The organism is Pseudomonas sp. PDM03, assembly GCF_014852385.1.
GTDB classification, from domain to species: Bacteria; Pseudomonadota; Gammaproteobacteria; order Pseudomonadales; family Pseudomonadaceae; genus Aquipseudomonas; species Aquipseudomonas migulae.
The window spans coordinates 279,746-337,416 of sequence record NZ_JACVBM010000002.1; the positions used below are offsets into that span (position 1 = coordinate 279,746).

The following is a 57,671-nucleotide window of genomic DNA, read 5'->3' on the forward strand; positions in this document are numbered from 1 at the left end:
CGCTCTAACGCCTCACTCCTGCCCAATCGACTCCAAAAACTCCGACCGCTCATCACTCATCCGCGCCACGCAATCGTTCTGCGCAATGGTGAATGCCTTGCTGCCGCTGGTCGCCGGAAACGCTTCAACTGTGCAATCCGCATCCCGGGTCTTCAGCCATTGCTGCTGGGCGGCCTTGAGTTTGGCGGTGATGTCGGCCAGTTGTGTCGGGTTCTTGCCGTAGAGCGTTTGCATGCGCTCGGTCAGGCTCTGGTAGTTGTCTTTGAGCAGGTCTTCGGCGGTGGTTCGGCTGTAGACCGAGCATTCCAGGGTCTGGACGTCGTTTTCGACTGCATCGCAGGGGTTGATGTCGGACTCTTCAGCCGCCTGTACGCCGGTCGCTATCAGTGCCATTGCCAGTAAGATCGATTTCATTGCGCCTCAGCCCCTTTTTTGGCCCAAATTCCGTAATGCGCCGAATTCTGGCCCATGCGCAAGCCCTTGAACAGGTGGCCCGCGACGTTCAACGACGACCCTTTGTCGCAGATTGACGCTTTCGGCAAACCCCCTGTCGTTTTTGCACCCGGCTGCACCGGTGCTCAGGCATATGCTGGCCCCAAAGCGCCGGCACACGATTCGGCGCATGAATCGCTAATAGGGGACAGCCTGATGAGCCCAGCCGAATTGCACGCCGACAGCATCGTTATCGACGGGCTGATTATTGCCAAGTGGAACCGCGAGCTGTTTGAAGACATGCGCAAGGGCGGTTTGACCGCGGCCAACTGCACCGTGTCGGTGTGGGAGGGCTTTCAGGCCACCGTCAACAACATCGCCGCCAGCCAGAAGCTGATCCGCGAGAACAGCGACCTGGTGATTCCGGTTCGCACCACCGCCGACATCCGCAAAGCCAAGGAGCAGGGCAAGACCGGCATCCTGTTCGGCTTCCAGAATGCTCACGCCTTCGAAGACCAGATCGGCTATGTCGAGGTGTTCAAGCAGCTCGGCGTCGGTATCGTGCAGATGTGCTACAACACCCAGAACCTGGTCGGTACCGGTTGCTACGAGCGTGATGGCGGCCTGTCGGGCTTCGGTCGCGAAATCGTTGCCGAGATGAACCGCGTCGGGGTCATGTGCGACCTGTCCCACGTCGGTTCCAAGACTTCCGAAGAAGTCATCCTCGAATCGAAGAAACCGGTCTGCTACTCCCATTGCCTGCCGTCGGGTCTGAAAATTCACCCGCGCAACAAATCCGATGAAGAACTGAAGTTCATCGCCGACCACGGCGGTTTCGTCGGCGTGACCATGTTCGCGCCGTTCCTCGCCAAGGGCATCGATTCGACCATCGACGACTACGCCGAAGCCATCGAATACACCATGAACATCGTCGGCGAAGACGCCATCGGCATCGGCACCGACTTCACCCAGGGCCATGGCCAGGATTTCTTCGAATACCTGACCCATGACAAGGGCTACGCCCGCCGTCTGACCAGCTTCGGCAAGATCATCAACCCGCTGGGCATCCGCACCGTCGGCGAGTTCCCGAACCTGACCGAAACCCTGCTCCAGCGCGGCCATTCCGAGCGCGTGGTCCGCAAGATCATGGGCGAGAACTGGGTCAACGTCTTGAAAGATGTCTGGGGCGAATAAGCCGCCGCACCTCTGAATTCTTTCCCCCGGCCATCCGTGCCGGGGGCAACACCAAAATTTTTCTGGAGTTAAGTTTCCATGGCCAAGATCGCCCCGCAATTGCCTATCGAAGTCGACAGCGAAACCGGTGTCTGGACCTCCGACGCCCTGCCGATGCTGTACGTGCCGCGTCATTTCTTCGTCAACAACCACATGGGCATCGAGGAAGTGCTGGGCGCCGACGCCTACGCCGAAATTCTCTATAAGGCCGGCTACAAATCCGCCTGGCACTGGTGTGAAAAAGAAGCTGAATGCCACGGCCTGGAAGGCGTCGCGGTGTTCGAGCACTACATGAAGCGCCTGTCGCAACGCGGCTGGGGCCTGTTCAAGATCCAGGACATCGACCTCGACAAAGGCACCGCCAGCGTCAAGCTTGAACACTCGGCGTTCGTCTATGTGTACGGCAAGGTCGGGCGCAAGGTCGACTACATGTTCACTGGCTGGTTTGCCGGTGCCATGGACCAGATTCTGCAAGCCCGCGGCAGCAAGATTCGCACCGTTGCCGAACAAGTCTACGGTGGCTCCGAAGAAGGCCACGACGACGGTTTGTTCACCGTCAAGCCGTTGTAAGTCGAGGAACCCGCCATGGCTTTCGAAGCAATGTTCCAGCCGATCCAGATCGGCAAACTGACCATCCGTAACCGCGTGCTCAGCACCGCGCATGCCGAGGTCTACGCGACCGACGGCGGCATGACCACCGATCGGTACGTCAAGTATTACGAAGAGAAAGCCAAGGGCGGGATCGGCCTGGCGATTTGCGGCGGTTCGTCCGTGGTGGCTATCGACAGCCCGCAGGAGTGGTGGAGTTCGGTGAACCTGTCCACCGACCGCATTATTCCGCACTTCCAGAATCTGGCCGACGCCATGCACAAGCACGGCGCCAAGATCATGATTCAGATTACCCACATGGGCCGGCGCTCGCGCTGGGACGGTTTCAACTGGCCGACGCTGATGTCGCCGTCCGGTATCCGTGAACCGGTGCACCGCGCCACCTGCAAAACCATCGAGCCGGAAGAAATCTGGCGGGTGATCGGCAACTACGCCCAAGCGGCCCGTCGTGCCAAGGCCGGTGGCCTGGACGGTGTCGAGCTGTCGGCCGTGCACCAACACATGATCGACCAGTTCTGGAGCCCGCGGGTCAACAAGCGTACCGACGAATGGGGCGGCAGCTTCGAAGGCCGCATGAAATTCGGTCTGGAAGTGTTGAAAGCCGTGCGCGCCGAGGTCGGTGACGATTTCTGCGTGGGCATACGTCTGTGCGGTGACGAGTTCCACCCGGATGGCCTGTCCCACGAGGACATGAAGCAGATCGCCAAGTATTACGACGACACCGGCATGCTCGATTTCATCGGCGTCGTGGGTTCGGGTTGCGACACCCACAACACCCTGGCCAACGTGATTCCGAACATGAGCTACCCGCCGGAGCCGTTCCTGCACCTGGCGGCCGGCATCAAGGAAGTGGTCAAGGTTCCGGTGCTGCACGCACAGAACATCAAGGACCCGAACCAGGCGACCCGTATTCTGGAAGGCGGTTACGTCGACATGGTCGGCATGACCCGCGCACACATCGCTGACCCGCACCTGATCGCCAAGATCAAGATGGGCCAGATCGACCAGATCAAACAATGCGTCGGCGCGAACTACTGCATCGACCGTCAGTATCAAGGCCTGGATGTGTTGTGCATCCAGAACGCGGCGACCTCCCGTGAATACATGGGCCTGCCGCACATCATCGAAAAAACCACCGGCGTGAAACGCAAGGTGGTGGTGGTCGGTGCCGGTCCTGCCGGGATGGAAGCCGCCCGCGTGGCCGCCGAACGTGGCCACGACGTGACCCTGTTCGAGAAAAAGGAATTCATTGGCGGGCAGATCACCACGGCGTCGAAAGCGCCGCAGCGTGACCAGATCGCCGGTATCACCCGCTGGTATCAGCTGGAACTGGCACGGTTGAAAGTCGACCTGCGCCTGGGCACTGCGGCTGATGCACCGACCATCATGGACCTGCGTCCGGATGTGGTGGTGCTGGCTGTCGGCGGTCATCCGTTCCTTGAGCAGAACGAACACTGGGGCGCGGCTGAAGGCCTGGTGGTCAGCAGCTGGGACGTGCTCGACGGCAAGGTCGCGCCGGGCAAGAACGTGCTGGTCTACGACACGATTTGCGAGTTCACCGGGATGTCGACTGCCGACTTCCTCGCCGACAAGGGCAGCCAGGTCGAGATCGTCACTGACGACATCAAGCCCGGGGTCGCGATTGGCGGTACGTCGTTCCCGACTTACTACCGCAGCATGTACCCGAAAGAAGTGATCATGACCGGCGACATGATGCTGGAGAAGGTCTACCGCGAAGGCGACAAGCTGGTGGCGGTGCTGGAAAACGAATACACCGGCGCCAAAGAGGAGCGGGTGGTCGACCAGGTGGTCGTGGAAAACGGCGTGCGCCCGGACGAAGAAATCTACTACGCGCTGAAGGACGGCTCGCGTAACAAAGGCCAGATCGACGTCGAAGCCTTGTTCGCGATCAAGCCGCAGCCATGCCTTGAGCAGAGTGGTGACGGCTACCTGCTGTTCCGCATCGGCGACTGCGTGGCCCAGCGTAACGTGCACGCGGCGATCTACGACGCGCTGCGGCTGTGCAAGGATTTCTAAGCCAACCTCCTGTAGGAGCCGGCTTGCTGGCGATGAACGATAACGCGGACTGCCTGATTCACCGAGGCGTCTGAATCGCCAGCAAGCCGGCTCCTACAAGGCCCATGCAAGACCCCGAGGTCTTTGGGAGCAACACCTATGTTGAACACCCTTCTTCCAATCCTGTTGTTCGCTGCCCTGGGCCTTGCTGTCCTCGGCGCGTTGCGGCGGGTGGCTATGTGGCGCCGGGGCCGAGCCTCCAAGGTCGACCTGATCGGTGGCCTGTTCGCCATGCCCAAGCGCTACATGGTCGATTTGCACCATGTTGTCGCGCGGGACAAATACATCGCCAACACCCACGTGGCCACGGCCGGTGGTGCGGTGGCGTCCATCGTGCTGGCGATTCTGGTGCACGGTTTCGGCCTGCATAACCGCATCCTCGGTTACGCGCTGTTGTTGATGACAGTGGTGATGTTCGTCGGTGCGATCTTTGTGTACCTGCGTCGTCGCAACCCGCCGGCTCGCCTGTCCAAAGGGCCGTGGATGCGCCTGCCGAAAAGCTTGCTGGCGTTCTCGGCGAGCTTCTTCCTGTTGACTCTGCCGGTCGCTGGCATCCTTCCGGAGAATTTCGGCGGTTGGGTGGTGGCAGCGATCCTCGGGATCGGCGTGCTGTGGGGCGTCAGCGAGTTGTTCTTCGGCATGACCTGGGGCGGGCCGATGAAGCACGCCTTCGCCGGTGCGCTGCACCTGGCCTGGCACCGTCGCGCCGAACGTTTTGGCGGTGGTCGTTCCACCGGTTTGAAACCGCTCGACCTGAACGATCCAAGCGCACCGCTGGGCGTGGAAAAACCCAAGGATTTTACCTGGAACCAACTGCTCGGTTTCGACGCCTGTGTGCAATGCGGTAAATGTGAAGCCGCGTGCCCGGCGTTCGCCGCCGGCCAGCCGCTGAACCCGAAAAAGCTGATTCAGGACATGGTTGTCGGCCTCGCTGGTGGCACTGACGCCAAGTTCGCTGGCAGCCCCTATCCGGGCAAAGCCATCGGCGAACACGCGGGCAACCCGCATCAACCGATCGTCAACGGTCTGGTGGACGCCGAAACGCTGTGGTCCTGCACCACCTGCCGTGCCTGTGTCGAGGAATGCCCGATGATGATCGAGCACGTCGATGCCATCGTCGACATGCGTCGCCATCTGACCCTGGAAAAAGGCGCGACCCCGAACAAGGGCGCCGAAGTCCTGGAAAACCTGATTGCCACCGACAACCCTGGCGGTTTCGCACCGGGCGGGCGGATGAACTGGGCGGCGGATTTGAACCTCAATCTGCTCAGCGAGAAGAAATCCACCGACGTGTTGTTCTGGGTCGGCGACGGCGCCTTCGACATGCGCAACCAGCGCACCTTGCGTGCCTTCGTCAAAGTGCTGAAAGCGGCCAAGGTCGACTTCGCGGTACTGGGTCTCGAAGAACGCGATAGCGGTGACGTGGCCCGACGTCTGGGCGATGAAGCGACCTTCCAGTTGCTGGCCAAACGCAACATCCAGACCCTGGCCAAGTACAGCTTCAACCGCATCGTCACCTGCGACCCGCACAGTTTCCACGTGCTGAAAAATGAGTACGGCGCCTTCGACGGCAACTACCTGGTGCAGCACCACAGCACCTACATGGCGGAAATCATCGACGCCGGCGCGCTCAATCTCGGTCAGCACAAAGGCAGCAGCGTGACCTATCACGACCCGTGCTACCTCGGTCGCTACAACGGCGAATACGAGGCACCGCGTGAAGTGCTGCGCGCCCTCGGGATTGAAGTGAAAGAGATGCAACGCTCCGGTTTCCGTTCACGCTGCTGCGGCGGCGGTGGCGGCGCGCCGATCACCGATATTCCGGGCAAGCAGCGGATCCCCGATATGCGAATGGAAGACATCCGCGAAACCGGCGCCGAACTGGTGGCCGTGGGTTGTCCACAATGCACCGCGATGCTCGAAGGCGTGGTCGAACCGCGGCCGTTGATCAAGGACATCGCCGAGCTGGTGGCGGACGCACTGCTTGAAGACGCAGCGCCAAGCAAACCGTCCACACCGGCCCAACGTGAACCTGCGGAGGCCCACTGATGAGCGACATTATCCGCCGCGACCCCCGCGCCGAATGGATTGCCCGTAACCGCCTGCACCCGCTGCACGCGGCCATGCAGCCGGCGCAACACAGCTGGATGGGGCCGAACGGCATCATTCGCAAGAACCCGCATGGCATCGGCTTTATCGGTCCCAACGGCATCAAGCGCATCGACCGCAGCGGCGCGCAGCAGGGCGGGGCAACCAAACGCTCGGCGGCTGTTGAAGTGCAATTGCCGCTGCATCAAGTGCCAGCACCTGCGTTTTACATCAGTGTGGTGCCGGACATGGTCGGCGGCCGCTTGAGCAGCCACGACAAGGATTTGCTTGGCCTGGCCCACCAGTTGGCCGGCAAGGACGGCGCGGTGTTGGCCGTGGTCTTCGGCGAACACAAGGAAAACGCCTTTGCCACCGCCGGCGTCGATCGCTTGCTGGTGCTCGAAGGCGACGAATTCAGTGGTTATGCACCGGAGCAACGTGTCCAGGGCCTGCGGGCTGTGGATAACCAGTTCAGCCCGCGTCACTGGCTGCTGCCGGACAGCCGCAGCGGTGGCGGCGAACTCGGTCGGCGCTTTGCCGCTGCACTGGGCGAACGCCCGGCCACGCGGGTCTGGCAGGTCAAGGATCAGGAATGCATCGGCCGCGCCGGTGCCGGGTTGCAAGACCTTGCGCGTCCGGTCGCACGCTTGATTCTGGCTGCCGCCGAATGCGCCGAGCCGGTAAGCGAAACCCGTCATGAAGCCTTGCCGGTGGAGTTATCCACAACCGTGGCACGCAGCCTGTCGCGGATCGAGGATCTGGGCGCTGTGGCCGTGGATCCGGCGGCAATTCCGATGGCCGAAGCCGAGTTCATCTTCTCCGGCGGCAACGGCGTCAAGGACTGGGGACTTTTCCACAGGACTGCCGAAGCGTTGGGTGCCACCGAAGGCGCATCCCGTGTGGCGGTCGACGATGGCTTCATGGCCCGTGACCGTCAGGTCGGCGCGTCCGGCACGTGGGTCACTGCGCGGGTCTATGTGGCGGTGGGGATTTCCGGGGCGATCCAGCACCTGCAAGGCATCGGTGCCTGCGACAAGGTGGTGGCGATCAACCTCGACCCAGGTTGCGACATGATCAAACGGGCCGACCTGTCGGTGATCGGCGAGAGTGCCGAGATTCTTCAAGCCTTGATCGATGCGATAGCGGCTTATCGCAACGACGCCAAGCGCGATGCGGCTTAAGGGAAGGAAAGGGTTATGAGCACGAAAATCATCAGCCTGGTGTCCATCGGCGCCCACCCGACCTCCGGCCGGCCACGTCGCGCGGAGCAGGATGCGCGGGCGGTGGAACTGGGTCTGCAACTGGCTGGGGATAACCTGCAAGTGCTGCATGCCGGCGACGTCGCGGAGCCTGCGCTGCGCGCCTATCTGGGCATGGGCCTGGAACAACTGCATGTGCTGGAGCAACCATCCGGTGCCGATGCCTTGCCGGCGTTGACCGCCTATTTGCGCGATGCCGGAGCACAAGTCGTGCTGACTGGCAGCCAGGCAGAAACCGGCGAAGGCTCGGGCATGCTGCCGTTCCTGCTGGCGGAAAACCTCGGCTGGCCGCTGGTGGTCGGGCTGGCTCAGGTTGAATCCATCGATGGCAGTTCGGCGCTTGTCCTTCAAGCGTTGCCCCGTGGTCAGCGCCGTCGTTTGAAGGTGCGGCTGCCGTTCCTGGCGACTGTGGATAACGCGGCGCCGAAGCCTCGTCAGAGCGCGTACGGCCCGGCCCGGCGTGGTGTGTTGCAGGCGGATGAAGTTGAAGTGATCGATGATGCGTTGCTGGCCGTATCGACGCTGCAACCGGCCAAACCTCGGCCTAAACGCTTGAAGGTGATCAAGGCCAAAAGCGGCGCGGACCGGATGAAAGCGGCGACAGCCAAGGCCAGTGGCGGCGGCGGGCAGGTGCTCAAAGGCGTCACGGCGCAAGCGGGTGCCGAAGCGATTCTCAAATTGCTGATCGAAGAAGGCGTGGTCCGCTAACCAACACTCAGCACAGATCAAATGTGGGAGCGAGACCGGCTTGCCGGCGATAGCGGTGGGTCAGTCAATATCATCGGCGACTGATCCACCGCTATCGCGAGCAGGCTCGCTCCCACAGGGGGAAAGTTTAATGACCGTCAAATTTCGTTCGGCCCTGCGCGCGGACGCGCGGGAAATTGCCCGTTTGTTCCAGATTTCCTCTGAGGGCGCTTCGGATTACATCTGGAGCCAAATCGCCGAACCCGGCCAGGATCTGTTGGACGTCGGCGCCCTGCGTTACGCCCGTGACGACGTGGATTTCTCCTACCAGAACTGCCTCATCGCCGAGGCTGACGGCCACGTCATCGGCATGATGCACAGCTATGTGATGCGCCACGATCCGCTGGCCGAGCCCACGACCGACCCGGTGCTGGCGCCGTATGCCGACATGGAAATCCCCGACACGCTCTACATCTCCAGCCTCGCGCTGCATGAAGGCTGGCGCAACCAGGGCCTTGGCAAGCAGTTCCTCGCCCACGCTCACGAACGCGCGAGCCAGTTGGGGCTCAAGGGCTTGAGCCTGATCGACTACGCCGTCAACACCGGCGCCCGTCGTTTCTATGAGCGGCATGGTTTCCGCATCGTCGATACCTGCCAGATCACGCCACACCCGATGATTCGGGTGACCGGCGACGCTTACCTCATGCAGTGGCCCTAGTGAGCTACATTTCTTAATGAGCGGCCCGAGGCGGCAGCAGCGCTGATTCATAAAACTCGTTTTCAGGAATGGGTTGCCGATGAACACGGTCAGTCGGCGTGAGACATGTCTGATCTGTGGCGTGATGCTGGTTGTGATGGCTGCGGCCGCTGAAACCCGCCAGGGCGATCCGGATTTCTATCAATGGATCGACTCTGCGCAGGGCCGGCACGCCTCCCTGACACAGATGAAGCAACACTGCGATCAGGTGTTGGCGCCTGATAAAAACCTCAATTGTTCAGTCACCGTTCTCGCCAGAATGTTCGAGACCAAGGCCGCCAACCAGCTGCCCGATTACTACCTGGCAATCAAGCAACGCCACGCTCAGGCCATCGCCAATGACCCTGAGCTCAGCGCGTTATTCTCCATGTTCGGCAATGAATCGATCGCGACCTTGCGCCAGGTCGCCGATTTCTCGCTGACAAGATCACCGCGACGCGAAGTTCTGCCGATTCATCCTTCCCCAAATGATGGCCGCGAGACGAATGAGGTGCTGCCGTACCTCGATGTAAGAGCCGCCAACGGCGTGTCGGAGCGGTTCATCCTCGACACGGGCGCCCCGCAAACCCGGGTCAACAGCGAAACCGCGAAGCAGATGGGCATCAAGCTCCTGACCGACTCTGATTACGGCTACAGCACCTTCTACGGCGAGCGGGACCTGGCGGCCAAGCTCGGAATCCTTGAGTCCCTGAAGATCGGTGCTAGCGAGTTCAGGAACGTCCTGGTGTTTGTCAGTGATCGGGATAACTTATTGGGGCTCGACCTGATCGGTAAGCTGGGACGATTGAACATTACGAAAAAGACGCTGGAGATCAACGCTGCGGCGCCCACACGATGTGATTCGCCGGTCACCTTCGTCCGTATCGATATCAATCAACGATTGACCATTGCTGCGCGGCTGGATCGGCGTGCGACCGTGGCGATTATCGACACCGGCAATGTGGATTACCTGACATCCGCCTCGCCCGGCGCTTCACCTGTTCATGTCATCGATAAGCCGCACCACCAGATCTTCAGGGGCGAGTTGAGCTTGTCCGGGCGTACCCGTCTGATCGCCTACAAGTACTACCCGGACTTTACGATCCCGCCGTCGATGCTGCTTGGGCAGTACGTGCCGTCGATTTTGCTCGGATGGCGTGCATTCAATGATTACGAGTTGAATCTGGATATTGCTTCGGGCTTGTCCTGTTTCAACAGGGTTTGATCACGGTTACCCACAATCCCTGTTAGCGCTTCTGTGGATAACGTGTTCGCCCATCGCTGCACGCCATACGAATCAAGCCCTGCAAGCCTTCGTACAAAAAACAACCAGCCTAAGTTGCGGTTTTTTCGGGCTTTTTCCAGAGGATAAGTCTGTTCGTTCGCCAATACTTGCCCCCAATCTCTGTTGGCGCTTCTGTGGATAAGATGTTCGCTGTCCGCTACAGGCCATATAAACCGGGCCTGTTAGCTGCATGATTAAAAAATGATCAATTTGCCAGATTGGAGGGGCGAACCTCGCGTAAACCCTGATTTATCGCGGGTTTCGGCGGTTTTCCACAGAGTCGGCGAAGTTGCCCCCAAAGTCTGTTGGCGCTTCTGTGGATAAGGTGTTCGCCATCCGCTGCAGCCCACGTATTGCGTGGCTTTCAAGTGTTAGGTTAAAAAACAACCAGTTGCTGTTCAAAACCCTGCTTCTGGATAAGTCACGGATTTTCTTCGGTTTCTGTGGAGAAAGTTTGGGAGCCTCGCACACTTGTCCCCATTAGCTGTGGGTGGAGGTGTGGATAACTTGTTTGCGGAAGGCTGGAAGCCACGGAGGGTATAGCGCTGAACGGAATAGATCATATTTCGTACAGTTCTAAGGTCGTGGAGAGTCAGAAGGGGATGTGTTGTGAGGGATGGCGCCATCGCGAGCAAGCTTGCTCCTACAGAGGATCGAGGTGTACACCCATTTTGTGAACGACCCGGACCTGTAGGAGCAAGCTTGCTCGCGATGCTTTTGATCTTTACCCCTGAACCGGAACCCCTTTGAGGTAAGGCGCAGGCTCGGCGCCGAGGTTGTTCAGCAGACGCTCGCTGTACCAATCCACAAAGTTCACCACACCAAACTCATAGGTCTTGGAGTAAGGCCCAGGCTGGTACGCGGTTGAGTTGATCCCGCGCTGGTTTTCTTCAGCCAGGCGACGGTCCTGGTCGTTGGTGGCATCCCAGACCTGGCGCATGCGCTCCACGTCGTAGTCGACGCCTTCGACCGCGTCCTTGTGCACGATCCACTTGGTGGTGACCATGGTTTCCTGCGCGCTGATCGGCCACACAGTGAAGACGATGATGTGGTCGCCCATGCAGTGGTTCCACGAGTGCGGCAGGTGCAGGATGCGCATCGAGCCCAGGTCCGGGTTCTTGATGCGGCCCATGAGTTTGGCGCAACCCTGTTTGCCGTCCATGGTCATCGACACGGTGCCCTTGAGCAACGGCATGCGCACGATACGGTTACGCAGGCCGAAGCTGGCGTGGGCGTAAGGAATCTTCTCGGCTTCCCAGGCTGCGGCGGAAGCGGCGACGTGGTCCTTGAACGCCTGGTCGGCGCGTGGGTCGGTGACGTCGTCCCATTCCAGCAGGGTTTTCAGCAGTTCCGGGTGCGACGCGTTGCAGTGGTAGCACTCGCGGTTGTTTTCCAGCACCAGCTTCCAGTTGGCCTTTTCCATCAAGGTGGTGGTGATAGCCACCTTGGTGTTCTCCATGTCGTACGGTTCCATGTAATGGTTCAGCGTCGACAGGAAGTCATCGATGGCCGGCGGATTCTCCGACAGGCTGATGAAGATGTAGCCGCCGGCGGTCTTCACGTTCACCGGTTTCAGGCCGTATTGCTTCATGTCGAAGTCGGCGCCCATCTCGGTGCCGGCGAACAGCAGGCGGCCGTCCAGCTCGTAGGTCCACTGGTGGTAGTGGCAGACCAGCTTGGCGACCTTGCCTTTTTCACTGGTGCACAGCCGCGAACCACGGTGACGGCAGACGTTGTGGAAGGCGTGAACCACGCCTTCGGCGCCGCGAATCACGATGATCGGGTTCTTGCCGACTTGCAGGGTCAGGTAGTTGCCCTTGGTCGGGATCTCGCAGGTCATGCCGGCGATCAACCACTCTTTCTGGAAGATCTCCTGCATGTCGATATCAAACAGCCGCTCGTCAGAGTAAAACGGCTGCGGCAGCGAGAAGGTGCGTTCGCGCTCTTGCAGCATCTGCGCGGTGGCCTTGCGTGCGGGTTCCAGTGGATCGCCCAGGCTCAGGGTAGTAGTGACGTCCATCATTTAATCCTCAAGGCCATTCTGTGTGGCCGGCGAAAGTGGCTAATCAGGTTTGCTACGCAAGGTGTAAAGGTTATGTCTTGGTATGGGGCGAGTGTGGGGCCGGCGTTGCCCGGAACCTTATCCATGGGCGACATGGCCCAATCTGTTCCCGACGCGTAACCCCCGGCAGTTGGGGGCTGGTCGCGATAAGTATGTGAATGTCGCAGATAGGTAAATGGGTGATCTGCGCTATACGCAGAATCGTCAACATAAGGCCGACCATCGGCGGTGGAGAACAGCATGTCCAACAGCTTCCTGAATCCGGTAACCACCCAGACCTGGGCCAATGGCCGACACATCGTCCGTTGCGTCAAAGTCATCCAGGAAACCTGGGATGTGCGCACCTTCTGCTTTATGGCCGACCAGCCGATCCTGTTCTTCTTCAAACCGGGGCAATTCGTCACCCTGGAGCTGGAAATCGAAGGCGTGCCTATCATGCGCTCCTACACCATTTCCAGCTCGCCGTCGGTGCCGTACAGCTTTTCGGTCACGATCAAGCGCGTGCCAGGTGGCAAGGTTTCCAACTGGCTGCACGACACCCTGCATGAAGGCCAGGAACTGGCGGTTCACGGCCCGGTCGGGCTGTTCAACGCCATGGATTTTCCCGCGCCCAAGGTCCTGTACCTCAGTGGCGGCGTCGGCATCACGCCTTGCATGTCCATGGCGCGCTGGTTCTACGACACCAACGGCAACGTCGACATGGTGTTTATCCACAGCGCCCGCTCCCCGAAAGACATCATTTACCACCGTGAGCTGGAACACATGGCATCGCGGATCGATAACTTCAGCCTGCACCTGATCTGCGAGAAGCACGGTCTGGGTGAGCCATGGGCCGGTTATCGCGGTTATCTGAACCACAAGATGCTCGAGCTGATGACGCCGGACTTCATGGAGCGCGAAGTCTTCTGCTGCGGCCCGACGCCGTACATGAACGCGGTCAAGCGCATGCTCGAGGCCGCTGGCTTCGACATGAAGCGCTATCACGAAGAGTCCTTCGGTGCCACGCCACCGGAAGCCCGCGCCGATGCGGTGGAGCAAGCCGAACAAGCGGCGGATGCGCCGGAAGTCGACGTGGCGGATCTGCATCAAGTGGAATTCACGGCTTCCGGCAAGAGCATTCGCGTGGCGCCGGGTGAAACCGTGCATGCGGCGGCGGCCAAGCTCGGTCTGTTGATTCCCAAGGCCTGCGGCATGGGCATCTGCGGTACGTGCAAGGTGATGAAGCTGGGTGGCGAGGTCGAGATGGACCACAACGGCGGGATCACCGAGGAAGACGAAGCGGAAGGGTTCATCCTGTCGTGCTGCAGCGTGCCGAAGGGCGACGTGCGAATCGAGTTCTAAAAGCTGCCGAATGATCCCTGTAGGAGCGAGCCCTGCTCGCGATGGACGTTAACGATAACGCATGCATTCTGGATAAACGCGGCGTCTTTAAGTTCATCGCGAGCAGGGCTCGCTCCTACAAGGGTTGTGGATATCTCAATTGATAAACAGATCCGGCATCAGCGTTTCGCTGCTGTCAGGGGCGAATCGATAGTGTTCGAATTCGGTTACGCCGTTTTCCCGCAGTATTTCCTCGTCGATCAACAAACGCCCGGTCAGGCTGCGTCCTGCGCTGCTCAAAATAACGTGGGCGGCATCCGCCATGATTTCCGGCGTGCGCGCGTGCTTGAAGGATTCACGCGAGCCTAGCTGAAACTCGATGGCGGCGGTGGCGATCATGGTCTGCGGCCACAGCGAATTGACGCTGATCCCGTAATTCTTGAATTCCTCGCTCATGCCCAGCGTGAGCATGCTCATGCCGTATTTGGTCACGGTGTACGGGCTGTATTGGGCGAACCATTTGGTTGCCAGGTTCAGTGGCGGTGACAGGTTGAGAATATGACCGCTGCTTTTCTTCAGGTAAGGCAGGGCTGCCTGGCTGCACAGCAATACGGCGCGGGTGTTGATCTGATGCATCAGGTCGAAGCGCTTGAGCTCAATGTGCTGAACCCCGGTCAGCTTGATCGCGCCGGCGTTGTTGACCAGCGCATCGATGCCGCCGAAATGCTCGTTGGCCTGGGCCAGTGCTTCACGCACCGCGACTTCATCACGCACATCCACCTGCAGGGCGAGCGCCTTGCCGCCGGCGGCTTCGACTTCCTTTGCGACGCTGAAAATCGTGCCCGGCAATTTGGCGTGCGGCTCGGCACTTTTGGCTGCAATCACGATGTTGGCCCCATCGCGTGCGGCCCGCAGCGCGATCTCACGACCAATCCCGCGGCTGGCGCCGGTGATGAACAGGGTTTTGCCTTGAAGGGACATGCGTGCGCTCCTGATTATTGTTATCTGAGCGCTTCAATGTAGACCAACATGCGTGGTGCATCTTGCTGGCGATGGCGGTGTGTCAGGTGTACCGCGTCGTCTGGATCGCCAGCAAGCTGGCTCCTACAGGTTTTGTGTCGTACACGGAATGGGAGGTGGGGCGGGGATTTGTAGGAGCCGGCTTGCCGGCGATGGCGGTGTGTCGGGTGTACCGCGTCGTCTGGATCGCCAGCAAGCTGGCTCCTACAGGGTTTGTGTCGTACACAGAATGGGGGCGGGGCGGGGGATTTGTAGGAGCCGGCTTGCCGGCGATGGCGGTGTGTCGGGTGTACCGCGTCGTCTGGATCGCCAGCAAGCTGGCTCCTACAGGTTTTGTGTCGTACACAGAATGGGAGGTGGGGCGGGAATTTGTAGGAGCCGGCTTGCCGGCGATGGCGGTGTGTCGGGTGTACCGCGTCGTCTGGATCGCCAGCAGGCTGGCTCCTACAGGTTTTGTGTCGTACGCGGAATGGGAGGTAGGGCGGGTATTTGTAGGAGCTGGCTTGCTGGCGATGGCGGTGTGTCAGGCACACCGCGTCGTCTGGATCGCCAGCAGGCTGGCTCCTACAGGTTTTGTGTCGTACGCGGAATGGGAGGTAGGGCGGGAATTTGTAGGAGCTGGCTTGCTGGCGATGGCGGTGTGTCAGGTGCACCGCGTTGCGGCAATCGCCAGCAAGCTGGCTCCTACAGGGGTTGTGTTGTTAGCGGGACATCACTTCGCGAATATCCGCTGCCAATTCACGTACGCGTTCTTCCTCGGTGTCCCAAGAGCACATGAAACGTGCGCCGCCGTTGCCGATGAAGGTGTAGAAGCGCCAGCCCTTGGCGGTCAGTGCGGCGATGGCTGGTTCCGAGAGTTGCAGGAACACGCCGTTGGCCTGCACCGGGAACATCAGCTCCACGCCCTGGATATCGCTGACCAGTTCCGCCAGCAGTTGAGCGCAATGGTTGGCGTGGCGGGCGTATTTGAGCCAGGCGTCGTTTTCCAGGATCCCGACCCACGGCGCCGAGAGGAAGCGCATTTTCGAGGCCAGTTGCCCGGCCTGCTTGCAGCGGTAGTCGAAGTCTTCGGCCAGTTTGTGGTTGAAGAACAGAATCGCTTCACCCACTGCCATGCCGTTTTTCGTGCCGCCGAAGCACAGCACGTCAACGCCGGCCTTCCAGGTCAGGTCGGCCGGTGTGCAGCCGAGGAATGCGCAGGCGTTGGAGAAGCGCGCGCCGTCCATGTGCAGGTTCAGGCCGAGCTCTTTGCAGGTGGCGCTGATGGCGCGGATTTCTTCCGGGGTGTAGACGCTGCCGACTTCGGTGGCCTGGGTCAGGGTCACGACGCGCGGTTTCGGGTAGTGAATGTCCTGGCGCTTGAGGGCCACTTCGCGGATCGATTCCGGGGTCAGCTTGCCGTTCTCGGTGCGGGCGACCAGCAGCTTGGAGCCGTTGGAAAAGAACTCCGGCGCGCCGCATTCGTCGGTTTCGACGTGGGCGGTTTCCGAGCAGATCACGCTGTGGTAACTCTGGCACAGCGACGACAGGGCCAAGGAGTTGGCGGCGGTGCCGTTGAAGGCGAAGAACACTTCGCAGTCGGTTTCGAACAGTTTGCGGAAATCATCGGACGCGCGAGCGGTCCATTCATCGTCGCCGTAGGCGCGCTGGTGGCCGTGGTTGGCCTGTTCCATCGCCGCCCAGGCTTCAGGGCAGATACCGGAATAGTTGTCGCTGGCGAATTGTTGGCTCTTATCGGTCATGGCCCTGCTTTCCGTGGTCGGGACGCTTATGGTGAAGCGTCTCGTGGTCAATGATGGTGCGCACTTTACCGAAGATCATCCGGCGAGCACACAGGATGCGTCTGACAGAAAAATACAAAGACGACGGGCGATTATGCACATGACTCAACGGGATGGGGCACTGGATCTGCTCAAGTGGCTGGCGCTGCTGAGCATGGTGCTCGATCACCTGCGATATGTCGGTTATTCCCTCGATCTGCTGTATGTGCCCGGACGCCTGGCGTTTCCGTGGTTCTGTCTGGCAATGGCGGCGAACCTGTCGCGTTCACGACAAGTCACACATCAATGGCGGTATCTGGGCTGGTTGATTCTGTTTAGTGCTATCAGCGAAATCCCTTACAGGATGTTCATCCCCGATCCCGACACCTTGAACGTGCTGCCTACGCTGGCGCTTGGGCTGTTGGTCGCGCGTGGCTGGCAGCAGAAGGCGCTGCCATCGCGCTTGCTCGCAGTCGCTGCCTTATTGCTGGCAGCGGTGTTCACGGAATACCTGATGTTCGGCGTTTTTGGTGTGTTGTTGCCGCTGGCGAGGTTGCTGGTGATCAAGCGACCCTGGTATTTCAGCCTGTTGCCGGGGTTGATCTGTCTGGCCGCCAATCAGTGGGAGGTGCTGTATTACTCCGCCCGGCTGGGTAACAGTGCGGCGATCCTCGGCATTGCCATTTGTCTGATCGCGCCATGGCTCGGGTTGTTCTTGTTGCGACATGCGCGACATATCAAGCCACCGCCGATGCGGCGTTGGGCGTATGCGCTCTATCCCGCGCATTTCCTGCTTCTACTACTCGTCCGCCAGGTCATCGCATAACCCCTGTGGGAGCGAGCCTGCTCGCGATGAGGCCATCACAGCCAAAATTGATGTTGCCTGACACACCGCTATCGCGAGCAGGCTCACTCCTACAGGGGATCTGTGCTGGTTCGGGGGGCGTGTTCGGCATGCCATTTCCCGCCATGTCGTAAACGCACCTTTGCGTGGCGTCCGTAGGCATTTGACCTGTCTGCGCCGGTCATACCATCGCTATCAAAGGGCACTGCCGAAACGCCGTGCCTTACCGAGACGAATGGCGCACAGATGCCGCTGGGAGAGACGCGATGTTCAGCAAGCAAGACCAGATCAAGGGTTACGACGATGCACTGCTGGCGGCGATGAATGCCGAGGAGCAACGCCAGGAAGATCACATCGAGCTGATCGCGTCCGAAAACTACACCAGCAAACGCGTCATGGAAGCGCAGGGCAGCGGTCTGACCAACAAATACGCCGAAGGCTATCCGGGCAAGCGCTACTACGGTGGCTGCGAGCACGTCGACAAGGTTGAAGCGCTGGCCATCGAACGCGCCAAGCAACTGTTCGGCGCCGATTACGCCAACGTGCAGCCACACTCCGGTTCTTCGGCCAACAGCGCCGTTTACCTGGCCCTGCTGCAAGCCGGCGACACCATTCTGGGCATGAGCCTGGCCCACGGCGGTCACCTGACCCACGGCGCCAAGGTTTCCTCCTCGGGCAAGCTGTACAACGCCGTGCAGTACGGCATCGACACCAAGACCGGTCTGATCGACTACGACGAAGTCGAGCGCCTGGCCGTCGAGTGCAAGCCGAAGATGATCGTTGCCGGTTTCTCGGCTTACTCCAAGACCCTCGACTTCCCACGCTTCCGTCAGATCGCGGACAAGGTCGGTGCGCTGCTGTTCGTCGACATGGCCCACGTTGCCGGTCTGGTCGCTGCCGGCCTGTACCCGAACCCACTGCCGTACGCCGACGTGGTGACCACCACCACCCACAAGACCCTGCGCGGTCCGCGTGGCGGCCTGATCCTGGCCAAGGCCAACGAAGAAATAGAGAAGAAGCTCAACGCAGCCGTATTCCCGGGTGCCCAGGGCGGCCCGCTGATGCACGTCATCGCCGGTAAAGCGGTGTGCTTCAAGGAAGCGCTGGAGCCAGGCTTCAAGGCTTACCAGCAACAAGTGATCGATAACGCCCAGGCCATGGCCGGCGTATTTATCAAACGCGGCTACGATGTAGTGTCCGGCGGCACCGATAACCACCTGTTCCTGGTCAGCCTGATTCGTCAGGGCCTCACCGGCAAAGAGGCGGATGCAGCACTCGGTCGCGCCCACATCACTGTGAACAAGAACGCTGTCCCGAACGATCCACAGTCGCCGTTCGTCACTTCCGGCCTGCGCATCGGCACCCCTGCGGTGACCACTCGCGGCTTCAAGGTGACCCAGTGCGTCACGCTGGCCGGCTGGATCTGCGACATCCTCGACAACCTCGGCGACGCCGATGTCGAAGCGAACGTCGCGCAGCAAGTGTCGGCCCTGTGCGCGGACTTCCCGGTTTATCGCTGAGCGCGGTTTTGGAGTAAATGACTATGCAACGCTACTCGGGCTTCGGCCTCTTCAAACACTCCCTCAGCCATCATGAAAACTGGCAGAAAATGTGGCGCACGCCGACCCCTAAAAAGGTCTACGACGTGGTCATCGTCGGCGGTGGCGGGCATGGTCTCGCCACGGCTTACTACCTGGCCAAGGAACACGGCATCACCAACGTGGCCGTGGTCGAAAAAGGCTGGCTGGGCGGCGGTAACACCGCGCGCAACACCACCATCGTTCGCTCCAACTACCTGTGGGACGAGTCGGCGCACCTGTACGAACACGCGATGAAACTGTGGGAAGGCCTGTCCCAGGACCTGAACTACAACGTGATGTTCTCCCAGCGCGGCGTCTACAACCTGTGCCACACCCTGCAGGACATTCGTGATTCCGAGCGTCGGGTCAGCGCCAACCGCCTCAACGGCGTGGACGGCGAGCTGCTCGATGCCAAGCAAGTAGCGGACGAAATTCCGTACCTCGACTGCTCCAAGAACACTCGCTACCCGGTGATGGGCGCAACCGTCCAGCGTCGCGGCGGCGTGGCTCGTCACGATGCCGTGGCATGGGGCTTTGCCCGTGCCGCTGACGCTCTCGGCGTGGACCTGATCCAGCAGACCGAAGTGATCGGTTTCCGCAAGGAAAACGGTGTGTGCATCGGCGTTGAAACCAACAAGGGCTTCATCGGCGCCAAGCGCGTCGGCGTGGTCACCGCCGGTAACTCCGGGCACATGGCCAAACTCGCCGGTTTCCGTCTGCCGATCGAATCCCACCCGCTGCAAGCGCTGGTGTCCGAGCCGATCAAGCCGATTATCGACAGCGTGATCATGTCCAACGCCGTACACGGTTACATCAGCCAGTCCGACAAGGGCGACCTGGTGATCGGCGCCGGTATCGACGGCTACAACGGCTACGGCCAGCGTGGTTCGTACCCGGTGATCGAGCACACCATCCAGGCCATCGTCGAGATGTTCCCGGTCTTGTCCCGCGTACGCATGAACCGGCAGTGGGGCGGCATCGTCGACACCACGCCGGATGCCTGCCCGATCATCTCGAAAACCCCGGTCCCGAACATGTTCTTCAACTGCGGTTGGGGCACCGGTGGCTTCAAGGCAACACCTGGTTCGGGCAACGTGTTTGCCGCGAGCCTGGCCAAGGGTGAAATGCACCCATTGGCCGCACCTTTCTCCATCGACCGTTTCCACAACGGTGCGTTGATCGATGAACACGGCGCTGCTGCGGTTGCCCACTAACAGGAGAAATCCCCATGTTGCATATCTTCTGTCCTCACTGCGGCGAGCTGCGCTCTGAAGAGGAATTCCACGCATCCGGCCAGGCGCACATCCCGCGTCCACTGGATCCGAACACCTGCACCGACGAGGAGTGGGGCGACTACATGTTCTTCCGCGATAACCCTCGCGGCCTGCACCACGAGCTGTGGGATCACGTTGCCGGTTGCCGTCAGTACTTCAACGTCACCCGCGACACCGTGACCTACGAGATTCTCGAGACTTACAAGATCGGCACCAAGCCACAATTCACCGACAAGACCGATAGCTCGAAAGCGGCTACGACGGCTCTGGGAGAGAAGGTATGAGCCAGATCAATCGCCTGTCCAACGGCGGACGGATCGACCGCAACAAAGTGCTGAGCTTCACCTTCAACGGCCAGACCTACAAAGGCTTTGAAGGCGATTCCCTGGCCGCTGCACTGCTGGCCAACGGCGTCGACATCATCGGTCGCAGCTTCAAGTATTCCCGTCCGCGCGGCATCTTCGCCGCCGGTGCCGAAGAGCCGAACGCCGTGCTGCAGATCGGCGCGACCGAAGCCACGCAAATCCCGAACGTACGCGCCACGCAACAAGCGCTGTACCAGGGCCTGGTCGCCACCAGCACCAACGGCTGGCCGAGCGTGAATAACGACATGATGGGGATTCTCGGCAAGGTCGGCGGCAAGCTGATGCCGCCGGGCTTCTACTACAAAACCTTCATGTACCCGCAATCGTTCTGGATGACTTACGAGAAGTACATTCGTAAGGCTGCCGGTCTTGGCCGCTCGCCGACCGAGAACGATCCGGACACCTACGACTACATGAACCAGCACTGCGACGTGCTGATCGTCGGCGGTGGCCCGGCTGGCCTGGCCGCTGCTTTGGCAGCCGCTCGCAGCGGTGCTCGCGTCATTCTGGCTGATGAGCAGGAAGAGTTCGGCGGCAGCCTGCTCGACTCCCGCGAAAGCCTCGACGGCAAACCTGCCGTGGAATGGGTCGCCAGCGTCCTCGACGAACTGAAGAACACCCCGGACGTGCTGCTGTTGCCGCGCGCCACGGTCAACGGCTACCACGACCATAACTTCCTGACCATCCACGAGCGCCTGACCGATCACCTCGGCGACCGCGCCCCGATTGGCCAGGTGCGTCAGCGCATCCACCGGGTTCGCGCCAAGCGTGTGGTGCTGGCGACCGGCGCTCACGAGCGTCCACTGGTCTACGGCAACAACGACGTGCCGGGCAACATGCTCGCCGGCGCTGTGTCGACTTACGTCCGTCGCTACGGCGTGGCACCGGGTAAAAAACTGGTGCTGTCGACCAACAACGATCACGCCTACCGCGTTGCTTTGGATTGGCTCGACGCCAGCCTGCAAGTGGTGGCCATCGCCGACGCCCGCAGCAACCCACGTGGTGCGCTGGTGGAAGAAGCCCGCGCCAAAGGCATTCGCATCCTGACCGGCAGCGCCGTGATCGAGGCCCGTGGCAGCAAGCACGTGACCGCCGCTCGCGTTGCCGCGATCGACGTCAAAGCCCACGCCGTGACCAGCCCAGGCGAGTGGCTTGATTGCGACCTGATCGCCAGTTCCGGCGGTTACAGCCCGGTGGTTCACCTGGCTTCGCACTTGGGTGGCAAGCCAATCTGGCGTGAAGACATCCTCGGTTTCGTGCCGGGCGAAGCACCGCAGAAACGCGTGTGCGTCGGTGGCATCAACGGCGTTTACGGCCTCGGCGATTCGCTGGCCGACGGTTTTGAAGGCGGCGCTCGTGCAGCCAGCGAAGCCGGTTTCAGTGTGGTCGAAGGCACCTTGCCGAAAGCCCTGAGCCGTCTGGAAGAGCCTACGTTGGCGCTGTTCCAGGTGCCGCACGAAAAGAACACCGCACGTGCGCCGAAGCAATTCGTCGACCTGCAAAACGACGTCACCGCCGCCGCCATCGAACTGGCGACCCGCGAGGGCTTCGAGTCGGTCGAACACGTCAAACGCTACACCGCACTGGGCTTCGGCACCGACCAGGGCAAGCTCGGCAACGTCAACGGCCTGGCCATTGCCGCCCGTTCGCTGAACGTGACCATCCCGCAGATGGGCACCACCATGTTCCGTCCGAACTACACGCCGGTGACTTTCGGCGCCGTGGCCGGCCGTCACTGTGGGCACATCTTCGAACCTGTACGCTTCACTGCGCTACATCACTGGCACGTGAAGAACGGCGCCGAGTTCGAAGACGTCGGTCAGTGGAAACGTCCTTGGTACTTCCCGAAAAACGGTGAAGACATTCACGCCGCCGTGAAACGCGAATGCAAAGCCGTGCGCGACAGCGTCGGCCTGCTGGATGCGTCGACCCTCGGCAAGATCGACATTCAAGGCCCGGATGCGCGTGAGTTCCTCAACCGCGTCTACACCAACGCCTGGACCAAGCTCGACGTGGGCAAGGCGCGTTATGGCCTGATGTGTAAAGAAGACGGCATGGTCTTCGACGACGGCGTCACCGCTTGCCTCGCCGACAACCATTTCGTGATGACCACCACCACCGGCGGCGCTGCGCGCGTGCTGCAATGGCTGGAAATCTACTCACAGACCGAATGGCCAGAGCTGAAGGTGTACTTCACTTCCGTGACGGATCACTGGGCAACCATGACCTTGTCCGGGCCGAACAGCCGCAAGCTGCTCAGCGAAGTCACCGACATCGACCTGAGCAACGAAGCCTTCCCGTTCATGACCTGGAAAGAAGGTCTGGTCGGCGGTGTACCGGCGCGTGTGTTCCGGATCTCGTTTACCGGTGAGCTGTCGTACGAAGTCAACGTGCAAGCCGACTACGCCATGGGCGTGCTCGAAAAAATCGCCGAGGCCGGCAAGCAGTACAACCTGACGCCGTACGGCACCGAAACCATGCACATCCTGCGTGCGGAGAAGGGCTTCATCATCGTCGGTCAGGACACTGACAGCTCGATGACCCCGGACGACCTGAACATGGGCTGGTGTGTCGGTCGCACCAAACCGTTCTCGTGGATCGGCTGGCGTGGCATGAACCGCGAAGACTGCGTGCGTGATCAACGTAAACAACTGGTGGGCCTGAAGCCGATCGATCCGACCAAATGGCTGCCGGAAGGTGCGCAACTGGTGTTCAACACCAAGCAGACGATCCCGATGACGATGGTCGGTCACGTCACCTCCAGCTATCTGCACAACTCCCTCGGCTATTCGTTTGCCATGGGCGTGGTCAAGGGCGGCTTGAAGCGGATCGGCGAGCGCGTATTCGCACCGCTGGCCGATGGCAGCGTGATCGAGGCGGAAATCGTTTCTTCGGTGTTCTTCGATCCGAAAGGCGATCGCCAGAACGTGTGATTGCCGGATGTGGTTAGGACTGTAGGAGCCGGCTTGCTGGCGATGAACGATAACGCGGTGCACCTGATACACCGCGTCGTCTGGATCGCCAGCAAGCCGGCTCCTACAGGAGGCAACCGCACCATCAACAGAATTCAGGAACAGGTGCTTTATGACCGCAGCCAATGTTTACCAACAACGCCCAACCACCGGGGCCAAGGCCGAGTCGTCGCTGCATCATGCCGACCTCGCCAGCCTGGTCGGCAAGGGTCGCAAAAACGCCGGCGTGATCGTGCGTGAGAAAAAACTCCTCGGCCACCTGACCATCCGTGGCGATGGCCACGATGCCGCGTTCGCCGCTGGCGTGCACAAGGCCCTGGGCATCGAATTGCCGAGCGCGCTGACCGTCATCGTCAAGGGCGAAACCAGCCTGCAATGGATGGGGCCGGATGAGTATTTGCTGATCGTGCCGACCGGCGAAGAATTTGCCGCCGAGAAAAAGCTCCGTGAAGCGCTGGGCGACCTGCACATCCAGATCGTCAACGTCAGCGGTGGCCAGCAGATCCTCGAACTGAGCGGTCCGAACGTGCGCCAGGTGCTGATGAAGTCCACCAGCTACGACGTACACCCCAACAGCTTCCCGGTCGGCAAGGCTGTCGGCACCGTGTTTGCCAAATCGCAACTGGTGATCCGCCACACCGCCGAAGACACCTGGGAACTGCTGATCCGTCGCAGCTTCTCGGATTACTGGTGGTTGTGGTTGCAGGATGCGGCGGCCGAGTACGGGCTTAGCGTTCAGGCCTGAGATTTTATCGCCGGCAAGCCGGCACCTACATGTTGTTCATCTGACCTGTAGGAGCCGGCTTGCTGGCGATCAACCGCGCAGCGGTTGCCCATAACAACAGGAGTCACCGCACTATGAGCCGCGCCCCAGACACATGGATTCTGACCGCCGACTGCCCAAGCGTCCTCGGCACCGTGGACGCGGTGACCCGCTTTCTGTTCGAGCAGGGCTGCTACGTCACCGAGCACCATTCGTTCGATGACCGGCTCTCGGGTCGTTTCTTCATTCGCGTGGAATTCCGTCAGCCAGACGGCTTCGACGAACAAGCCTTCCGCGCAGGGCTGGAAGAGCGTGGCCAGGCGTTCGGCATGATCTTCGAGCTGACCCCGCCGCATCACCGCCCGAAAGTGGTGATCATGGTCTCCAAGGCCGATCACTGCCTCAACGATTTGCTCTACCGCCAACGCATCGGCCAGTTGTCGATGGACGTCGCCGCCGTGGTTTCCAACCACCCGGACCTCAAGCCGTTGGCCGACTGGCACCAGATTCCGTACTACCACTTCCCGCTCGACCCGAACGACAAACCGTCGCAAGAGCGCCAGGTGTTGCAGGTGATCGAAGAATCCGGCGCCGAACTGGTGATCCTTGCGCGCTACATGCAGGTGTTGTCGCCGGAGCTGTGCCGCAAGCTCGATGGCAAGGCGATCAATATCCATCACTCCCTGCTGCCCGGTTTCAAAGGCGCCAAGCCGTATCACCAGGCCTACAACAAGGGCGTGAAGCTGGTCGGCGCCACGGCGCATTACATCAACAACGACCTGGACGAAGGCCCGATCATCGCCCAGGGCGTGGAGGTGGTGGACCACAGTCATTACCCGGAAGATTTGATCGCCAAGGGGCGGGATATCGAGGGGCTGACGTTGGCCAGAGCGGTTGGGTATCACATCGAAAGAAGGGTGTTTTTGAACGCCAATCGCACCGTCGTTCTTTAGATTTTGGGGCTGCTTCGCAGCCCATCGTCGGAACGCCGCCCGCAGCAAGCCGGCTCCTACAGGGATTGAGGGCCGCCACAAAATTCGGCAACGGACGCGATCCCCTGTAGGAGCCGGCTTGCCGACGATGAGGCCCTTACAAGCAACACAAGACACACAGGCAATAACCCGAGCAATCAACGCGCCGCCGATCCTGGGCGACGCGGCTATTACATAAAAACAACAGCGAGGTGAAAGCATGTCTGGCAATCGTGGTGTGGTGTATCTCGGCGCTGGCAAGGTCGAAGTACAGAAAATCGACTATCCGAAAATGCAGGACCCGCGTGGCAGGAAGATCAACCACGCCGTGATCCTGCGCGTGGTTTCCACCAACATCTGTGGTTCCGACCAGCACATGGTGCGCGGTCGTACCACTGCTCAAACCGGTCTGGTATTGGGTCACGAAATCACCGGTGAAGTGATCGAGAAGGGCAGCGACGTCGAGAACCTGCAGATCGGCGACCTGGTGTCCGTTCCGTTCAACGTGGCTTGCGGGCGCTGCCGTTCCTGCAAGGAAATGCACACCGGCGTCTGCCTCAGCGTTAACCCGGCACGTCCGGGCGGTGCTTACGGTTACGTCGACATGGGCGACTGGACCGGCGGCCAGGCTGAGTACGCGATGGTGCCGTACGCTGACTTCAACCTGCTGAAACTGCCTGACCGCGATCGCGCGATGGAAAAAATCCGCGACCTGACCTGCCTCTCCGACATCCTGCCGACCGGTTACCACGGCGCAGTGACTGCTGGCGTTGGCCCGGGCAGCACGGTGTACATCGCCGGTGCCGGTCCGGTTGGTCTGGCGGCTGCCGCTTCCGCTCGCCTGCTGGGTGCGGCAGTGGTCATCGTCGGTGACGTCAACACCGTTCGCCTGGCGCACGCCAAGGCGCAGGGCTTCGAAATCGCCGACCTGTCCCTGGACACCCCACTGCACGAACAAATCGCCGCATTGCTGGGCGAGCCAGAAGTGGATTGCGCCATCGACGCCGTGGGCTTCGAAGCGCGCGGTCACGGCCATGACGGCGTGAAGCACGAGGCTCCGGCCACCGTGCTCAACTCGCTGATGGGTGTGGTTCGGGTAGCCGGCAAAATCGGTATCCCAGGCCTGTACGTGACTGAAGACCCGGGTGCCGTGGACGCGGCCGCGAAAATGGGCAGTCTGAGCATTCGCTTCGGTCTGGGCTGGGCCAAATCCCACAGCTTCCACACCGGCCAGACCCCGGTGATGAAGTACAACCGCCAGCTGATGCAGGCGATCATGTGGGATCGCATCAACATCGCCGAAGTGGTGGGCGTTCAGGTGATCAGCCTGGATCAAGCGCCTCAGGGCTACGGTGAGTTCGATGCCGGCGTGCCGAAGAAGTTTGTGATCGATCCACACAAACTGTTCAGCGCGGCATAAGGCTTCACGCAATGCAAAACGGCGACCCTCGGGTCGCCGTTTTTGTTTGAGTCATCCATCTGTCCAGTGACGAACGGGCCCAAAATGGGCGTAGCGCTGAGGAACATGCCGGCAGAAGCCGAGTCAAATCGGCAGGTTTTTCCGCCCATTGCCGGGCGGTTTTCATGGCGCAAGAGGATGTCTGGATGAAGTTTTCACGTGGTTTTGTACTGGCATCGCTCATGACTCTGGTGGCCAGTCCGGTCTTCGCGCAGTTCAGCTTGAGCGATGCAGCCAGTGCCATTTCCGGCATGAAGGACGATAACACCGCCACAGCGGCAGCGCCGACTGCTGAAACAGCCGATCTGCTGGGTGCGCTCAGCGAGTTGAACCTGACGCCACAACAATTGCTTGGCGGTACCGGAGCGATGCTCGGCCTGGCGAAGAATCAATTGAGTTCAACCGACTATTCGGAACTGGCCCAAAGCGTACCGGGCATCGACATGCTGTCCGGCGGCGGTGAACTGGGTGCCATCGCCGGTTTGCTCGGTTCGTCCGGCAAGGTGGCCGGGCTGGACAATGTCTTGGGCAACGTCAAGGACACCAATGACCTGAACAATGCGTTCAGCGCATTGGGCATGGAAAGCGGCATGATCGGTCAGTTTGCCCCGCTGATTCTGCAATACCTCGGTCAGCAGGGCGTCGCCGGCTCGCTGCTGCAGAACCTGGGCGGGATCTGGGGCGCCGGCACCTGATTCAGCGGCGCTCGGCGCGCAAGGCGTCGATGCGCCGGTCCTTCTCGATCCAGAGCTGGTTGACCCAGTTCTGGACCGTTTCGCGAAACACCGGATCGTTCTCGTAATCGCCCTGCCACAACGCGGGGTCGAGTTCGCGGGTCTTGATGTCGATGATGACCCTCGGCACGTTGCCGCTGATCAAATCCCAAAACCCCGGAATCTTCTGCTGCGGATACACCACCGTCACATCGAGAATGGCGTCCAGTTGTTCACCCATTGCCGCCAGCACAAACGCCACGCCGCCAGCCTTGGGCTTGAGCAAATGGGTGAACGGTGACTGCTGCTGAGTACTTTTTGCCGCCGTGAACCGGGTGCCTTCCAGGTAATTGACCACCGTCACCGGCTGGCGCTTGTACAGTTCGCACGCCGCTTTGGTGATCTCCAGGTCCTTGCCGGCAAGCGTCGGGTTCTTCGCCAGAAACGCCTTGGTGTAACGCTTCATGAACGGGTAATCCAGCGCCCACCACGCCAGGCCCAGGAACGGCACCCAGATCAGTTCTTTCTTGAGGAAAAACTTGAAGAACGGCGTGCGCCGGTTGAGCGTCTGGATCAGTGCCGGAATGTCTACCCAGGATTGGTGGTTGCTGATCACCAGATACGACGTGTCGACCCGCAGGTCATCGCCGCCTCGCACGTCCCATTGCGTGGGGATGCACAATCGGAAGATCAGCTTGTCGATCTCGGCCCAGGTCTCGGCGATCCACATCACTGCCGCTGATGCGTAATCACGCAAGCGGCCGGGCAGGACCAGTTTGAGCAGGGCAAACACCATCAGCGGCCCGAACAGGACCAGGGTGTTGAGCAACAGCAGCAGGGTAACGAAACAGCCGGTGAGCAGGCGGCGCATAAGTAACTCTTGAAAGCGTCTGGGCGCGCCATGATAAGCAGCTTCGGGCGACAGGCCAAATCGGAGGGGAACGAATGTTTCACGGTTGCGTGGGTATGCTGGGGCTGTGGTGATCATTCCGGCCCTTTCGCGGGCAAGCCTCGCTCCTACAGGTTTCCCGCTATCCCTGTAGGAGCGAGGCTTGCCCGCGAAGCGATCTCAAGAACGAACGAATTGCTCACCGACGGTCTAAAATTCCGCTGCCCACTTTCCCAGGATGCCCCTTACGTGAAATCCCTCCTCGCATTGCTTTCCCTCGTGGCCCTGCCGGTCCTGGCCGCCGAGCCGACCCTGTACGGGCGCTACGAATACATTGCGCTGCCGGAAATCGGCGGTGAAGTGCTCAAGGCCAAAATGGACACCGGCGCCCTGACCGCCTCGCTGTCGGCCAAGGACATCGAAACCTTCACCCGCGACGGCGAAGAATGGGTGCGCTTCCGCCTTGCCACCAAAGACGCGAGCAACAAGGTCTACGAACACAAGGTCGCGCGGATCAGCAAGATCAAGACCCGCTCCGAAGAGGACGAGGATGAAGATGTCGCGGCGCCCACCAAGCGTCCGGTGGTCGATCTGGAACTGTGCCTGGGCAACGTCAAGCGCACGGTCGAGGTCAACCTCACCGACCGCAGCAGCTTCAACTACCCGCTGCTGATCGGCGCCAAAGCCCTGCGTGAATTCGGCGCGGCCGTGAACCCGGCGCGGCGTTTTACGGCGGACAAGCCCGACTGCTGATTTCAAGTGGTCTCATTGACGTGACGTGAGGCATGGGGCACCGTTCGCCCACTCAACTGCCGGGCTCGGACGCCATGCCTCATATCCTGATTGTCGAAGACGAAGCGGCGATTGCCGACACCCTGATTTTCGCCTTGCAGGGCGAAGGGTTCACCACGACGTGGCTGAGCCTTGGCGCCGCCGCGCTGGAGCATCAGCGGCAGACGCCGGCCGATCTGATCATTCTCGACATCGGCCTGCCGGATATCAGCGGCTTCGAAACCTGCAAGCAACTGCGCCGTTTCAGCGAAGTGCCGGTGATTTTCCTCAGTGCGCGTGATGCGGAAATCGACCGCGTCGTGGGCCTGGAAATCGGCGCCGACGATTATGTGGTCAAGCCGTTCAGCCCACGGGAAGTGGCCGCACGCGTGCGGGCCATCCTCAAGCGCATGGCGCCGCGTGCAGTGCCCGACGCTGGCTATGCGCTGTTTCGCATCGACAGCGAGCGGGTACAGATCTGCTATCGCGGCCAGTTGCTGAGCCTCACCCGCCACGAATTCCGTCTGCTGCAATGCCTGTTGGAACAACCCGAACGCGTGTTCAGCCGTGAGCAGTTGCTCGATGCGCTGGGCGTCGCCGCCGACGCCGGGTATGAGCGCAGCATCGACAGCCACATCAAGAGCGTGCGCGCCAAATTGCGTCTGGTGAAGGCTGACGCCGAACCGATCCAGACCCATCGCGGCCTCGGTTACAGCTACAGTCCGGGGCACAGCTGATGCCCTTGGGGATCCGGATATTCCTGGTCTATGTGCTGTTCATCGGCCTGACCGGTTACTTCGTGCTCAACACCGTGATGGAGGAAATCCGCCCCGGCGTGCGTCAGTCCACCGAAGAAACCCTGGTCGATACCGCCAACCTGATGGCCGAAATCCTGCGCGATGATTTCAAGGCCGGCACGCTCAATCAGAACCGCTGGCCCGAATTGCTCAAGGCCTATGGCGAGCGGCAACCGAAGGCGAGCATCTGGGGGTTGCCGAAAAATCAGGTCAACCACCGCATCTACGTCACCGACGCCAAGGGCATCGTGGTGCTGGATTCCAGCGGTGTGGCGGTGGGTCAGGATTACTCGCGCTGGAACGATGTTCTGCTGACTTTGCGCGGTGAATACGGCGCCCGCTCCAGTCGCAGCGATCCGAACGATGCCAGCTCTTCGGTGATGCACGTTGGCGCACCGATCCGCGACAACGGTCAGATCATCGGCGTGGTCACCGTGGCCAAACCCAATAGTTCGTTGCAGCCTTACGTCGATCGCACTGAACGCCGATTGCTCGCGTATGGCGCCGGGCTGATCGGGCTCGGCTTGCTGTTTGGCGCGTTGCTGTCGTGGTGGCTGAGCGCGGCGCTGCGGCGCTTGACCGCTTATGCGAAAGCCGTGAGTGAAGGCCGGCGAGTCGAGGTTCCACACTATCGCGGCGGCGAGCTTGAGCAACTGGCGACTGCTGTGGAACAGATGCGCACGCAGCTCGAAGGCAAGGCCTACGTCGAGCGTTACGTGCACACGTTGACCCATGAATTGAAAAGCCCGCTGGCGGCGATTCGTGGTGCGGCGGAATTGCTGCAAGGGGAGATGCCGTTGGCGCAACGACAGCGTTTCGTCAGCAACATCGACAGCGAAAGCGTGCGGATGCAGCAGTTGATCGAACGGTTGCTGAACCTGGCGCAGGTTGAGCAGCGCCAAGGCTTGGAAGAGCGGGTGGCCGTGCCGTTGGCGGGTTTGGTCGATGAGCTGCTGAGTGCTCAGACCGGGCGCATCGAAGGCAAACGGTTACGCGTGGATCAGGCGATTCCAGGGGATCTGACGCTGACCGGTGAACCGTTTCTGTTGCGTCAGGCGCTGGGTAATCTGCTGGAAAATGCGCTGGATTTCACGCCGGTGAATGGCGTGCTGCGATTCAGCGCCGAGCGGATTGGCGAACAGATTGAGTTCAAACTGTTCAATCAGGCCGAAGCGATTCCCGAATACGCGTTGCCGCGATTGAGTGAGCGCTTTTATTCGTTGCCGCGTCCGGACAGTGGGCGCAAGAGCACAGGGTTGGGGCTCAATTTTGTAGAGGAAGTGGTGAAGCTGCATGGCGGGACATTGAGCATCGGCAATGTCGAGGGTGGTGTTGAAGTGACGTTGCGGCTGGCTTAGAACCGAGTCGCGGCCAATCGCCGGCCCAGTCTCCACATAATCTCCATACTCCCCCCACAAAACCCCCACACACCCATCCCAGACTCTCCCCATCCAAACAGGGAGAGTCCCATGAACCGAAATCTGACCATAAAACTCGGGGCCATTGCCCTGCTGATTCTGTTGCTGCTGATCCCGTTGCTGATGATCAACGGCGTGATCCAGGAGCGCCAGGAACTGCGCGACGGTGTGCTCGAAGACATCGCGCGCAGTTCCAGCTACAGCCAGCGCCTGAGCGGGCCGTTGATGGTGGTGCCTTATCGCAAAGTGGTACGCACCTGGAAGCTCAACGAAAAAACCAACGAGCGTTACCAGGACATCGGCGAAGAGCGCGGCCGTTTGTACTTCCTGCCGGAGCGTTTCGACCTCGACGGGCAGGTCCAGACCGAGCTGCGTTCGCGGGGCATCTACGAGGCGCGGCTGTTCCACGCCGACAACCGCATCAGCGGACACTTCTCGGTCCCGGCGCAACTGGGCATCAAGGAAGATTTCGCCGACTACCAGTTCGATCAGCCATTTCTCGCCGTCGGGATCAGCGACATTCGCGGCATCGAGAATGCATTGAAACTGGAGCTCAATGACCAGCGCCTGGACTTCATCCCCGGCAGTCAGGTGGGCTGGTTGGGCGAAGGTGTGCACGTGACGCTGCCAGCGCTTGACCCACGTCAGGCCACGGAGCTGGCCTTCGGTTTCGACCTGCGTTTGCAAGGCACCGGCCAGTTGCAGGTTCTCCCGGTGGGCAAGACCAGCAAAGTCTCGCTGGCCGCGAATTGGCCGCATCCGAGTTTCATCGGCAACTACCTGCCGACCCAGCGCGAAGTCTCCGATCAGGGCTTCACCGCGAATTGGCAGACCTCGTTTTTCTCCACCAACCTGCAAGAAGCGCTGAGCAGTTGCGTGTCCGGCGGCGACTGTGACGCGTTCAGCGGCCGCAGCTTCGGCGTGAGCTTCATCGACCCGGTGGACCAGTACCTGAAAAGCGACCGGGCGATCAAATACGCATTGCTGTTCATCGTCCTGACCTTCGCCGGTTTCTTCCTCTTCGAAGTCCTGAAGAGCCTGGCGGTGCACCCGGTGCAATATGCGTTGGTGGGCGTGGCGCTGGCGTTCTTTTATCTGCTGTTGCTGTCGTTGTCCGAGCACATCGGTTTTGCCCTGGCGTATCTGTTGTCGGCCAGCGGCTGTGTGTTGTTGATCGGTTTCTATGTCTGCCATGTGCTGCGCAGCGTGCGCCACGGCTTGAGTTTTTCGGCAGGATTGGCGGCGTTGTATGGCTTGCTCTATGGCTTGTTGAGCGCCGAGGATTACGCGCTGTTGATGGGGTCGTTGCTGTTGTTCGGGTTGCTGGGCGTGTTCATGGTGCTGACCCGCAAACTGGACTGGTACGGGATCGGGCAGAAGACAGCCAAGCCGCTTGAGTTCGATATCGGGGTGGTGGAATGAGTCGGTCGTTGGGGTTGCGTGAGGATCAGCGGGAGGGGGAGGTGTTGGCGACGCTGATTTTTGGGTTGTTTCCGGTAGATCCTGTGTGGTGCCATCGCGAGCAGGCTCGCTCCCACACTGGATCTCCAGTGAACACAAAATATATGCACACCACGAATCAAAATGTAGGAGTGAGCCCGCCCGCGAAGAGGCCGGAACAGTCAGCGAAAATCTAGCCCTTCGGCATCGTCGCCACCATCGAAGGTCGCTGGCTCACCTCAAAATACCAGTCCGCCAGCTTCGGATTCACCTCGCGCCATCCCAGATCCGGATGGCGCAGGTCGATGTAACCCAATGCACACGCCACACTGATCGCTGCCACATCGAAATGGCTGGTCAGCTCGGCAATCGCGTCTTTTTCCAGCAGCGCCAAGGCGCGGCGGATCTTGTCGCGTTGGCCGTCGAGCCATTCGTCCCAGTGTTTTTCCGGGGCGCGCAGGGCGACTTCGTATCGCACCAGCACCGCAGCGTCCATGATTCCGTCGGCCAGGGAGGCCAGGGTCAGGCGACGCCAGCGCGCGGAGCCTTCGCGGGGAATCAGCGGGTTGCCGACGTGTTGGTGGTCGAGGTAATCGAGAATCACCCGGCTGTCATGGATGACGTTGCCGTCGGCCAGGCGCAGGGCCGGGATTTTGCTCAGCGGGTTGTCATCGATCAGGGGCAGGTCCGGGGCGACCGGGGTCAGCACACAGTTTTGCAGGGCGACGCGGTCTTGCTGACCGGTCTCGTGCAGCAGCACCATGACTTTGCGAACGAAGGGCGACAACGGGTTGTGGTAGAGGGTCATGCTCGGGGCGGACATGGCAGCATCTCGGTCGGTTTGCAGTGTCGGGAGCATAGCGCGTGGATCACACAACTTGTAGGAGCCGGCTTGCTGGCGATGGCATCACCTCGGTGCATCTGAAAAACCGAGTCGATGCCATCGCCAGCAAGCCGGCTCCTACAGGTTTGGTGTGGTTAGCGGCGTTGCAGGAGGCCGCGCAGGGCCAGCGCGGCAGGAATGCCCAAGCCGAGCCAGCTCAAACCATCCCACACACCATCGCCCAGTAACGCGGCGAACAACCCGGCAGCGCTGAGCAGCGCGATGACGGTGGGCGTGGAGAAGACCTTCCAGAAATTCGACTGCCGCGGCTTCATGCGTTGGCCTCCGCTTGTTCCAGTACAGGCCTTGCCGCTTTGCGCCGCACGACCCACAGGTAAACCCCGCTGCCGAGCACGATGATGGTCAGGACATCGAGGGTCGCCCAGAGGATTTTCATCGGCATGCCGCCGTAATCGCCGAAGTGCAACGGTTGCGACATGCCCATGGCGTCCATGTACCACGGCCGTTCGGCCACGGCGGTGACTTGCAGGGTACTGGCGTCGATCAGCACCGGCGTCAGCAGATGCGAGGTCAGGTGCGTGCTGCCCTTCATGAACACCGCGTAATGGTGCTCACTGGAAAACCGCGTACCGGGGAAGGCGATGAAGTCTGGCTGCATACCGGGCGCGACTTCTTTGGCGATGTCGAGCAAGCGGGTTGCAGGCGCGAGTTGCGTCAGCGCCGGCGCATCGCGATACGGTGCGACCATCGCGCTCAGGCTGTCATTGCGCCACGCGGCGATCAGCAGGTCGGCGCAGGCACTGATGACGCCGGTGACGCCGACCACCAGCGCCCAGGTCAGGGTGACGACGCCGATCAGGTTATGCAGGTCGAGCCAGCGCAGGCGCGTGGATTTGTCCTGGCGTACGGTGGCGAATTTCAACCGACGCATGAACGGCAGGTACAGCACCGTCCCGGACACGATAGCCACTACAAACAGAATCCCCATGAACGCCAGCAGCAGCTTGCCCGGCAGGCCGGCGAACATGTCCACGTGCAGGCGCAGCATGACCATCATGAAGCCGCCGTTGGCCGATGGCATCTCCAGCGCTTCACCGGTGCGGGCGTCGAGCATGAACGTGTGCGACGAATTCGGTTCGGTGCCGGCGGTGGCAGCCATGATCGCGATGGCGGCGTTCGGTTCGTCTTCGTCGAAGCCGAAATACTGCATGACTTCGCTGGGCCGATGTTTTTGGGCTGCCTGCACCAACTGCTGCAGATTCAGCTGCGGGGTGTCGGCCGGCAGTTGCTGCAACTCGGCGGCATCGCCCAGCAAGTGGTCGATTTCGTGGTGGAAGATCAACGGCAAGCCGGTCAGCGCCAGCATCAGCAGGAAGACCGTGCAGATCAGGCTGGTCCAGGTGTGGACAAAGGACCAGCGGCGAATGGTTTTGCTTTTCATGACCCATCCAAATGCAAAAGGGCCACGGCTGTACCGTGACCCTTGTGTGGCTGTAATCCGCTCAGCGGATTACCACTTGTAGTTGACTGCCGCCACGACATTGCGCTCGTCGCCGTAGTAGCACCAGGTGCCATCGCAGGTCGACAGGTAGTCCTTGTTGAAGAGGTTCTTCGCGGTGACGTCAACCGAAACGCCTGCCAGTACCGGGTTGATGCGGCTCAGGTCGTAATGCACGGCGGCGTCGTACACGGTGTACGAACCCACGTGACCATTGTTGGTGTTGGCCGTGTTGCCGTAGGTATCGCCGACATAACGCACGCCAGCGCCCACGCCAAAACCGTCGAGCACACCGGTGTGCCACGTGTAATCGGACCACAGGGAGGCCTGATTGCGCGGGACCAGTTTCATCCGGTTGCCCTTGTCGTCGCCCTTGAGGATCTCGGTATCGGTGTAGGTGTAGGAGCCCACCAGTTTCAGGTTGTCGGTGACATCGGAGACGGCTTCCAACTCGATACCGCGCACTTTCAATTCACCGATCTGGCTGGTGACGTTGTTCTGCGACACCGACACGTTCTGCTGGCGCAGGTCGAACGCGGCGGCGGTCAGTAAGGTGCGGCTGCCCGGTGGCTGGTACTTCACGCCAACTTCGGTCTGCTTGCCTTCGGTGGGTTTGAACGACTTGGTCGAACTGGCATCGGCGCCCATCGAAGGCTGGAACGACTCGGTGTAGGAGATGTACGGCGTGATCCCGGAGTCGAACACGTAACTCAGGCCTGCGTTGCCGCTGAAAGCCTTGTCGCGCTGGGTGTTGGTGGCATCGCCCTGGTTATTGAACTGTGTCGAGCTGTGAGTCCAGTCTTCGCGGCCGCCGAGGGTCAGGCGCCATTTGTCCAGGGAGATCTGGTCCTGGGCGTAGAGGCCGGTCTGGTTGGTTTTCTGGTTGTAGTCGTAAAAGGTGTTGTACGCGACGTTGGAGAAGTCCGCACCACGGATTGGCTTGATCACATTGCTGTCGGGCGCGTTGCCTTCCAGCCATTTGTAATTGGTGTTGGTCCGCTGGTGGTCCAGGCCCAACAGCACGACATGGCTCAGCGCGCCGGTCTGGAAGTCGGCCTGGAAGTTGTTGTCCACGGCGAACTGACTGATGTCCTCATCAACCTGATCGACCAGGCGGCGCAGGGTGCCGTCCGCCGCCACGACGTCACCGAACGATGCATAGGCTTGCTGGAACGACAGATCGCTTTTGGTGTAACGCAGGTTTTGCTTGAACTGCCAGACATCGTTCAGGCGATGGTCGAAGGCGTAACCCAGTGCGTAATAGGTGCGGTCGTAGTGATCGGAGTCCGGATCGCCAAGGTTTTTATGGTGCGAAATTTTCGCCCCGGCCGGAGAGGCCAGTTTGGTGCCTTGCAGAGGCAGGAACTGGCCGCTGACCCCGGTATCGTCGCGGGTGAACTGCGAGAGGAAGGTCAGGTGTGTGTCGTCGTCGATGTTCCAGGTCAGGCTCGGTGCGAGGTTGTAGCGCTTGTCATCAATGTGGTCGACCGGCATGCCGCTGTCACGCACCACACCGTCGACGCGGTACAGGAACTGACCCTCGTCATCGATTTTTCCGGTGCTGTCGAAGCTGATTTGCTTGCGATTGTTGCTGCCGACTTCGGCCCGCACTTCGTGGCTGGCAATGGCATCGGGACGGCGGCTGACCATGTCGAGCATGCCGCCCGGTGGCGTCTGGCCGTATACCGAAGAGGCCGGGCCGCGCAGGAGCGTGATGCGTTCCAGGTTCCAGGTTTCAGCCTTCGGGTTGGCGTAGGAACCTTTTGGCAACGGCAGGCCGTCGAGGAACTGGGTTGGCTCGAAGCCGCGTACACGCAGCCAGTCGGCGCGGGAGTCGCTGCCATAGCTGCTGGCGATCACGCCTGGCATGTAACGCACGGCGTCATCGAGGTTCTGTACACCGCGATCTTCCATCTGGGCGCGGGTGATCACCGACATCGAGCGAGGTGCTTCGACAATCGGCGTATCGGTCTTGGTGCCGGCAGCGGTGCGAGTGGCGACGTAACCGTCAACCGGGCCCCAGGCGTTTTCCGTGTTTTCTACGCCGATCACGCTGGTTTCCGGCAGGGCCACCACGCCTTCAGGCATGGCCACCAGGCTGTAGGTGCCAGTGCTGCTCTGTTCCAGTTGCAGACCGGTGCCACGCAAAGCTGCCTGCAAGGCGCCAACCGCGTCGAACTGGCCATTGACCGGTGCCGACATCTTGCCCGCCGCCAGCGACGGATTCAGCGACAGCGCCAGGCCCGACTGGCTGGCGATCTGGTTCAACGTTGTGGCCAATGGCGCGGCCGGCAGGTTGTAGGCGCGAACGCTGGACGCTTGTTCGGCGGCGATCAGTTGGCTACTGGCCAGAGGGGCGCAAAGGGCAATGGCGACCGCCAGCAGACTGGGGCGCAACAAGGTGTTTAGCGAACGGGACATGCAACGGCTCCTGAAAGGGAATACTTCTCAATTGCCTAGGTGCCGGACGAGAATCAAAAAGTGATAGGGCTGGATGAAAATAATTTCGATTCAGCAATTGTGGTGAGGCTGATGGCCCCATCGCGAGCAGGCTCGCTCCCACAGGGGATCGCGGTCAAATGTGGGAGCGAGCCTGCTCGCGAAGGCGTCCGCTCAGACGACAACTTTCTCAGGGCTTGGCATCAGCCTTCGCCACCGTCACCCACCACGGTGTGTGCTGTTCGATCTGCACCGGCAGCGTCGGCAACAGTGCGCTCAACGCCAGATCGGTATCGTGCAACGGAAAACTGCCAGTAATGCGCAGGTCAGCGATCTCGGGCGCCACGCCCAGATGCCCGCGCCGATAACGACCGAGCTCGTGAACCAGGTCTTCCAGCCGTGCGTTGTCCACCACCAGCATGCCGCGGGTCCAGGCGTCGGCACCGAGGTTGAGCGCGATGATCGGCCCCAGGCCATTGTTGCGCATCAGCACTTGCTGGCCTTCGTGCAGGATCTGTTCTTCAGTGCCCGACTCGGGGTGGGCGGCCACGGCGGACTGCAGCACGCTCAGGCGCGTGCCTTCTTCCTCGCGCTTGACCAGGAACCGCGTGCCCAGCGCGCGCATGCTGCCTTCGCGGGTTTCGACGATAAACGGCCGGGCGTCGCCATGACCGGTTTCGACGAGGATTTCCCCTTCCTGAAGAATCACCCGGCGCTGCTTCTCATCAAAGCGCACATCCACGGCGCTGTGAGTGTTGAGGTTGATCAGCGTGCCGTCGCTCAGGCGCAGGGTGCGTTGCTCGCCGGTGGCGGTGCGCTGATCCGCCAGCCAATAGTCGACCGGCAGATAGCGATCACCGGCAAACAGCGCCAGGCCAAGCACCGCAACGATGCTGGCCACGCCACTGCCGAGTTTGCGCACCCGTCGGCGAATGCTTTCGCGCGATTGCAGCAACGCAGTGCGGGCCGGGCCGCTGGCCACGCTGAAACGCTGGTCGAGCATGCCCAACTGGCGCCAGGCGCGGGCGTGCTCTTCGTGGGCGGCGTGCCATTTGGCAAACTCTTCGCGCTCCACCGGGGTGCCGGAATCCAGCGACAATTGCCAGGCAATCGCGGCGTCCAGCACCTGTGCCGAGACGGGTTTGGAACTGACCGGGCTCACACCGGCTCACCGTACAGCGCGATGTAGCACTGACGAATGCCCTGAGCCAGGTACTGACGCACCCGCGGCACCGACACGCCCAGGCGCTGGGCGATTTCCGCGTGGCCGAGGCCGTCCAGACGGTTGTAGAGAAACGCCGCCCGCGCCTTGCTCGACAACTTGCCGAGCAGGCGGTCGATGTTTTTCAGGTCCTCGAGGATCATTTGCTGTTCTTCCACCGACGGTTGTTCGCCTTCAGGGATCAGCATCAGTTCGGTGAGGTAGGCCTGTTCCAGCGCAGCGCGGCGGAAATAGTCGAACAGCAGGCCCTTGGCAATCGCCACCAGAAACGCCCGCGGTTCGCGAGGTTCGTTCAGTTGATCACGGCCCAGCAAGCGCACGAAGGTGTCCTGACTCAGGTCTTCGGCCCGTTGCGGGCAGGCGACATTGCGTCGAAGCCAGGCCAATAGCCAACTGCGGTGGTCGCGATATAACGCACCGACGAGCTCACTGTGGGGGCTTTGGACTGACGACACGCAGCATCACCGATTGGGAAGTGTTAACTAACGAGAATTGTTCGCGATTGTGGCAGAGGCGGGGGAGGTAAGCAATTGGCCACTGGTCAGGTGGTTTTGATGGGCGTGTGTTCAGCCAGACCGCGTTATCGTTCATCGCCGGCAAGCCAGCTCCTACAGGGTTTGTGTCGTTCACGGAATCGGCGGGCAACACAAACCCTGTAGGAGCTGCGGTGCGGCGATCCGACTTGCCAGCGATGGCGTCGGAACAGGCGCTACAAATTTAAAAGGAAGGCGCCCGCTGCCTGCGCTTCCACTGACTCAACCGCTGTTGCAGATTCAACGGGCTATGAATCTGCTGCTGCCGCGCGCGGCTGAACAGGATCAGCGCCAGCTCGGCGGTCGCCAGCGCATCGGCACTGGCGTTGTGGCGTTCGAACACCTCGAGCTTGAACCAGTCGATCCACTCATCCAGCCCCGCCTCGCGAATGTGCGCCTGAGGGCAGAGCAGGGGGGCGATATCCGCCACATCCAGAAACGGATGCTGCAACTTGTAGCCCAGATGATCTTTCAGTGCGCGGCCGAGCATGTGCTGGTCAAACGGCGCATGAAACGCCAGCACCGGGCTGTCGCCGACAAACTCCATGAACTCGACCAACGCCTGCGCCGGATCACTGCCGGCGGCAATCGCGCTCGGGCCCAAACCGTGAATCAACACGCTCGGCGCCACTTTCATGTCCGCGCATTGCAGAGTGCGTTCGAACTGCTGACTGAAGTCGATCGCCCCGTCCTCAATCACCACCGCCCCGATGGACAGCACCCGATCCTTGTTCAGGTTCAACCCTGTGGTTTCCAGATCCAGCACCACCCAGCGCTGCTCGCGCAGGCTGCATTCTCTGAGCTCGGCCCGCGCCGGCAAGCGTTGCAGACGTTGCAGCAAGTCCCCGGACAGCATCGGCCCTGCCGGACGCAGCCATGAAAACAGGCTCATAGCTGATACCGCAGGGTCAGGCTGCTTTGCAGGCGTTGGGCCTGGCGCAGGGATTCACGCAGGATGCGTCGGTCCAGATGATTGAGGCTGTCGGGATCGACCCGGTTGGAGTAGGGCAAATTCTCCCGGGTCTGTAGCTGATGTTGCTGCATGCGGGTTTGCTGAATGAAGTGATACGCCTCTTCGTACGCCGCACCGTCCAGTCGATCAATGACTTCTTTGTCGACCAACTGGCGAAAGCGCTCCAGCGTATTGTTCGCCTCGATGCCATGGGCCAAGGCCAACAGTCGGGCGCCGTCGACAAACGGGGTCAGGCCCTGGACTTTCAGGTCCAGCGTGGCTTTCTCGCCATTTTTGCGCGCCAGCACAAACTCGCGGAAACGCCCTACGGGTGGACGGTTGCGCAAGGCGTTCTCGGCCATCATTCGCTGAAACAATCGGTTGTCGGCAACCTGATCGAGAATCCCCCGACGCAGCTGCTCGCAGCTTTGCTCGTCGCCCCAGACCACGCGCAGGTCGAAATAGATGCTCGAGCCCAGCAGGTTTTCCGGCGTCGCCTCACGAATAAATGCCGCAAAACGCCGCGCCCATTCGGCCCGGGACAAACACAGCTCGGGGTTGCCGGCCATGATGTTGCCTTTGCACAGGGTAAAACCGCAGAGCGCCAGGCTCTGGTTGATCTGCTGAGCGATGGGCAGCAACTTGCCGCGAATCTCGGCGGCGTGCGCGGCGTCCCGCGCTTCGAACAGAATGCCGTTGTCCTGGTCGGTGTGCAGCGTCTGCTCGCGGCGGCCTTCGCTGCCGAAACACAACCAACTGAATGGCACGCCCGGGTCGCCTTTCTCGGCGAGGGTCAGTTCGATCACCCGGCACACGGTGTGATCGTTGAGCAGGGTGATGATGTGGGTGATCTGGGTCGAGGACGCACCGTGGGCCAGCATGCGCTCGACCAATTGACCGATCTCGCCGCGCAGCGCCACCAGGTTTTCCACGCGCTGGGCGCTGCGGATGGTTCGCGCCAGATGCACGAGGTCGACCCGTTGCAGGGAAAACAAGTCGCGCTCCGAGACCACGCCGCACAGACGCTGGTCCTTGACCAGGCAGACGTGAGCGATGTGCCGCTCGGTCATGGCAATCGCGGCATCGAAAGCGCTGTGGTCCGGCGTCAGGAAAAACGGCGCCTGGGTCATGTGCCGTTCGATGGCTTCGTTGAAGTCGTTGATGCCTTCGGCCACAACATGGCGCAAGTCGCGCAGGGTGAAAATACCCAACGGCGCCTTGTGTTCATCGACCACCACAATGCTGCCGACCTGCTGCTCGTGCATCAGGGTGACCGCTTCCCGCAGCGGCGTGGTCGGGCTGCACGTCACCGGGTGACGCATGGCCAATTCGCCCAGACGGGTATTCAGCGAGTATTGGGTGCCGAGGGTTTCCACGGCTTTTTGCTGGACTTGCTGGTTGACCTGGTCCAGCAAACTGCTCACGCCGCGTAGGGCAAAGTCACGAAACGCGTTGGAAAGTGCGAACAGTTTGATGAACGCCAGCTTGTTCAGCTGTAGGCAAAAGGTGTCTTCGGCAGCCAGATGTTCAGTGCGCGTCGCACGCTCACCCAGCAGCGCGGCGAGGGGGAAACATTCGCCGGTGGTGATTTCGAAGGTGGTTTCCGTGCCGCCCTTGGCCGTGTGGGGACGTTCACCCACGACCCGGCCCTGTTTGACGACGTAGAAATGCTCAACCGGGCCATCGGCGGGCTTGATGATGCTCTCGCCGGGGGCATAAAAACGTAGCTGACATTGTTCAACCAGGTACGCCAGGTGAGCGTGTTCCATTTGATTGAAGGGCGGGAAGCGCTGAAGGAATTGCAAAGTGCCCTGGATGTTCTGCAATACCGCGGTTTTCCCTGCCTGTGTGAAGGCGTCCGCTTTACTCATAACCATTACCGCAGTCTTTTATGAATTGTTGTTGTCGGATGACTCAGTCATGGTCGGCCCCTGCGCGCGGGGTGCCCATTGGACGTAAGTCTAGGTCGGGCCTTGCGGCGATGAAATTTCGGAAATGCCTTACACAATCTTGGGAAGAACCTATCCTTCCCCCTATAGGAAATAAATCCGACGAAGTGCACATTGAAGGCCCGCTTAGCGATGTCTCACCACTGTGCTAGGGAATGATATTGGATGCTTAGAGAAAACCATGTCCGACCACGATATTTTGAGTGACGCCGAGCGCGAGGCGCTGAGTGCCGTCATGCTGGAACCCGACTTGCCGCCGCAACGGGTGCTGATCGTCGATGACGATAAAGATGCGCGCGAGCTGTTGTCGGAGATTCTTGGTCTGGATGGTATTCGTTGCATGACCGCAGCCAGCGGTGAAACCGCGCTCAAGATGCTGGCAGAGAAACCCTCGATAGGCCTGGTGATTACTGATCTGCGGATGGGGCGCATTGATGGCCTGGAGTTGATCCGCGAGGTCCGTGAGTCCGTTCGGGGCGCCATGCCGTTCATCATCGTTTCCGGCGATGCCGACGTGAAGGACGCGATTGCCGCCATGCATTTGAGCGTGGTGGATTTTTTGCTCAAGCCGATTGATAGCGCGAAACTGCTAAAGCTGGTCAAGCATGAGTTGGGGTTGGAGCCTTAACCAAAACCTGTCGGTCCTGAACATTTCCCTGTAGGAGCCGGCTTGCCGGCGATCGCGGTGTAACAGTCAACATAGATGTTGAATGTCACGGCCCCATCGCCGGCAAGCCGGCTCCTACAGGGGATAGCATTTGCAAACAAAAAAGGCCCTGATCCGAAGATCAGGGCCTTTTTTTGTCACGGCATCAACGCTCGGTTACAGGCCATTTGCAGCCTTGAACTCGCGACGACGACGGTGCAGAACCGGCTCGGTGTAGCCGTTCGGCTGTTTGGTGCCTTCAACCACCAGTTCGACCGCCGCCTGGAAGGCGATGTTGCTGTCGAAGTTCGGTGCCAGCGGACGGTACAGCGCGTCATTGGCGTTCTGACGGTCAACCACCGGCGCCATGCGCTTGAGGCTTTCCATCACTTGCGCTTCGGTGACGATGCCATGACGCAACCAGTTGGCGATGTGCTGGCTGGAGATACGCAGCGTGGCACGGTCTTCCATCAGGCCGATGTCATTGATGTCCGGCACTTTCGAGCAGCCAACACCCTGGTCGATCCAGCGCACCACGTAACCGAGAATGCCCTGGGCGTTGTTGTCCAGTTCGTTCTTGATCTGTTCCGCGGTCCACTGCGGGTTTACCGCCAGCGGGATGGTCAGGATGTCATCCACCGAGGCGCGTGCACGTTTGGCCAGTTCGGCCTGACGGGCGAACACGTCGACCTTGTGGTAGTGCAGCGCGTGCAGCGCGGCAGCCGTTGGCGATGGCACCCAAGCAGTGTTGGCGCCGGCCAATGGGTGAGCGATTTTCTGTTCAAGCATCGCCGCCATCAGGTCGGGCATCGCCCACATGCCTTTACCGATCTGTGCGCGACCCTGCAGGCCGGTGCTCAAACCGATATCGACGTTCCAGTTCTCGTAGGCGCCGATCCACTTCTCGGCCTTCATGTCGGCCTTGCGCACCATCGGGCCGGCTTCCATGGAGGTGTGGATTTCATCGCCCGTGCGGTCGAGGAAACCGGTGTTGATGAACACCACGCGCTCGCTGGCGGCCTTGATGCAGGCCTTGAGGTTGACCGTGGTTCGGCGCTCCTCGTCCATGATCCCGACTTTCAGGGTGTTGCGCGGCAAGCCGAGCACGTCTTCGATGCGACCGAACAGCTCGTTGGTGAACGCAGCTTCTTCCGGACCGTGCATCTTCGGCTTCACGATGTAGACCGAACCGGTGCGGCTGTTCTTGCGCGAGCTGTTGCCGTTGAGGCTGTGGATCGCCGCCAGGCAGGTCACCAGGCCATCGAGAATGCCTTCCGGCACTTCGTTGCCGTCTTTATCGAGGATCGCGTCGATGGTCATCAGGTGACCGACGTTGCGCACGAACAACAGCGAACGACCGTGCAGGCTCAATTCCTTGCCATCGACGCCGGTGTAGGTGCGGTCGGCGTTCATGGTGCGGGTAAAGGTCTTGCCGCCCTTGGAGACTTCTTCCGACAGGTCGCCCTTCATCAGGCCGAGCCAGTTGCGGTAGATCACCACTTTGTCATCGGCATCGACAGCGGCGACGGAGTCTTCGCAGTCCATGATGGTGGTGAGTGCAGCTTCCATCAGGATGTCTTTGACGCCGGCAGCGTCGGTCTGGCCGACCGGGGTGCTGGCATCGACCTGGATTTCGAAATGCAGGCCGTTGTTTTTCAGCAGGATCGCGGTCGGTGCAGCGGCATCGCCGTGGAAACCGATCAGCTGAGCGTCGTTGCGCAGGCCGCTGTTGCTGCCGCCTTTAAGGGCGACCACCAGTTTGCCGCCGACGATCTTGTAGCCGATGGAGTCGACGTGGGAGCCGGCAGCCAATGGCGCCGCTTCGTCGAGGAAGGCACGGGCGAAGGCAATCACCTTGTCGCCGCGAACCTTGTTGTAGCCTTTGCCTTTTTCCGCGCCGTCAGCTTCGCTGATGGCGTCGGTGCCATAGAGCGCGTCATACAGCGAACCCCAGCGGGCGTTCGAAGCATTGAGCGCGAAACGCGCATTCATCACCGGCACCACGAGCTGCGGGCCGGCCATGCGGGCGATTTCGTCATCGACGTTTTGCGTCGTTGCCTGGAAATCGGCCGCTTCTGGCAGCAGATAACCGATGTCTTGCAAGAAGGCTTTATAAGCCACGGCATCGTGCGCCTGACCGGCACGGGATTGGTGCCAACCGTCGATACGAGCCTGGAAATCATCGCGTTTGGCGAGTAGGGCTTTGTTCTTCGGCGCCAGGTCGTGAATGACCTTGTCGGCACCGGCCCAGAATTTATCGGCGGTGAGGCCGGTTCCGGGAATGGCTTCGTTGTTCACGAAGTCGAACAGGACTTTGGCGACCTGCAGGCCACCGACTTGAACGTGTTCAGTCATTGCTTGCCTCACTCTGCTCAGCTATTTCGCTTTTCAGCTCTTCAAATTAACAATGAAGCCTCTGGCTATTTAAACCACAAACCCCTTCCACCAGTACATGCCATTTCGGGCGGCTGGGATGGAACCGATCAACGGCGTTGAGGCCTTGCTGATAGGGCTTTCAGGGCTGCGACTGCGCCTGTGGCAGACATCGATCCAACGTTATGTAGTGTGCGCTGCGGCATACTACATGATGAATTGCGGTTGTGAAAATTAGACTAATTACGTCGTTCTGCGACCCCGTGACGCATTGCAGTCACGTCGGGGATAGGGATGTTCTCAAAAAAGTATGAGATTGTTCCAGTTAAATATAAGAAGTTGTACACGATTTGTTGTCCGCTTCAGATTGGCGGTGCTCCGGATCGCTGGCAAGCCAGCTCCTACAAGGTTTGTGCAAGACCCTGTAGGAGCTGGCTTGCCAGCGGGCGCCAGACGAATCAACACAGGATCGCCCCTTGCCTATACTTCTCTTTCTACAACAAAAGAGGGCTGCGCCATGGACCACCTCGTACTCACTGTTTTCGCACCGGACAAGCCTGGGCAGGTCGAGCGCATCGCCCAGTGCATTGCCGAGCACGGCGGCAACTGGCTGGAAAGCCGCATGTCACGCATGGCCGGGCAGTTTGCCGGGATTCTTCGGGTGGGCGTGCCGGCCGAGGCCTACGACGAATTGGTCGATGCCTTACAGGCGTTGTCCACCCATGGCATTCGCGTGCTGATCGCCGAAAGCGGCATCGAACAATCCTGCACCTGGAAACCGATTGCGATGGAACTGGTCGGCAATGATCGCCCCGGGATCGTGCGCGACATCACGCGTCTGTTGAGTGAGCAAGGGGTCAACCTGGAGCGGCTGGTGACGGAAGTGCGTCCGGCGCCTATGAGCAGCGAGCCGTTGTTCCACGCCGAAGCGATTCTTGCGGTGCCGCTGACCTTGTCGCTGGACGTGTTGCAGTCGCGCCTGGAAACCCTGGCGGACGATTTGATGGTGGAGTTGGTATTGCGCAGCGACCCCTGACAGGGTTATCCAAGTTATACGTGCACCTGCCTGTGGATAACCTGTAGAGACAGCCCGCCAGCCCACGCCGGCCGGGCTTCTTCAAGATCTGATCAAAAAAACATCAGTTTCAACAAGTTGCGCACAAACGCCGGGGATCACGCTGTGGATAACCTTGGGAAGGATCGATGCAGGCCACGAGAGGCGTGGCCTGCAGAGGTTTGTACGATTTTTGATCAGCTGCGGCGGCGCAGACTTATCCACGCATCGATGCTGTAAACCGCCAGGCCTGCCCAGATAAAGATGAAGGCGACCAGTGTGCTGGACGACAGATGCTCGCCAAACAGCAGCACGGCTTGCAACAGCACCAATGTCGGCGCCAGGTACTGGAGAAATCCGAGTGTCGTGTAGGGCAAATGCCGTGCGGCGGCGTTGAAACACACCAGCGGTACCAGCGTTACCGGACCCGCAGCGACCAGCCACCAGGCTTCGGACGTGGTCCAGAATTCGGGTTGGGCGCTGACGGCCGTCTGATTGAACAGCAGCCAGGCAATGGCAATCGGCACCAGCATCCAGGTTTCCACCACCAGGCCCGGCAGCGCCTTGACCGGCGCCTGCTTGCGGATCAATCCGTAGAAGCCGAACGTCAACGCCAGCACCAGCGACACCCACGGCAGACTGCCGACTTGCCACACCTGTTGCGCGACGCCGACCGCCGCCAGTCCCACGGCAATCCACTGCATACGCCGCAACCGTTCGCCGAGGATCAGCATCCCCAGCAACACGTTCACCAGCGGGTTGATGTAGTAACCGAGACTGGCTTCAAGCATGCGCCCGTTGTTCACCGACCAGACGTACGTCAGCCAGTTGGCCGCGATCAGCGTGCCGCTCAAGGCCAGGATCGCCAGCCGTTTCGGGTTGTCACGCAACTCGCGCCACCAGCCCGGATGCTTCCACACCATCAGCAGCAATGCGCCGAACAGCGCCGACCAGAGCACGCGATGGATGATGATCTCCACGGCGGGCACGTTGGCAATGGCTTTGAAGTAGATCGGGAACAGGCCCCAGATGATGTAGGCACTCAGGCCCAGGATGTACCCGCGACGGGGGTTGGCGGCTTGCATGCAGAATCCTTGCTTAGGCAGCTAACAAAGAGAGGATTGTATAGACATGTCAGATATTTTGTAGGAGCCGGCTTGCTGGCGATGGCATCGACGCGGTCGTTCTGAATGACAGCGGTGATGCCATCGCCAGCAAGCCGGCTCCTACAAGGGTTAGAACAGTTTCAGGGGTTCTTCGTTGAGGGCGGCGAGTTGCTCGCGCAACGCCAACACCTGATCACCCCAATACCGCTCCGTCCCGAACCACGGAAAACTGTGCGGGAACGCCGGGTCATCCCAGCGGCGTGCCAGCCACGCGCTGTAATGCATCAGGCGCAGCGCGCGCAGCGGTTCGATCAGCGCCAACTCCCGCGGGTCGAAATCGTGAAACTCGTTGTAGCCGTCCATCAATTCCGACAACTGCCCCAGACATTCCTGACGGTCACCGGCGAGCATCATCCAGATGTCCTGCACCGCCGGGCCCATGCGGCAGTCGTCCAGGTCGACGATGTGGAACATCTCGTCGCGGCACATCATGTTGCCGGGGTGGCAATCGCCGTGCATGCGGATGTTCTGGTGCGGCGTGGCGTTGTAGACCTCTTCCACACGCTTGAGCAGATCACGGGCGACAGACTCGTAGGCCGGCAGCAGGCTTTTAGGGATGAAGTTGCCTTCGAGCAAGGTTGTCAGCGAGGCATGACCGAAGTTCTTCACGCCCAGGGCTTCACGGTGTTCGAACGGTTTGGTCGAGCCGACGGCGTGCAGGCGACCGAGCAGTTGGCCCAGCCGATACAGCTGATCGAGATTGCCCGGCTCCGGTGCGCGGCCACCACGGCGGGGGAACAGGGTGAAACGGAAACCGTTGTGTTCGTGCAGGCTGGCACCGTTGTGAATCATTGGCGCCACCACCGGCACGTCGCACTCGGCGAGTTCGAAGGTGAACTGGTGTTCTTCGAGAATCGCTTCGTTGGTCCAGCGCTGCGGGCGGTAGAACTTGGCGATCAGTGGCTCGGAGTCTTCGATGCCGACCTGATAGACGCGGTTCTCGTAGCTGTTGAGCGCCAGAATGCGCGCGTCGCTGAGAAAGCCGATGCTTTCGACGGCATCGAGCACGAGGTCTGGGGTGAGGGTTGCAAACGGGTGGGCCATGCTGACTCCTGCGCGCAGCAGGCTGCCGCGTCCGGCCAAGCATGGTAGCGCAGACGGGGCTTCTTTAGTGTTAAGGCTTGAGATGAGTGGTGTTGCCATCGCTAGCAGGCTAGCTCCCACAGGGGATTTGTGGTGTGTCGCAGATCCAGTGTGGGAGCGAGCCTGCTCGCGATGGGGCTGTATCAGGCGCCGACGATCCCGCCGTCTTCGCGGGATATCGCCATCACCGAAGACCGCGGCTTGCCGTTCGGCAAGTGCTCAGGGAACGTCGAGCCACCGTTTTCACCCGGATGCTGAATCCCGACAAACAGCGTCTTCTGGTCAGGCGAGAAGCTGATCCCCGTCACCTCGCAACCCACCGGCCCGACCATGAAGCGTCGGATCTCACCGGTCACCGGGTCGGCACAGAGCATCTGATTGTTGCCCATGCCGGCAAAATCACCGGCGTTGCTCGAATCGCCATCGGTCAGGATCCACAAGCGTCCGGCCTTGTCGAAACCCAGACCGTCCGGGCTGTTGAACATGTTCTGCGGCGTGATGTTCGACGAACCACCCTTCGGCGTGCCGGCGTGGACACCCGGGTTGCCGGCGACCACAAACAGATCCCAGGCAAAGCTTTTCGAGCCGTGATCATCACGGTCAGTGCGCCAGCGCAGAATCTGCCCGTAGACGTTCTTCTCACGCGGGTTCGGCCCGCCCACCGGTTGACCGTCTTCACCGCGCTTGGCGTTGTTGGTCAGCGTGCAATAGACCTGGCCATCCTTGGGGCTGACGACGATCCATTCCGGACGGTCCATGCGCGTGGCTTTCACCACCGTGGCGGCGAGGCGTGCATGAATCAGCACCTCGGCCTGATCGGCAAAACCACTGCTGGCGTCGATGCCGTTTTTGCCGTGGGTCAGCTCGATCCACTCGCCCTGGCCTTTCGGGTGATCGGCATTGCCGTCGCCCGCGTCGAAACGCGCTACGTACAAGGTGCCGTGGTCCAGCAGGTCGTGGTTGGCTTTCGGGTTCTTGTGGTTGATCTTGTCGCGGCTGACGAACTTGTAGATGAACTCGCCGCGTTCATCGTCGCCCATGTACACCACGGCGTGGCCGTCATGGGTCTCGGCCAGGGCCGCGTTTTCATGTTTGAAGCGGCCCAGCGCGGTGCGCTTGACCGGTGTCGATGTCGGATCGAACGGGTCGATTTCCACCACCCAGCCATGACGGTTGAGTTCGTTGGGGTTCTTCGCCAGGTCGAAGCGCTCGTTGTGTTGATGCCAGTTGATCTCTTTACTGGTCGCCACCGCACCGTAGCGTTTTTGCGCGGCGTCGAATTTCTGCTCGGCGTTGCTGCTGCCGAAACAGTCGGTGAAGTTCTCTTCACAGGTCAGGTAGGTGCCCCACGGCGTCTTGCCGTTGGCGCAGTTCTGGAAGGTGCCAAGCACGTTCTTGCCGTGCGGGTCGGCGCTGGTTTTCACCAGCGCGTGGCCGGCAGCCGGGCCGCTGAGGCTGATCGGTGCGTTGCCGTGAATGCGGCGGTTGTAGCGCGAGCCCTGAACGAATTGCCATTGGCCGTTCTTGCGCTGCACCTCGATCACCGACACGCCTTCGCAGGCTAGCGCCTTGCGCACTTCTTCGGCCGATTGCGGCATGCCGCCGTGCGGGTAGAGGTAGCGGTAGTTGGTGTATTCGTTGTTGATCGCCATCAGCGCCCGGTCTTTCTCACCCGGAAATTCGAACAGGCTCATGCCGTCGTTGTTGTCGCCGAACTGGACTTCCTGTTGCTCGGCGCTGCCGTTGCCGCTTGGATCAAATGCCGGACCGTTCTTTTGCAGCGGCTGGCCCCAACTGATCAGCACCGAAGACTTGTAGCCCGGTGGCAGGGTGATTGCGTCGCTGGTGGCGGCGGGAATGCTGTCGAAACCCAACAGTTTGCTGGTGCCTGCGCTGACACTGGCCGCGAGCACGCTGCGGCTCAGCAGGTTGCCGCCGAGGAACATCGCGGCACCGCACAGGGCGCCCGCGCTGATGAAACCACGACGGCTGAGGCCGACCATTTGCTCGAGGTCGGTGGATTGGTTGTCTTCTAATAGGCTCACATCAGGCTCCCTGCTGGTTTTTGCAGTCACCTTAAAGCGCGTTAATGACGCTTGTGTTTCAGAGCGGTGTACCGAGCAGCACATTGGAGGGGGAAAATTGCACCCGCAGCGCTTTGCCGGTGGCCAGACCGTGGGTTCGCAAGTGCAGCGGTTCGGCCAGCGCGCACAGCGTCTGGCCATTGGGCAGGCCGATGCGCACTTCACTCGGGCCGTCTTCGGCGTCGAGGATTTCTTCAAGGGTGCCGGTCAGGCAATTGTGTCCAGGCGTTGCCTCGTCATCGATACCCAGCAGGTCGAGCCAGCCGGCCTTGATCAGGGCGACGACTTCGGTGCCGATTTGCAGTTCCAGGCGCAGGGTGCTGTCGTGAGTGATCTGCGCCACGAGGATCAAGCCTTCAGCCAGTTCCAGGCGGATCAGGTCGTTGCGTCCCTGAGCTTCGATTTCCACGACCTTGCCGTGCAATTGATTGCGCGCGCTGGTTCTGAGCATCAGACGGCCGAGCAGGTTGAGGTCGCCGGCGTCTTCGGCGGCTTCCAACACCTGCGCCTGCAACGTTTGCAGCTTTTGATACAGACGCAATACGCGCTCGCCTTCGCTGGACAGCTTGGCGCCACCGCCGCCCTTGCCGCCGACGCTGCGCTCCACCAGCGGTTTCTGCGCGAGGTTGTTCAGCTCGTCGATGGCATCCCAAGCCGCTTTGTAACTCAGGCCCGCGCTTTTCGCGGCGCGAGTGATCGAGCCCTGTTCGGCGATGTGTTGCAGCAAGGCGATGCGCTGCGGGCGACGGACAATGTGCTGGGACAACAACGTAGGCAAGGACATGGCGAGACGCTTCGGGCTGTGGCGATGGGCACGACGTTGGCGGCTCACGGCCCGGGAGTCAAGTCAGCCACGATTCCTGTGGGAGCAGCCGGTCGACGCTCGACTGCTCGCGATGGCGGCTGGTCAGTCGCCATCTACATTACTGACCAACCGCCATCGCGAGCAGGCTCACTCCCACAGGTTTTGTGTCAGGCATTAGTCAATTGGTGTCGCCGGGTTTTGGGGTGCGGGCCAGGCAATAAACGTCGACTCGCGCCGCGCCGGCATCCATTAATAGACGAGCCAATGCCTGGGCCGTGGCGCCGGTGGTCAGTACGTCGTCAACCAGCGCCAGGTGACGGCCCTTGATCAGGGCTCCGGGCATCAGCGCGAAAGCGTTACGCAGGTTCTTCCTGCGCGCATCGGCCTTCAGCTCCTGTTGCGCGCTGGTGTCCTGAATCCGCTTGAGCAGCTGTTCGTCACAGGTAATATCCAGGCTGGCGCTCAACCAGCGGGCCAGCATCGCGGCCTGGTTGAAGCCCCGTTGGCGCAGACGTTTAGCGGCGAGCGGAACGGGGACCAGCGCATCTGGCCGTTCCAACCCTTCATCGAAGCGATGTTGCAGGTATTGAGCAAGAAGTTCGGCGAGCAGGCGACCATACGGCCACTTCGCGTTGTGCTTGAATCGGGTGATCAGGCTGTCGACCGGAAAACCGTAGGTCCACGGGGCAATGACTTGCTCGAAGGGTGGCGGTTGCTGCAAGCACTGGCCGCACGTCAGGCCCGCCGCGGGTAATGGCAGGGCGCAGGTCTGGCAGTGATCGCCGAGCCAGGGCAGCTCGGTTTCGCAGGCCATGCAGATCGGCGTGGCTTCTTCGGCCGTCTCGTCGCAGAGCAAACAGGGCTGGTTGTTTTTTAACCAGATGTAAACCGGTCCTTCGTATCGTGGTTGACAGCGCATCGCTCTTCCTTAAATATGCCGAACATCCGTGTCGCGTCTGTGGGTATTCCGTCCCCCGACCGCTTGCCCAGCATAAAACAAAGGAAACGCCCATGAGCGCCAGCACCTCTGCAACCCTGCGTCATGACTGGTCTTTGGCCGAAGTCAAAGCACTCTTCGTTCAGCCATTCAATGACCTGCTGTTTCAGGCGCAGACCGTGCACCGCGCGCATTTCGACGCCAACCGCGTCCAGGTTTCCACGCTGCTCTCGATCAAGACCGGCGCCTGCCCGGAAGATTGCAAATATTGTCCGCAGTCCGGTCACTACAACACCGGCCTGGAAAAAGAAAAACTGATGGAAGTGCAGAAGGTCCTCGAAGAGGCCGCTCGCGCCAAGGCCATCGGATCGACGCGTTTCTGCATGGGCGCGGCGTGGAAACACCCGTCGGCCAAAGACATGCCGTATGTGCTGAAGATGGTCGAAGGCGTGAAGGCCATGGGCCTGGAAACCTGCATGACCCTCGGCCGTCTGGACCAGGAGCAGACCGAAGCGCTGGCCAAGGCCGGCCTCGATTACTACAACCACAACCTCGACACTTCGCCGGATTTCTACACCAGCATCATCACCACCCGCACCTACAGCGAGCGCCTGCAAACCCTGGCCTACGTGCGTGATTCGGGGATGAAGATCTGCTCCGGCGGCATCCTCGGCATGGGAGAGTCCCTCGATGACCGCGCCAACCTGCTGATCCAGCTGGCCAACCTGCCAGAGCATCCGGAATCGGTGCCGATCAACATGCTGGTGAAAGTTGCCGGTACGCCGCTGGAAAACGCCGAAGACATCGACCCGTTCGACTTCATCCGCATGCTCGCCGTGGCGCGCATCCTGATGCCGAAGTCCCACGTGCGCCTGTCCGCCGGCCGTGAAGCGATGAACGAGCAGATGCAGGCCCTGGCGTTCCTTGCCGGCGCGAACTCGATTTTCTACGGCGACAAATTGCTGACCACCGCCAACCCGCAGGCCGACAAGGACATGCAACTGTTCTCGCGCCTCGGCATCCTGCCGGAAGCGCGCGAAGAGCACGCCGACGAAGTGCATCAGGCCGCCATCGAGCAGGCGCTGGTGGAGCAGAAGAGCAGCGAGCAGTTCTACAACGCCGCCGTCTAACCAACGCGAAACCTTGTAGGAGCCGGCTTGCTGGCGATGGCATCCCCTCGGTCATCCAGACGGACCACGGTGATGCTATCGCCAGCAAGCCGGCTCCTACACTCTGACCTTCGAGGCCTGCATGTCTTTCGATCTCGCCGCACGCCTTGCTGCCCGTCGTGCCGAAAATCTCTATCGCCAACGCCCTTTGCTCGAAAGCCCTCAGGGCCCGGAAGTGGTGGTCGATGGCCAGCCGTTGCTGGCGTTCTGTAACAACGATTACCTGGGTCTGGCCAATCATCCGCAAGTGATCGAGGCCTGGCGCGCCGGGGCTTCTCGATGGGGCGTCGGCGGCGGCGCTTCGCATTTGGTCATCGGCCACAGCACGCCACATCACGAGCTGGAAGAAGCGCTGGCTGACTTGACCGGCCGCCCGCGGGCGTTGCTGTTCACCACCGGCTACATGGCCAACCTCGGGGCGGTCACCGCGCTGGTGGGGCAGGGCGATACGGTGCTCGAAGATCGCCTCAATCACGCCTCGTTGCTCGATGCCGGTTTGTTGTCCGGCGCGCGTTTCAATCGTTATCTGCACAACGATGCAGCGAGCCTGGCCAATCGTCTCGAGAAAGCCACCGGCAATACGCTGGTGGTCACCGACGGCGTGTTCAGCATGGACGGCGATATTGCCGACCTGCCAGCGCTGGCCCGAGAAGCCAAGGCCAAAGGTGCGTGGCTGATGGTCGATGACGCGCACGGTTTTGGTCCGCTGGGTGCCAATGGCGGCGGGATCGTCGAGCATTTCGGCCTGAGCCAGGAAGACGTGCCCGTGCTGGTCGGCACCCTCGGCAAGGCGTTCGGGACGGCGGGCGCGTTCGTCGCCGGCAGCGAAGAGCTGATCGAGAGTCTGATCCAGTTCGCCCGTCCCTACATTTACACCACCAGCCAACCGCCGGCCCTGGCCTGTGCGACGCTGAAAAGTCTGGAGTTGCTGCGCAGCGAACACTGGCGGCGTGAGCATCTGAAAACGCTGATCCGTCAGTTCCGCCACGGCGCCGAGCAGATCGGCCTGGAGTTGATGGACAGCTTCACGCCCATTCAACCGATCATGATCGGCGACGCCGGGCGCGCGGTGCGACTGTCGCAGATGCTGCGCGAACGCGGCTTGATGGTCACGGCGATCCGCCCGCCGACCGTACCCGCCGGCAGCGCCCGTCTGCGGGTAACCCTGACCGCTGCCCACAGCGAAGCGCAGGTGCAGCTATTGTTAAATGGACTGGCCGATTGTTTTCAACAACTGGGACCGGAGCCAAGCCATGCGTAATCGCCTGATTCTGCTGCCCGGCTGGGGTCTCGGGATTTCTCCGCTGGAACCCCTGGCGGCTGCGTTGCAGGGGCTGGACGAACACCTGCGCGTCGAGATCGAACCGTTGCCGGATCTGGAGTCCAGCGACCTTGAAGAATGGCTCGACGAACTCGACTCGGCCGTACCTCAGGATGCGTGGCTTGGCGGCTGGTCGCTCGGCGGCATGCTTGCCTCCGAGTTGGCGGCGCGACGCGGTGATCGTTGCTGCGGCTTGCTGACCCTGGCGAGCAATCCTTCTTTTGTTGCCCATGAACAGTGGCCGAGCGCGATGCCAGGCGAAACCTTTGATGCGTTTCTGGCAGGCTGCAATGCCGATCCGCGCATGACCTTGAAACGCTTTTCGCTGCTGTGCGCGCAAGGCGCCGAAGACCCTCGCGGGCTGTCGCGGCTGCTGCTCGGTGGTGCGCCAAACGCCTCTGCTGCGGTGTTGATGAGCGGCCTGGAGCTGCTTGCACAACTGGATACCCGTCAGGCGTTGCAGGCGTTTCGCGGCCCGCAGTTGCACCTGTTCGCCGGCCTCGACGGACTGGTTCCGGCCGAAGCGGCGGGGGATTTGCTGGCGTTGCTGCCGGACGTCGAAATCGGCCTGATTGAACAGGCCAGCCACGCGTTTCTTCTGGAAGACCCCCACGGTGTGGCGGGGGCGATCCAGGCCTTTTTGCATGAGTCCGGTGATGACTGATTTATCCCTTCCCAGCCTGCCCGGCGGCCTGCCGGACAAACGCCAGGTGGCGGCGTCCTTTTCCCGTGCGGCGGCCAGCTACGACAGCGTGGCCGAATTGCAGCGTGACGTCGGTAGCCAGTTGTTGAGCCGTTTGCCGGACGATTTCGTGCCCGGTCGCTGGCTGGATCTGGGCTGTGGCACCGGGCATTTCAGTCGTGTGCTGGGTGAGCGTTTTCCTGGCGGTCACGGCGTGGCGCTCGACATCGCCGAAGGCATGCTCAATCACGCGCGTCCATTGGGCGGGGCCATGCACTTCATCGCCGGGGATGCAGAGCGGTTGCCATTGCAGGATTCGACCTGTGATTTGATTTTCTCCAGCCTGGCGGTGCAATGGTGCGCGGATTTTGCGTCGGTGCTCAGTGAAGCCCATCGTGTGCTGAAACCCGGCGGAATGTTTGCGTTTGCTAGTCTGTGCGTGGGCACACTGTTTGAGCTGCGAGACAGTTGGCGTCAGGTGGATGGCATGGTGCACGTCAACCGCTTCCGCGAGTTCGGGGTTTATCAACACCTGTGTGCGGCCAGCGGTTTGAAGGTCGCGAGTCTGCAAACCCGTCCTCACGTGCTGCATTACCCGGATGTGCGCAGCCTGACTCATGAACTCAAGGCGCTGGGCGCGCACAACCTGAACCCCGGTCGGCCGGGTGGTTTGACCGGCAGGGCACGGATCCTCGGCCTGGTCGAGGCGTATGAGCAGTTTCGTCAGGCCCAAGGCCTGCCGGCGACTTATCAAGTGGTGTACGCCGTTTTGGAGAAACCCTTATGAGCGCAGCGTATTTCATCACCGGGACTGACACCGATGTCGGCAAGACCACCGTGGCTGCGGGTTTGCTGCATGCCGCGCGGTTGGCCGGCCTGAGTACGGCGGCGGGAAAACCGGTGGCGTCCGGTTGCGATGTGACGCCCAAGGGCTTGCGCAACGCCGATGCGTTGGCGCTGCTGGCGGAATGTTCAGTGCCGCTGACGTATGCACAAGTCAACCCGGTGGCCTTCGAACCGGCCATCGCTCCGCATCTGGCGGCGCGCGAGGCCGGCGTCGCGTTGACGGTGCAATCGTTGCTGATGCCAATGCAGCAGATTCTGGAGATGCAGGCAGATTTCACCCTGATCGAAGGCGCTGGTGGTTGGCGCGTGCCGCTGGCGGATCAGGACAACCTGTCGGACCTGGCCATGGCGCTGGATCTGCCGGTGATTCTGGTGGTCGGCGTACGGCTGGGCTGCATCAACCATGCGCTGCTGACTGCCGAGGCGATTGCCCGGGACGGTTTGCAACTGGCGGGTTGGGTGGCCAACATCATCGATGCCAAGACTGCGCGCCTTGAAGAAAACCTGGCCACGCTGGCCGAGCGGATCCCCGCGCCGTGCCTGGGGCGCGTGCCGAAACTCAAGTTGGTGACGGCCGAGGCGGTGGCGGAACACCTTCAGCTGGATTTGCTGGACTGAGGTTTCAAGCACTGGTTTTACCTATGACAAGGCACTGTGCCATTAGTGTTTTTGTCGGGCCTTTTGCAGGCGGGTCTGGTTCAATGGCCGCTGTTGATCCTTTGTAGGACGAGTTCTCCCATGGAAATCTCAGGAAGTACCGCTTTTTATGCTGGTCTGAGCACTATTCAGACGGGGCAGAACCGTGTCGATCAAGCCTCCGGCCAGATTGCCAACAATTCGGTCGAGCGTTCGGTGACCAGCCAGTCCTCCGATGCTCAGGTCAATCGCCTGCGCTCGGTTGATCGCAGTCAGCAGTCGGACCTCGCCAGCAACATGGTCGAGATGGCTCAGGGCAAGTTTCAGGTCGAGGCCGGTGTCAAAGTTGCCAAAGCTTCCGATGAAATGCTCGGTACGCTGATCGACACATTCGCTTGATCATCTGCTGAAACCGCTCTGCCAACGCCGCGACCCTTCGCGGCGTTTTTGTGTGTAAGTCCTTCTCTCCCAACTAAACTTTTCTGCAGGACGTGTTGCTCAGTCAACGGCGTTGCGTTGTTGCGTGTGCAGCTTTGCGCGGGGGGTGAAGACGAACGGAAAAAGATCGGCGCTTGACAAGATTTGGGCGTAAACGTATGTTTCAAACAA

The 57,671-nt window shown here is 60.9% G+C and carries 50 protein-coding genes (1 of these 50 cut by a window edge); 31 read left to right on the top strand and 19 right to left on the bottom strand.

The genetic code is table 11. The features are described from left to right. Positions 1-8 carry the end of a type II toxin-antitoxin system HipA family toxin gene (locus IB254_RS06175; protein WP_192416767.1) on the top strand. The gene continues 1,231 nt to the left of window position 1, outside the view, so 8 of the gene's 1,239 nt are visible here — the last part of the coding sequence; its start codon lies beyond the left edge, outside the window; it ends in the stop codon at positions 6-8. A gap of 4 nt (positions 9-12) precedes the next feature. Here IB254_RS06175 and IB254_RS06180 read toward each other — a convergent pair whose 3' ends face one another. Next, a complete protein-coding gene (locus IB254_RS06180) occupies positions 13-414 on the bottom strand; it encodes a lysozyme inhibitor LprI family protein (RefSeq protein ID WP_192416768.1) in 402 nt (133 codons plus the stop codon). Between the two features lie 234 nt (positions 415-648). Between IB254_RS06180 and IB254_RS06185 the strand changes: the two genes are divergently transcribed. The 8 genes from IB254_RS06185 (at position 649) to IB254_RS06220 (ending at position 10,345) form a co-directional block, all read left to right on the top strand. Continuing rightward, complete coding sequence (locus IB254_RS06185; RefSeq protein ID WP_192416769.1) at positions 649-1,626, top strand: dipeptidase; 978 nt, start codon at positions 649-651, stop codon at positions 1,624-1,626. A gap of 78 nt (positions 1,627-1,704) precedes the next feature. Continuing rightward, positions 1,705-2,235 (top strand): DUF5943 domain-containing protein, encoded by a 531-nt coding sequence (locus tag IB254_RS06190; protein WP_008033249.1) that lies wholly within the window; start codon positions 1,705-1,707, stop codon positions 2,233-2,235. Between the two features lie 15 nt (positions 2,236-2,250). After that, positions 2,251-4,311: a dimethylglycine demethylation protein DgcA gene (gene dgcA / locus IB254_RS06195; protein ID WP_192416770.1), complete on the top strand. Its 2,061-nt coding sequence runs from the start codon at positions 2,251-2,253 to the stop codon at positions 4,309-4,311. A gap of 138 nt (positions 4,312-4,449) precedes the next feature. Continuing rightward, positions 4,450-6,399 carry a dimethylglycine demethylation protein DgcB gene (gene dgcB, locus IB254_RS06200; protein WP_192227589.1) on the top strand — a complete coding sequence of 650 codons (1,950 nt, stop codon included), beginning with the start codon at positions 4,450-4,452 and terminating at the stop codon, positions 6,397-6,399. After that, on the top strand, positions 6,399-7,619 hold the full coding sequence (locus IB254_RS06205) for an electron transfer flavoprotein subunit alpha/FixB family protein (RefSeq protein WP_192416771.1): 1,221 nt from the start codon (positions 6,399-6,401) through the stop codon (positions 7,617-7,619). Before dgcB ends, IB254_RS06205 begins: the two co-directional genes overlap by 1 nt. A 15-nt stretch (positions 7,620-7,634) precedes the next feature. Further along, positions 7,635-8,405: an electron transfer flavoprotein subunit beta gene (locus tag IB254_RS06210; RefSeq protein WP_192416772.1), complete on the top strand. Its 771-nt coding sequence runs from the start codon at positions 7,635-7,637 to the stop codon at positions 8,403-8,405. Between the two features lie 130 nt (positions 8,406-8,535). Further along, positions 8,536-9,102: a GNAT family N-acetyltransferase gene (locus IB254_RS06215; protein ID WP_192416773.1), complete on the top strand. Its 567-nt coding sequence runs from the start codon at positions 8,536-8,538 to the stop codon at positions 9,100-9,102. Positions 9,103-9,181: 79 nt separating this feature from the next. Next, complete coding sequence (locus tag IB254_RS06220; RefSeq protein WP_192416774.1) at positions 9,182-10,345, top strand: retropepsin-like aspartic protease; 1,164 nt, start codon at positions 9,182-9,184, stop codon at positions 10,343-10,345. Positions 10,346-11,129: 784 nt separating this feature from the next. Here the strand turns inward: IB254_RS06220 and gbcA are convergent. Further along, positions 11,130-12,425, bottom strand: coding sequence for a glycine-betaine demethylase subunit GbcA (gene gbcA / locus IB254_RS06225; RefSeq protein ID WP_192416775.1), 1,296 nt, complete (start codon positions 12,423-12,425; stop codon positions 11,130-11,132). Positions 12,426-12,707: 282 nt separating this feature from the next. Between gbcA and gbcB the strand changes: the two genes are divergently transcribed. Beyond that, entirely contained in the window at positions 12,708-13,808 is a 1,101-nt protein-coding gene (gbcB, locus tag IB254_RS06230; RefSeq protein WP_192416776.1) for a glycine-betaine demethylase subunit GbcB, read from the top strand. Positions 13,809-13,943: 135 nt separating this feature from the next. On the opposite strand, the gene IB254_RS06235 is transcribed toward gbcB, so the two are convergent. Beyond that, a complete protein-coding gene (locus IB254_RS06235) occupies positions 13,944-14,768 on the bottom strand; it encodes an SDR family oxidoreductase (RefSeq protein WP_192416777.1) in 825 nt (274 codons plus the stop codon). Between the two features lie 740 nt (positions 14,769-15,508). Beyond that, entirely contained in the window at positions 15,509-16,549 is a 1,041-nt protein-coding gene (locus tag IB254_RS06240; RefSeq protein ID WP_008035042.1) for a low specificity L-threonine aldolase, read from the bottom strand. Between the two features lie 133 nt (positions 16,550-16,682). Here IB254_RS06240 and IB254_RS06245 point away from each other — a divergent pair, with 133 nt between their 5' ends. The 9 genes from IB254_RS06245 (at position 16,683) to IB254_RS06285 (ending at position 27,490) form a co-directional block, all read left to right on the top strand. Then, positions 16,683-17,393 carry a TraX family protein gene (locus IB254_RS06245; protein WP_192416778.1) on the top strand — a complete coding sequence of 237 codons (711 nt, stop codon included), beginning with the start codon at positions 16,683-16,685 and terminating at the stop codon, positions 17,391-17,393. Positions 17,394-17,677: 284 nt separating this feature from the next. Next, positions 17,678-18,931, top strand: a complete 1,254-nt coding sequence (glyA, locus tag IB254_RS06250; RefSeq protein WP_008035038.1) for a serine hydroxymethyltransferase — start codon at positions 17,678-17,680, stop codon at positions 18,929-18,931. 23 nt (positions 18,932-18,954) lie between these two features. Then, complete coding sequence (locus IB254_RS06255) at positions 18,955-20,205, top strand: sarcosine oxidase subunit beta (RefSeq protein WP_007947735.1); 1,251 nt, start codon at positions 18,955-18,957, stop codon at positions 20,203-20,205. Between the two features lie 14 nt (positions 20,206-20,219). Continuing rightward, entirely contained in the window at positions 20,220-20,549 is a 330-nt protein-coding gene (locus tag IB254_RS06260) for a sarcosine oxidase subunit delta (protein ID WP_008035036.1), read from the top strand. Next, positions 20,546-23,563, top strand: a complete 3,018-nt coding sequence (locus tag IB254_RS06265; protein ID WP_192416779.1) for a sarcosine oxidase subunit alpha — start codon at positions 20,546-20,548, stop codon at positions 23,561-23,563. Before IB254_RS06260 ends, IB254_RS06265 begins: the two co-directional genes overlap by 4 nt. Before the next feature lie 151 nt (positions 23,564-23,714). Continuing rightward, the gene (locus IB254_RS06270; RefSeq protein WP_008035033.1) at positions 23,715-24,347 is read left to right on the top strand and encodes a sarcosine oxidase subunit gamma; all 633 of its coding nucleotides are present in this window, start codon (positions 23,715-23,717) and stop codon (positions 24,345-24,347) included. Positions 24,348-24,460: 113 nt separating this feature from the next. Further along, on the top strand, positions 24,461-25,318 hold the full coding sequence (gene purU / locus IB254_RS06275) for a formyltetrahydrofolate deformylase (RefSeq protein ID WP_008035031.1): 858 nt from the start codon (positions 24,461-24,463) through the stop codon (positions 25,316-25,318). Between the two features lie 238 nt (positions 25,319-25,556). Then, entirely contained in the window at positions 25,557-26,756 is a 1,200-nt protein-coding gene (gene fdhA / locus IB254_RS06280) for a formaldehyde dehydrogenase, glutathione-independent (protein WP_008035029.1), read from the top strand. A gap of 185 nt (positions 26,757-26,941) precedes the next feature. Continuing rightward, entirely contained in the window at positions 26,942-27,490 is a 549-nt protein-coding gene (locus IB254_RS06285) for a DUF2780 domain-containing protein (RefSeq protein ID WP_192416780.1), read from the top strand. Between the two features lies 1 nt (position 27,491). Here the strand turns inward: IB254_RS06285 and IB254_RS06290 are convergent, their stop codons facing one another. Then, positions 27,492-28,379, bottom strand: a complete 888-nt coding sequence (locus IB254_RS06290; RefSeq protein WP_192416781.1) for an acyltransferase — start codon at positions 28,377-28,379, stop codon at positions 27,492-27,494. Between the two features lie 267 nt (positions 28,380-28,646). Between IB254_RS06290 and IB254_RS06295 the strand changes: the two genes are divergently transcribed. The 4 genes from IB254_RS06295 (at position 28,647) to creD (ending at position 32,805) form a co-directional block, all read left to right on the top strand. Continuing rightward, positions 28,647-29,150, top strand: a complete 504-nt coding sequence (locus IB254_RS06295) for an ATP-dependent zinc protease (protein ID WP_008045158.1) — start codon at positions 28,647-28,649, stop codon at positions 29,148-29,150. A 74-nt stretch (positions 29,151-29,224) separates the two neighbouring features. Next, positions 29,225-29,905 carry a two-component system response regulator CreB gene (gene creB, locus IB254_RS06300; protein ID WP_192416782.1) on the top strand — a complete coding sequence of 227 codons (681 nt, stop codon included), beginning with the start codon at positions 29,225-29,227 and terminating at the stop codon, positions 29,903-29,905. After that, positions 29,905-31,323: a two-component system sensor histidine kinase CreC gene (gene creC, locus IB254_RS06305; RefSeq protein WP_192416783.1), complete on the top strand. Its 1,419-nt coding sequence runs from the start codon at positions 29,905-29,907 to the stop codon at positions 31,321-31,323. Before creB ends, creC begins: the two co-directional genes overlap by 1 nt. Before the next feature lie 111 nt (positions 31,324-31,434). Continuing rightward, positions 31,435-32,805: a cell envelope integrity protein CreD gene (gene creD, locus IB254_RS06310; protein ID WP_192416784.1), complete on the top strand. Its 1,371-nt coding sequence runs from the start codon at positions 31,435-31,437 to the stop codon at positions 32,803-32,805. A 211-nt stretch (positions 32,806-33,016) separates the two neighbouring features. Here creD and IB254_RS06315 read toward each other — a convergent pair whose 3' ends face one another. The 8 genes from IB254_RS06315 to IB254_RS06350 all read right to left on the bottom strand — a co-directional run bounded on the left by IB254_RS06315 (position 33,017) and on the right by IB254_RS06350 (position 42,188). Next, entirely contained in the window at positions 33,017-33,646 is a 630-nt protein-coding gene (locus IB254_RS06315; RefSeq protein ID WP_192416785.1) for a glutathione S-transferase, read from the bottom strand. Between the two features lie 155 nt (positions 33,647-33,801). Further along, complete coding sequence (locus IB254_RS06320) at positions 33,802-33,981, bottom strand: hypothetical protein (RefSeq protein ID WP_192416786.1); 180 nt, start codon at positions 33,979-33,981, stop codon at positions 33,802-33,804. Then, on the bottom strand, positions 33,978-35,108 hold the full coding sequence (locus IB254_RS06325) for a PepSY-associated TM helix domain-containing protein (RefSeq protein WP_192416787.1): 1,131 nt from the start codon (positions 35,106-35,108) through the stop codon (positions 33,978-33,980). The genes IB254_RS06320 and IB254_RS06325 overlap by 4 nt, the downstream gene beginning before the upstream one ends. A 69-nt stretch (positions 35,109-35,177) precedes the next feature. After that, positions 35,178-37,586, bottom strand: a complete 2,409-nt coding sequence (locus IB254_RS06330) for a TonB-dependent siderophore receptor (protein ID WP_192416788.1) — start codon at positions 37,584-37,586, stop codon at positions 35,178-35,180. Between the two features lie 208 nt (positions 37,587-37,794). Continuing rightward, positions 37,795-38,766, bottom strand: coding sequence for a FecR domain-containing protein (locus tag IB254_RS06335; RefSeq protein WP_192416789.1), 972 nt, complete (start codon positions 38,764-38,766; stop codon positions 37,795-37,797). Next, positions 38,763-39,281 (bottom strand): RNA polymerase sigma factor, encoded by a 519-nt coding sequence (locus tag IB254_RS06340; RefSeq protein ID WP_032829214.1) that lies wholly within the window; start codon positions 39,279-39,281, stop codon positions 38,763-38,765. The genes IB254_RS06335 and IB254_RS06340 overlap by 4 nt, the downstream gene beginning before the upstream one ends. A 262-nt stretch (positions 39,282-39,543) precedes the next feature. Next, the gene (locus IB254_RS06345; RefSeq protein WP_192416790.1) at positions 39,544-40,251 is read right to left on the bottom strand and encodes a PolC-type DNA polymerase III; all 708 of its coding nucleotides are present in this window, start codon (positions 40,249-40,251) and stop codon (positions 39,544-39,546) included. Then, on the bottom strand, positions 40,248-42,188 hold the full coding sequence (locus IB254_RS06350; protein ID WP_008035001.1) for a putative nucleotidyltransferase substrate binding domain-containing protein: 1,941 nt from the start codon (positions 42,186-42,188) through the stop codon (positions 40,248-40,250). The genes IB254_RS06345 and IB254_RS06350 overlap by 4 nt, the downstream gene beginning before the upstream one ends. Positions 42,189-42,441: 253 nt before the next feature. On the opposite strand from IB254_RS06350, the gene IB254_RS06355 reads away from it, so the two are divergent. Beyond that, a complete protein-coding gene (locus IB254_RS06355) occupies positions 42,442-42,888 on the top strand; it encodes a response regulator (RefSeq protein ID WP_192416791.1) in 447 nt (148 codons plus the stop codon). A gap of 195 nt (positions 42,889-43,083) precedes the next feature. Here the strand turns inward: IB254_RS06355 and IB254_RS06360 are convergent, their stop codons facing one another. Then, entirely contained in the window at positions 43,084-45,261 is a 2,178-nt protein-coding gene (locus tag IB254_RS06360; protein ID WP_008045142.1) for a malate synthase G, read from the bottom strand. Positions 45,262-45,796: 535 nt separating this feature from the next. On the opposite strand from IB254_RS06360, the gene IB254_RS06365 reads away from it, so the two are divergent. Then, on the top strand, positions 45,797-46,315 hold the full coding sequence (locus IB254_RS06365; RefSeq protein ID WP_192416792.1) for a glycine cleavage system protein R: 519 nt from the start codon (positions 45,797-45,799) through the stop codon (positions 46,313-46,315). Between the two features lie 215 nt (positions 46,316-46,530). Here the strand turns inward: IB254_RS06365 and rarD are convergent, their stop codons facing one another. The 5 genes from rarD to IB254_RS06390 all read right to left on the bottom strand — a co-directional run bounded on the left by rarD (position 46,531) and on the right by IB254_RS06390 (position 52,390). Next, on the bottom strand, positions 46,531-47,418 hold the full coding sequence (gene rarD / locus IB254_RS06370) for an EamA family transporter RarD (protein WP_008034997.1): 888 nt from the start codon (positions 47,416-47,418) through the stop codon (positions 46,531-46,533). Positions 47,419-47,568: 150 nt separating this feature from the next. Then, complete coding sequence (locus tag IB254_RS06375) at positions 47,569-48,543, bottom strand: serine/threonine protein kinase (RefSeq protein ID WP_192416793.1); 975 nt, start codon at positions 48,541-48,543, stop codon at positions 47,569-47,571. 182 nt (positions 48,544-48,725) lie between these two features. Continuing rightward, positions 48,726-50,627 (bottom strand): PhoX family protein, encoded by a 1,902-nt coding sequence (locus IB254_RS06380; RefSeq protein WP_192416794.1) that lies wholly within the window; start codon positions 50,625-50,627, stop codon positions 48,726-48,728. Between the two features lie 58 nt (positions 50,628-50,685). Continuing rightward, a complete protein-coding gene (locus IB254_RS06385) occupies positions 50,686-51,450 on the bottom strand; it encodes a TOBE domain-containing protein (RefSeq protein ID WP_192416795.1) in 765 nt (254 codons plus the stop codon). 199 nt (positions 51,451-51,649) lie between these two features. Further along, complete coding sequence (locus IB254_RS06390; protein WP_192416796.1) at positions 51,650-52,390, bottom strand: ComF family protein; 741 nt, start codon at positions 52,388-52,390, stop codon at positions 51,650-51,652. Between the two features lie 92 nt (positions 52,391-52,482). On the opposite strand from IB254_RS06390, the gene bioB reads away from it, so the two are divergent. From bioB to IB254_RS06420, 6 genes are all read left to right on the top strand, one after another. Then, complete coding sequence (gene bioB, locus IB254_RS06395; RefSeq protein ID WP_192416797.1) at positions 52,483-53,538, top strand: biotin synthase BioB; 1,056 nt, start codon at positions 52,483-52,485, stop codon at positions 53,536-53,538. Positions 53,539-53,659: 121 nt separating this feature from the next. Further along, positions 53,660-54,838 (top strand): 8-amino-7-oxononanoate synthase, encoded by a 1,179-nt coding sequence (bioF, locus tag IB254_RS06400; RefSeq protein WP_192416798.1) that lies wholly within the window; start codon positions 53,660-53,662, stop codon positions 54,836-54,838. Continuing rightward, positions 54,831-55,562: an alpha/beta fold hydrolase gene (locus IB254_RS06405; protein WP_008035901.1), complete on the top strand. Its 732-nt coding sequence runs from the start codon at positions 54,831-54,833 to the stop codon at positions 55,560-55,562. Before bioF ends, IB254_RS06405 begins: the two co-directional genes overlap by 8 nt. Next, positions 55,555-56,367 (top strand): malonyl-ACP O-methyltransferase BioC, encoded by an 813-nt coding sequence (gene bioC / locus IB254_RS06410; protein WP_192416799.1) that lies wholly within the window; start codon positions 55,555-55,557, stop codon positions 56,365-56,367. The genes IB254_RS06405 and bioC overlap by 8 nt, the downstream gene beginning before the upstream one ends. Next, a complete protein-coding gene (gene bioD, locus IB254_RS06415; RefSeq protein WP_192416800.1) occupies positions 56,364-57,044 on the top strand; it encodes a dethiobiotin synthase in 681 nt (226 codons plus the stop codon). Before bioC ends, bioD begins: the two co-directional genes overlap by 4 nt. 120 nt (positions 57,045-57,164) lie before the next feature. Then, on the top strand, positions 57,165-57,461 hold the full coding sequence (locus tag IB254_RS06420) for a hypothetical protein (protein WP_008024213.1): 297 nt from the start codon (positions 57,165-57,167) through the stop codon (positions 57,459-57,461). Positions 57,462-57,671: the final 210 nt, after the last annotated feature.

Bases quoted from the DNA above. Each gene is read 5' to 3' on its own strand.
- IB254_RS06270 (WP_008035033.1), top strand. From the start codon at position 23,715: ATGACCGCAGCCAATGTTTACCAACAACGCCCAACCACCGGGGCCAAG.
- IB254_RS06185 (WP_192416769.1), top strand. From the start codon at position 649: ATGAGCCCAGCCGAATTGCACGCCGACAGCATCGTTATCGACGGGCTG.
- IB254_RS06220 (WP_192416774.1), top strand. From the start codon at position 9,182: ATGAACACGGTCAGTCGGCGTGAGACATGTCTGATCTGTGGCGTGATG.
- gbcB (WP_192416776.1), top strand. From the start codon at position 12,708: ATGTCCAACAGCTTCCTGAATCCGGTAACCACCCAGACCTGGGCCAAT.
- rarD (WP_008034997.1), bottom strand. From the start codon at position 47,418: ATGCAAGCCGCCAACCCCCGTCGCGGGTACATCCTGGGCCTGAGTGCC.
- IB254_RS06345 (WP_192416790.1), bottom strand. From the start codon at position 40,251: ATGAGCCTGTTTTCATGGCTGCGTCCGGCAGGGCCGATGCTGTCCGGG.
- bioF (WP_192416798.1), top strand. From the start codon at position 53,660: ATGTCTTTCGATCTCGCCGCACGCCTTGCTGCCCGTCGTGCCGAAAAT.
- IB254_RS06385 (WP_192416795.1), bottom strand. From the start codon at position 51,450: ATGTCCTTGCCTACGTTGTTGTCCCAGCACATTGTCCGTCGCCCGCAG.
- dgcB (WP_192227589.1), top strand. From the start codon at position 4,450: ATGTTGAACACCCTTCTTCCAATCCTGTTGTTCGCTGCCCTGGGCCTT.
- IB254_RS06215 (WP_192416773.1), top strand. From the start codon at position 8,536: ATGACCGTCAAATTTCGTTCGGCCCTGCGCGCGGACGCGCGGGAAATT.
- dgcA (WP_192416770.1), top strand. From the start codon at position 2,251: ATGGCTTTCGAAGCAATGTTCCAGCCGATCCAGATCGGCAAACTGACC.
- IB254_RS06420 (WP_008024213.1), top strand. From the start codon at position 57,165: ATGGAAATCTCAGGAAGTACCGCTTTTTATGCTGGTCTGAGCACTATT.
- IB254_RS06325 (WP_192416787.1), bottom strand. From the start codon at position 35,108: ATGAAAAGCAAAACCATTCGCCGCTGGTCCTTTGTCCACACCTGGACC.
- IB254_RS06260 (WP_008035036.1), top strand. From the start codon at position 20,220: ATGTTGCATATCTTCTGTCCTCACTGCGGCGAGCTGCGCTCTGAAGAG.
- IB254_RS06375 (WP_192416793.1), bottom strand. From the start codon at position 48,543: ATGGCCCACCCGTTTGCAACCCTCACCCCAGACCTCGTGCTCGATGCC.
- glyA (WP_008035038.1), top strand. From the start codon at position 17,678: ATGTTCAGCAAGCAAGACCAGATCAAGGGTTACGACGATGCACTGCTG.
- IB254_RS06290 (WP_192416781.1), bottom strand. From the start codon at position 28,379: ATGCGCCGCCTGCTCACCGGCTGTTTCGTTACCCTGCTGCTGTTGCTC.
- IB254_RS06350 (WP_008035001.1), bottom strand. From the start codon at position 42,188: ATGGTTATGAGTAAAGCGGACGCCTTCACACAGGCAGGGAAAACCGCG.
- IB254_RS06210 (WP_192416772.1), top strand. From the start codon at position 7,635: ATGAGCACGAAAATCATCAGCCTGGTGTCCATCGGCGCCCACCCGACC.
- gbcA (WP_192416775.1), bottom strand. From the start codon at position 12,425: ATGGACGTCACTACTACCCTGAGCCTGGGCGATCCACTGGAACCCGCA.
- IB254_RS06330 (WP_192416788.1), bottom strand. From the start codon at position 37,586: ATGTCCCGTTCGCTAAACACCTTGTTGCGCCCCAGTCTGCTGGCGGTC.
- fdhA (WP_008035029.1), top strand. From the start codon at position 25,557: ATGTCTGGCAATCGTGGTGTGGTGTATCTCGGCGCTGGCAAGGTCGAA.
- IB254_RS06245 (WP_192416778.1), top strand. From the start codon at position 16,683: ATGCACATGACTCAACGGGATGGGGCACTGGATCTGCTCAAGTGGCTG.
- creD (WP_192416784.1), top strand. From the start codon at position 31,435: ATGAACCGAAATCTGACCATAAAACTCGGGGCCATTGCCCTGCTGATT.
- IB254_RS06265 (WP_192416779.1), top strand. From the start codon at position 20,546: ATGAGCCAGATCAATCGCCTGTCCAACGGCGGACGGATCGACCGCAAC.
- IB254_RS06405 (WP_008035901.1), top strand. From the start codon at position 54,831: ATGCGTAATCGCCTGATTCTGCTGCCCGGCTGGGGTCTCGGGATTTCT.
- creB (WP_192416782.1), top strand. From the start codon at position 29,225: ATGCCTCATATCCTGATTGTCGAAGACGAAGCGGCGATTGCCGACACC.
- IB254_RS06365 (WP_192416792.1), top strand. From the start codon at position 45,797: ATGGACCACCTCGTACTCACTGTTTTCGCACCGGACAAGCCTGGGCAG.
- IB254_RS06190 (WP_008033249.1), top strand. From the start codon at position 1,705: ATGGCCAAGATCGCCCCGCAATTGCCTATCGAAGTCGACAGCGAAACC.
- IB254_RS06235 (WP_192416777.1), bottom strand. From the start codon at position 14,768: ATGTCCCTTCAAGGCAAAACCCTGTTCATCACCGGCGCCAGCCGCGGG.
- IB254_RS06180 (WP_192416768.1), bottom strand. From the start codon at position 414: ATGAAATCGATCTTACTGGCAATGGCACTGATAGCGACCGGCGTACAG.
- IB254_RS06360 (WP_008045142.1), bottom strand. From the start codon at position 45,261: ATGACTGAACACGTTCAAGTCGGTGGCCTGCAGGTCGCCAAAGTCCTG.
- purU (WP_008035031.1), top strand. From the start codon at position 24,461: ATGAGCCGCGCCCCAGACACATGGATTCTGACCGCCGACTGCCCAAGC.
- IB254_RS06390 (WP_192416796.1), bottom strand. From the start codon at position 52,390: ATGCGCTGTCAACCACGATACGAAGGACCGGTTTACATCTGGTTAAAA.
- IB254_RS06240 (WP_008035042.1), bottom strand. From the start codon at position 16,549: ATGACCGATAAGAGCCAACAATTCGCCAGCGACAACTATTCCGGTATC.
- IB254_RS06315 (WP_192416785.1), bottom strand. From the start codon at position 33,646: ATGTCCGCCCCGAGCATGACCCTCTACCACAACCCGTTGTCGCCCTTC.
- IB254_RS06285 (WP_192416780.1), top strand. From the start codon at position 26,942: ATGAAGTTTTCACGTGGTTTTGTACTGGCATCGCTCATGACTCTGGTG.
- IB254_RS06320 (WP_192416786.1), bottom strand. From the start codon at position 33,981: ATGAAGCCGCGGCAGTCGAATTTCTGGAAGGTCTTCTCCACGCCCACC.
- IB254_RS06255 (WP_007947735.1), top strand. From the start codon at position 18,955: ATGCAACGCTACTCGGGCTTCGGCCTCTTCAAACACTCCCTCAGCCAT.
- creC (WP_192416783.1), top strand. From the start codon at position 29,905: ATGCCCTTGGGGATCCGGATATTCCTGGTCTATGTGCTGTTCATCGGC.
- IB254_RS06355 (WP_192416791.1), top strand. From the start codon at position 42,442: ATGTCCGACCACGATATTTTGAGTGACGCCGAGCGCGAGGCGCTGAGT.
- IB254_RS06205 (WP_192416771.1), top strand. From the start codon at position 6,399: ATGAGCGACATTATCCGCCGCGACCCCCGCGCCGAATGGATTGCCCGT.
- bioB (WP_192416797.1), top strand. From the start codon at position 52,483: ATGAGCGCCAGCACCTCTGCAACCCTGCGTCATGACTGGTCTTTGGCC.
- bioD (WP_192416800.1), top strand. From the start codon at position 56,364: ATGAGCGCAGCGTATTTCATCACCGGGACTGACACCGATGTCGGCAAG.
- bioC (WP_192416799.1), top strand. From the start codon at position 55,555: ATGACTGATTTATCCCTTCCCAGCCTGCCCGGCGGCCTGCCGGACAAA.